This is a genomic window from Nitrospirillum viridazoti CBAmc, from assembly GCF_000730165.1.
In the GTDB taxonomy this organism is placed as follows: Bacteria; Pseudomonadota; Alphaproteobacteria; order Azospirillales; family Azospirillaceae; genus Nitrospirillum; species Nitrospirillum viridazoti.
Map to the genome: position 1 here is coordinate 170,046 of NZ_CP022112.1, position 56,664 is coordinate 226,709.

At 67.2% G+C, this 56,664-nt stretch carries 51 protein-coding genes (2 of these 51 running past the window's edge); 28 read left to right on the top strand and 23 right to left on the bottom strand.

All coding sequences use genetic code 11. From position 1 onward, the window contains the following. Positions 1-414 carry the 5' portion of a class I SAM-dependent methyltransferase gene (locus tag Y958_RS22775; protein ID WP_198924814.1) on the bottom strand. Its footprint begins 261 nt before the window's first position, so 414 of the gene's 675 nt are visible here — the first part of the coding sequence; it begins with the start codon at positions 412-414; its stop codon lies beyond the left edge, outside the window. Positions 415-691: 277 nt separating this feature from the next. On the opposite strand from Y958_RS22775, the gene Y958_RS22780 reads away from it, so the two are divergent. Both Y958_RS22780 and Y958_RS22785 read left to right on the top strand, forming a co-directional pair. Then, positions 692-1,900 carry an NADH:flavin oxidoreductase gene (locus Y958_RS22780; protein WP_088874267.1) on the top strand — a complete coding sequence of 403 codons (1,209 nt, stop codon included), beginning with the start codon at positions 692-694 and terminating at the stop codon, positions 1,898-1,900. A 61-nt stretch (positions 1,901-1,961) separates the two neighbouring features. After that, positions 1,962-2,309: an ArsR/SmtB family transcription factor gene (locus tag Y958_RS22785; protein ID WP_088874268.1), complete on the top strand. Its 348-nt coding sequence runs from the start codon at positions 1,962-1,964 to the stop codon at positions 2,307-2,309. Between the two features lie 16 nt (positions 2,310-2,325). Here Y958_RS22785 and Y958_RS22790 read toward each other — a convergent pair whose 3' ends face one another. The 8 genes from Y958_RS22790 to Y958_RS22825 all read right to left on the bottom strand — a co-directional run bounded on the left by Y958_RS22790 (position 2,326) and on the right by Y958_RS22825 (position 10,080). Further along, a complete protein-coding gene (locus Y958_RS22790; protein ID WP_088874269.1) occupies positions 2,326-2,634 on the bottom strand; it encodes a hypothetical protein in 309 nt (102 codons plus the stop codon). 78 nt (positions 2,635-2,712) lie between these two features. Further along, a complete protein-coding gene (locus Y958_RS22795) occupies positions 2,713-5,502 on the bottom strand; it encodes a DUF5695 domain-containing protein (RefSeq protein ID WP_186291567.1) in 2,790 nt (929 codons plus the stop codon). Between the two features lie 110 nt (positions 5,503-5,612). After that, positions 5,613-6,494: a LysR family transcriptional regulator gene (locus tag Y958_RS22800; protein ID WP_088874270.1), complete on the bottom strand. Its 882-nt coding sequence runs from the start codon at positions 6,492-6,494 to the stop codon at positions 5,613-5,615. Positions 6,495-6,601: 107 nt separating this feature from the next. Beyond that, positions 6,602-7,636, bottom strand: coding sequence for a hypothetical protein (locus Y958_RS22805; RefSeq protein ID WP_088874271.1), 1,035 nt, complete (start codon positions 7,634-7,636; stop codon positions 6,602-6,604). Positions 7,637-7,710: 74 nt separating this feature from the next. Further along, entirely contained in the window at positions 7,711-8,208 is a 498-nt protein-coding gene (locus Y958_RS22810) for a DoxX family protein (RefSeq protein WP_004272847.1), read from the bottom strand. Continuing rightward, a complete protein-coding gene (locus Y958_RS22815) occupies positions 8,205-8,942 on the bottom strand; it encodes an HvfC/BufC N-terminal domain-containing protein (protein WP_186291568.1) in 738 nt (245 codons plus the stop codon). Before Y958_RS22815 ends, Y958_RS22810 begins: the two co-directional genes overlap by 4 nt. Continuing rightward, a complete protein-coding gene (gene bufB / locus Y958_RS22820) occupies positions 8,926-9,774 on the bottom strand; it encodes an MNIO family bufferin maturase (protein ID WP_088874273.1) in 849 nt (282 codons plus the stop codon). The genes Y958_RS22815 and bufB overlap by 17 nt, the downstream gene beginning before the upstream one ends. 33 nt (positions 9,775-9,807) lie before the next feature. After that, the gene (locus tag Y958_RS22825) at positions 9,808-10,080 is read right to left on the bottom strand and encodes a BufA1 family periplasmic bufferin-type metallophore (RefSeq protein WP_088874274.1); all 273 of its coding nucleotides are present in this window, start codon (positions 10,078-10,080) and stop codon (positions 9,808-9,810) included. Positions 10,081-10,290: 210 nt separating this feature from the next. Here Y958_RS22825 and Y958_RS22830 point away from each other — a divergent pair, with 210 nt between their 5' ends. Beyond that, complete coding sequence (locus Y958_RS22830) at positions 10,291-11,637, top strand: amidase (protein ID WP_186291569.1); 1,347 nt, start codon at positions 10,291-10,293, stop codon at positions 11,635-11,637. Here the strand turns inward: Y958_RS22830 and Y958_RS22835 are convergent. Continuing rightward, positions 11,634-11,828 carry a hypothetical protein gene (locus tag Y958_RS22835; RefSeq protein WP_088874276.1) on the bottom strand — a complete coding sequence of 65 codons (195 nt, stop codon included), beginning with the start codon at positions 11,826-11,828 and terminating at the stop codon, positions 11,634-11,636. The genes Y958_RS22830 and Y958_RS22835 overlap by 4 nt on opposite strands. 211 nt (positions 11,829-12,039) lie before the next feature. Between Y958_RS22835 and Y958_RS22840 the strand changes: the two genes are divergently transcribed. Together Y958_RS22840 and Y958_RS22845 are read left to right on the top strand one after the other, a co-directional pair. After that, entirely contained in the window at positions 12,040-13,476 is a 1,437-nt protein-coding gene (locus Y958_RS22840) for a M20/M25/M40 family metallo-hydrolase (RefSeq protein WP_088874277.1), read from the top strand. Between the two features lie 14 nt (positions 13,477-13,490). Next, positions 13,491-14,798, top strand: a complete 1,308-nt coding sequence (locus Y958_RS22845) for an MFS transporter (protein ID WP_088874278.1) — start codon at positions 13,491-13,493, stop codon at positions 14,796-14,798. A gap of 93 nt (positions 14,799-14,891) precedes the next feature. Here Y958_RS22845 and Y958_RS22850 read toward each other — a convergent pair whose 3' ends face one another. After that, on the bottom strand, positions 14,892-15,197 hold the full coding sequence (locus Y958_RS22850) for a hypothetical protein (RefSeq protein WP_040846122.1): 306 nt from the start codon (positions 15,195-15,197) through the stop codon (positions 14,892-14,894). 426 nt (positions 15,198-15,623) lie between these two features. Here Y958_RS22850 and Y958_RS22855 point away from each other — a divergent pair, with 426 nt between their 5' ends. After that, positions 15,624-16,718 carry a YyaL domain-containing protein gene (locus Y958_RS22855; RefSeq protein WP_145727534.1) on the top strand — a complete coding sequence of 365 codons (1,095 nt, stop codon included), beginning with the start codon at positions 15,624-15,626 and terminating at the stop codon, positions 16,716-16,718. Positions 16,719-16,845: 127 nt separating this feature from the next. After that, positions 16,846-18,513 carry a methyl-accepting chemotaxis protein gene (locus Y958_RS22860; protein WP_088874280.1) on the top strand — a complete coding sequence of 556 codons (1,668 nt, stop codon included), beginning with the start codon at positions 16,846-16,848 and terminating at the stop codon, positions 18,511-18,513. Between the two features lie 12 nt (positions 18,514-18,525). Here Y958_RS22860 and Y958_RS22865 read toward each other — a convergent pair whose 3' ends face one another. Continuing rightward, complete coding sequence (locus Y958_RS22865) at positions 18,526-18,756, bottom strand: hypothetical protein (RefSeq protein WP_145612381.1); 231 nt, start codon at positions 18,754-18,756, stop codon at positions 18,526-18,528. A 410-nt stretch (positions 18,757-19,166) separates the two neighbouring features. On the opposite strand from Y958_RS22865, the gene rfbB reads away from it, so the two are divergent. The 3 genes from rfbB to rfbA are packed head-to-tail and all read left to right on the top strand — an operon-like array spanning position 19,167 to position 22,085. Further along, entirely contained in the window at positions 19,167-20,237 is a 1,071-nt protein-coding gene (gene rfbB, locus Y958_RS22870) for a dTDP-glucose 4,6-dehydratase (protein ID WP_088874282.1), read from the top strand. A gap of 11 nt (positions 20,238-20,248) precedes the next feature. After that, complete coding sequence (gene rfbD, locus Y958_RS22875) at positions 20,249-21,142, top strand: dTDP-4-dehydrorhamnose reductase (protein ID WP_088874283.1); 894 nt, start codon at positions 20,249-20,251, stop codon at positions 21,140-21,142. A gap of 58 nt (positions 21,143-21,200) precedes the next feature. Beyond that, complete coding sequence (rfbA, locus tag Y958_RS22880) at positions 21,201-22,085, top strand: glucose-1-phosphate thymidylyltransferase RfbA (RefSeq protein ID WP_088874284.1); 885 nt, start codon at positions 21,201-21,203, stop codon at positions 22,083-22,085. A 154-nt stretch (positions 22,086-22,239) separates the two neighbouring features. Here the strand turns inward: rfbA and Y958_RS22885 are convergent, their stop codons facing one another. Then, complete coding sequence (locus Y958_RS22885) at positions 22,240-23,028, bottom strand: helix-turn-helix transcriptional regulator (RefSeq protein ID WP_088874285.1); 789 nt, start codon at positions 23,026-23,028, stop codon at positions 22,240-22,242. 195 nt (positions 23,029-23,223) lie between these two features. Between Y958_RS22885 and Y958_RS22890 the strand changes: the two genes are divergently transcribed. Continuing rightward, on the top strand, positions 23,224-23,571 hold the full coding sequence (locus Y958_RS22890; RefSeq protein ID WP_050898184.1) for a ribbon-helix-helix domain-containing protein: 348 nt from the start codon (positions 23,224-23,226) through the stop codon (positions 23,569-23,571). A gap of 198 nt (positions 23,572-23,769) precedes the next feature. Further along, complete coding sequence (locus tag Y958_RS32555) at positions 23,770-25,224, top strand: methyl-accepting chemotaxis protein (RefSeq protein ID WP_244909656.1); 1,455 nt, start codon at positions 23,770-23,772, stop codon at positions 25,222-25,224. A gap of 73 nt (positions 25,225-25,297) precedes the next feature. Here Y958_RS32555 and Y958_RS22900 read toward each other — a convergent pair whose 3' ends face one another. Genes Y958_RS22900 through dctP form a run of 3 tightly spaced genes read right to left on the bottom strand, consistent with a single transcriptional unit; the run spans position 25,298 to position 28,285 of the window. After that, a complete protein-coding gene (locus tag Y958_RS22900) occupies positions 25,298-26,644 on the bottom strand; it encodes a TRAP transporter large permease (RefSeq protein ID WP_088874286.1) in 1,347 nt (448 codons plus the stop codon). Beyond that, a complete protein-coding gene (locus Y958_RS22905; protein WP_088874287.1) occupies positions 26,631-27,212 on the bottom strand; it encodes a TRAP transporter small permease in 582 nt (193 codons plus the stop codon). The genes Y958_RS22900 and Y958_RS22905 overlap by 14 nt, the downstream gene beginning before the upstream one ends. Next, entirely contained in the window at positions 27,209-28,285 is a 1,077-nt protein-coding gene (gene dctP / locus Y958_RS22910; protein ID WP_088874288.1) for a TRAP transporter substrate-binding protein DctP, read from the bottom strand. Before dctP ends, Y958_RS22905 begins: the two co-directional genes overlap by 4 nt. 388 nt (positions 28,286-28,673) lie before the next feature. On the opposite strand from dctP, the gene Y958_RS22915 reads away from it, so the two are divergent. From Y958_RS22915 to Y958_RS22925, 3 genes are all read left to right on the top strand, one after another. Beyond that, positions 28,674-29,393, top strand: a complete 720-nt coding sequence (locus Y958_RS22915) for a GntR family transcriptional regulator (RefSeq protein WP_088874289.1) — start codon at positions 28,674-28,676, stop codon at positions 29,391-29,393. Positions 29,394-29,471: 78 nt separating this feature from the next. After that, on the top strand, positions 29,472-30,965 hold the full coding sequence (locus Y958_RS22920) for a malonyl-CoA decarboxylase (protein ID WP_088874290.1): 1,494 nt from the start codon (positions 29,472-29,474) through the stop codon (positions 30,963-30,965). Between the two features lie 47 nt (positions 30,966-31,012). Beyond that, entirely contained in the window at positions 31,013-32,554 is a 1,542-nt protein-coding gene (locus Y958_RS22925) for a malonate--CoA ligase (RefSeq protein ID WP_088875180.1), read from the top strand. Between the two features lie 135 nt (positions 32,555-32,689). Here the strand turns inward: Y958_RS22925 and Y958_RS22930 are convergent, their stop codons facing one another. Further along, entirely contained in the window at positions 32,690-32,857 is a 168-nt protein-coding gene (locus Y958_RS22930; RefSeq protein ID WP_081486311.1) for a YdcH family protein, read from the bottom strand. A 410-nt stretch (positions 32,858-33,267) separates the two neighbouring features. Here Y958_RS22930 and Y958_RS22935 point away from each other — a divergent pair, with 410 nt between their 5' ends. Beyond that, positions 33,268-34,596, top strand: coding sequence for an MFS transporter (locus Y958_RS22935; protein WP_088874291.1), 1,329 nt, complete (start codon positions 33,268-33,270; stop codon positions 34,594-34,596). A gap of 125 nt (positions 34,597-34,721) precedes the next feature. On the opposite strand, the gene Y958_RS22940 is transcribed toward Y958_RS22935, so the two are convergent. Both Y958_RS22940 and Y958_RS22945 read right to left on the bottom strand, forming a co-directional pair. Next, complete coding sequence (locus Y958_RS22940; protein WP_088874292.1) at positions 34,722-36,221, bottom strand: hypothetical protein; 1,500 nt, start codon at positions 36,219-36,221, stop codon at positions 34,722-34,724. Next, positions 36,218-36,970 (bottom strand): ABC transporter ATP-binding protein, encoded by a 753-nt coding sequence (locus tag Y958_RS22945; protein ID WP_088874293.1) that lies wholly within the window; start codon positions 36,968-36,970, stop codon positions 36,218-36,220. Before Y958_RS22945 ends, Y958_RS22940 begins: the two co-directional genes overlap by 4 nt. Before the next feature lie 212 nt (positions 36,971-37,182). Here Y958_RS22945 and Y958_RS22950 point away from each other — a divergent pair, with 212 nt between their 5' ends. Then, complete coding sequence (locus Y958_RS22950; protein WP_211098756.1) at positions 37,183-38,871, top strand: alkaline phosphatase family protein; 1,689 nt, start codon at positions 37,183-37,185, stop codon at positions 38,869-38,871. 13 nt (positions 38,872-38,884) lie between these two features. Here Y958_RS22950 and Y958_RS22955 read toward each other — a convergent pair whose 3' ends face one another. Next, positions 38,885-39,826 carry an ion channel gene (locus tag Y958_RS22955; RefSeq protein ID WP_088874294.1) on the bottom strand — a complete coding sequence of 314 codons (942 nt, stop codon included), beginning with the start codon at positions 39,824-39,826 and terminating at the stop codon, positions 38,885-38,887. Between the two features lie 300 nt (positions 39,827-40,126). Between Y958_RS22955 and Y958_RS22960 the strand changes: the two genes are divergently transcribed. From Y958_RS22960 to Y958_RS22975, 4 genes are all read left to right on the top strand, one after another. Then, positions 40,127-42,022, top strand: a complete 1,896-nt coding sequence (locus tag Y958_RS22960; protein ID WP_088874295.1) for a potassium transporter Kup — start codon at positions 40,127-40,129, stop codon at positions 42,020-42,022. Between the two features lie 114 nt (positions 42,023-42,136). Further along, the gene (gene bfr / locus Y958_RS22965; RefSeq protein WP_004271553.1) at positions 42,137-42,613 is read left to right on the top strand and encodes a bacterioferritin; all 477 of its coding nucleotides are present in this window, start codon (positions 42,137-42,139) and stop codon (positions 42,611-42,613) included. Between the two features lie 158 nt (positions 42,614-42,771). Beyond that, on the top strand, positions 42,772-43,305 hold the full coding sequence (locus Y958_RS22970) for a hypothetical protein (RefSeq protein WP_088874296.1): 534 nt from the start codon (positions 42,772-42,774) through the stop codon (positions 43,303-43,305). Between the two features lie 10 nt (positions 43,306-43,315). Next, positions 43,316-44,701 (top strand): carbohydrate porin, encoded by a 1,386-nt coding sequence (locus Y958_RS22975; protein ID WP_186291570.1) that lies wholly within the window; start codon positions 43,316-43,318, stop codon positions 44,699-44,701. Positions 44,702-44,809: 108 nt separating this feature from the next. On the opposite strand, the gene Y958_RS22980 is transcribed toward Y958_RS22975, so the two are convergent. Beyond that, positions 44,810-45,355, bottom strand: coding sequence for a flavin reductase family protein (locus Y958_RS22980; RefSeq protein ID WP_338039512.1), 546 nt, complete (start codon positions 45,353-45,355; stop codon positions 44,810-44,812). Between the two features lie 109 nt (positions 45,356-45,464). Here Y958_RS22980 and Y958_RS22985 point away from each other — a divergent pair, with 109 nt between their 5' ends. The 4 genes from Y958_RS22985 (at position 45,465) to Y958_RS23000 (ending at position 49,291) form a co-directional block, all read left to right on the top strand. Beyond that, positions 45,465-46,433: a hypothetical protein gene (locus tag Y958_RS22985; RefSeq protein ID WP_211098757.1), complete on the top strand. Its 969-nt coding sequence runs from the start codon at positions 45,465-45,467 to the stop codon at positions 46,431-46,433. Positions 46,434-46,478: 45 nt separating this feature from the next. Further along, entirely contained in the window at positions 46,479-47,087 is a 609-nt protein-coding gene (locus Y958_RS22990) for a DNA-3-methyladenine glycosylase I (RefSeq protein ID WP_088874299.1), read from the top strand. Between the two features lie 170 nt (positions 47,088-47,257). Beyond that, entirely contained in the window at positions 47,258-48,970 is a 1,713-nt protein-coding gene (locus tag Y958_RS22995; protein ID WP_088874300.1) for an AIPR family protein, read from the top strand. 120 nt (positions 48,971-49,090) lie between these two features. Continuing rightward, on the top strand, positions 49,091-49,291 hold the full coding sequence (locus Y958_RS23000) for a (2Fe-2S)-binding protein (RefSeq protein ID WP_088874301.1): 201 nt from the start codon (positions 49,091-49,093) through the stop codon (positions 49,289-49,291). Positions 49,292-49,398: 107 nt separating this feature from the next. Here Y958_RS23000 and Y958_RS23005 read toward each other — a convergent pair whose 3' ends face one another. After that, the gene (locus Y958_RS23005) at positions 49,399-51,657 is read right to left on the bottom strand and encodes a S9 family peptidase (RefSeq protein WP_186291571.1); all 2,259 of its coding nucleotides are present in this window, start codon (positions 51,655-51,657) and stop codon (positions 49,399-49,401) included. Between the two features lie 366 nt (positions 51,658-52,023). Here Y958_RS23005 and Y958_RS23010 point away from each other — a divergent pair, with 366 nt between their 5' ends. The 3 genes from Y958_RS23010 (at position 52,024) to Y958_RS23020 (ending at position 56,197) form a co-directional block, all read left to right on the top strand. Beyond that, positions 52,024-52,737, top strand: a complete 714-nt coding sequence (locus Y958_RS23010) for a LuxR C-terminal-related transcriptional regulator (protein WP_244909657.1) — start codon at positions 52,024-52,026, stop codon at positions 52,735-52,737. Positions 52,738-52,977: 240 nt separating this feature from the next. Beyond that, a complete protein-coding gene (locus Y958_RS23015) occupies positions 52,978-53,370 on the top strand; it encodes a response regulator (RefSeq protein ID WP_050898054.1) in 393 nt (130 codons plus the stop codon). Beyond that, the gene (locus tag Y958_RS23020) at positions 53,354-56,197 is read left to right on the top strand and encodes an ATP-binding protein (protein WP_088874305.1); all 2,844 of its coding nucleotides are present in this window, start codon (positions 53,354-53,356) and stop codon (positions 56,195-56,197) included. Before Y958_RS23015 ends, Y958_RS23020 begins: the two co-directional genes overlap by 17 nt. Before the next feature lie 23 nt (positions 56,198-56,220). Here Y958_RS23020 and Y958_RS23025 read toward each other — a convergent pair whose 3' ends face one another. Next, positions 56,221-56,664: the 3' end of a PAS domain-containing sensor histidine kinase gene (locus Y958_RS23025; RefSeq protein WP_186291572.1), read on the bottom strand. Its footprint extends 768 nt past the window's final position; 444 of the gene's 1,212 nt are visible here — the last part of the coding sequence; the start codon falls outside the window, past its right edge; the stop codon is at positions 56,221-56,223.

The following is a 56,664-nucleotide window of genomic DNA, read 5'->3' on the forward strand; positions in this document are numbered from 1 at the left end:
GGGGGCCAGCGCCCGGTTGATGCGGCCATACAGGTCGCGCTTGGCGTTGTGGTCCAGGTGGTGGATGGCGAGGGAGGAAATGACGAGGTCCCAGGGACCGGTCAGGTCGGCCTCTTCCAGCTCCGCCAGGGCGAAGCTGACGCGGGCGTCACCGGCGAAGCGGCGGCGGCTCTGCTCCATGGCCTGGGGCGTCTCTTCCACCAGGTGCAAGTGGGCGTGGGGCAGGCGGGCGCGCACCAGCGAGGCGAATAGACCGCCGTTGGCGCCCAGGTCCAGCACCCGGGGGCGGGTGGGGGCGCCCCAGTCGTCGATCAGGGTCAGCGCCGTGCCGTAGAAGGCATCGAAACAGGGGATCAGGCTCCGCTGCAGCGCATCATTACGCCCGGTTTCCAATAGGCTTGCACGGGCTGACACGGGTGCCGCCATCCTGCTGTCCTCCTGCTGTCACGGCGCCATCTGGCGCGCATAAACCCAATCTGCGTCTGCTGTTTTGCTGGCCTCTTCAAAGCCTGTCATCAAAGCGTAGCGCATTTCCCAGCGCATACCATAGGCTATCAATCGTTAATGATTGGTTGGTTTGCGGCGCAACATTTCATCTGCGTGAAAATGTCGCCAAACCAGGGACTTGATATATCGAGAAAACGCGATATACCGAAACGTCTTCCCTGCACCAACCAGCCAAGGCCCCTCCATGGACACCGCCACCCCCGCCCCGGCCGCCAATCCCGGCGCGACTCCGGTCACTATTCCCGCCGCCCGGCCGGCTACCGGCACCCATTCCGTCAACGCGGCGGTGGCGCCCTTGTTCCAGCCCTTCGCCTTTGGCCGGCACACCCTGGCCAACCGTCTGGTGATGGCGCCCATGACCCGGAGCAAGTCGCCGGGCGGCGTGCCCACCGAAGATGTCGTGGCCTATTACCGCCGCCGGGTGCAGGGCGGCGTCGGCCTGCTGATCACCGAGGGCACGACCATCAACCACCCGGCCGCCAACGGCTATCCCCAGGTCCCGGCCTTCCATGGTGAGGCGGCGTTGGCCGGCTGGAAGCGGGTGGTGGACGCCGTCCATGCCGAGGGCGGGCGCATCATTCCCCAGCTGTGGCACGTGGGCATCGCCCGCCGCCCGGGGGTGGAACCGGACCCCAGCGTCCCAGGCTACGGCCCCTCCGCCATCGTGGCCGATGGGGTCGAGGTGGTGCGGGCCATGACCCAGGCCGACATCGACGCCGTCGTCGCCGCCTTCGCCCAGGCCGCCGCGGATGCGGAACGCCTGGGCTTCGACGGGGCGGAGCTGCACGGCGCCCACGGCTACATCATCGACGACTTCTTCTGGGAACAGACCAACCAGCGCACCGACGCCTATGGCGGCAGCCTGGAGAACCGCACGCGCTTCGCCCTGGAGATCGTGCGGGCCGTGCGCGCCGCCGTCAGCCCGGACTTCCCCATCGTCTTCCGCTTCTCGCAGTGGAAGGGCGTCGACTACAATGCCCGGATCGCCCAGACGCCGGAAGAGCTGGGCCGCATCCTGAAGCCCCTGGCCGAGGCCGGCGTGGACGTCTTCCACGTCAGCACCCGGCGATATTGGGAACCGGCTTTTGACGGTTCTCCCGACACGCTGGCCGCCTGGACCAAGCGCCTGACGGGCAAGCCCGTCATCGCCGTGGGCAGCGTGGGGCTGGACGGCGCCTTCAAGGTCGGCATGTTCCCCAGCCGCGACGCCTTCGAGGTCAAGCCTACCGACGTGGACCAGGCGGCCCAGGCCCTGGCGCGGGGTGATTTCGACCTGCTGGGCGTGGGCCGGGTCTTGCTCAGCGACCCCGATTGGGCCATCAAGGTCCGCGATGGCCGCGTGGGGGAAGTGATCCCCTTCGACCGCGCCGCGCTGGACCGGCTGGTGGTTTGATTTTCGGGCCGGGGAGGGGGACGACCCCTCCCCGGTTTCACGGGGTGTGGATGTCGACGCGATGGATGTGGAAGCGATCCTGAAGGCCCTGGCCAACCCGGTCCGGCGCGACATCCTGATGTGGCTGAAGGACCCCGTCACCCACTTCGGCCCCCAGCCCGACGGCTACCCGGTCGAAAAGGGCGTGTGCGTCACCCGCATCCTGGAAAAGACGGACCTGTCGCAGTCCACCGTCTCCACCTACCTGGCCATGCTGCAACGCGCCGGCCTGCTGACCTCCCACCGCGTGGGGCAATGGACCTTCTATCGGCGCGACGAGGCGCTGATCAATGAGTTCATGAGCACGTTCGGGAAGCAGCTGTGCCAGATGCTGGTGAAGCGGGGAGATTACCAGGGGGGCGGCGACTGAACCGTCCCGCCCCGCCTCAGCGGTGCAGCCAGAACCGGTCAAACAGGTACAGTGCCCCCGCCCAGGCCAGGACCATGGCCAGGGCGTGGTGCTTGACATAAGCCGGGAACTTTCGCGCCGACAGCAGGATCAGCACCGGCACGCCGGCGACCACCAGCGGCATCAGCAGCCACACCATGGCTGGTGCCGTCCCGCCCTGGGCGCCATCATTGGCCGCCACCACCGTCAGGAACAAGGCGGGGAAGATGGCCATGCACCCGCCCACGATCAGCAGGAAGCCCAGCACCCACAGGGCGACTTTGCAGATTCGGTCGAGATGGGTCATAGGGTGGGCCGGGGGGGATGGTTGGCGAGACCCGTCCTCTATGGCATCGAATGGCCCCGTTGGGGAAGGGGCGGCGCCTTACACCCGCTCCACCGCCACCTTCCGCGTCCCCGCCGGCAGCGCCACCGTCACCCAGGCGGTTTCAGCGACCACCTCGACCGCGCCGCCCCCCGTCACCCGGTAGCGTCCCTTGGGCAGGCCGCGTAGGCGCAGGGTGGGGGGCTGGCGCTGGGCATCGCCGTCCAGGGTCAGGCGCAGGCGGGCGTCCGCCGGGTGCCAGGCGATGCTGTCGGTGGGGGCGAAGCGGGCGCCCTGGACCTCCAGGTCCAGGCGCTGGCGGGCCAGGCGGGCGTGTTGCAGCCGGGCGTGCAGGCGGCGGCGGACGCCGTCGCGCGGGGTGATGGTCAGCCAGCCGTCGGCCTCCGCCAGCGTGCCGCCGAAGCAGAACCGGCCGAACACGGGGTCGTCGCTGACCAGGGTGGCGGCCATGCGCAGGGCGCCGCAGAAGCCCAGGTCGCTTTCGCTGGAATAGTACCAGCTGCCCCGGTGGTGGGGCTGGCCCAGCCAAGTGGTGCCGTGGGATGCGGGCTCGAACCCGCCGCCGGAGGCGCCGTCGTTGGCCTGGCCCGGATACCAATAGCCATAGCCGCTTTCCGCCGTGCCGCTGTTCACCAAAGCCCAGGCGCTCATGAATGAGGTCCAGGCCAGGCGCAGATGGGGTCGCCCGTCTTCGGCGTCGTTCAGGGCGTGGTCCGCCAGGGCCCAGCCGCCCATCTGCGCCATATAGGTCAGGGTGAAGGCGTCGCCGCCGGCGGCGCGGTAGTCGCTGCCCAGGTAGTAATAAGCGGGCTCTATGGTGCCGCGGCAGAACAGGTTGGCGGCGATCTGCGCCTCGGCGAAGCGCCGGGCGGCGGCGTGGGTGACGGGGAAGTCCGGCTGGCCGGCATGGTCCAGGGCATAGCGGGCCAGGGCCTGGGTGGACTCGAAGCCGGTGGAATCGAAGGGATATTCCGAACCGAAGAGGTCGGGCTTGCCGTTCACGAAGAAGTCGACCTTGCGCACCCAATGGCCGCGTAGCTCCGCCGCCTGGGCCGTCTTCCCCGCCGCGCCCAGGGCGTCGATCAGTTCGGGGATCACCACCTCATTGTAGAAGCCGGTCTCATAGGCGCTCCACTGCTCGATCTTCATCGGGATGGTGAACAGGGCGCGGGCGGTTCCGTAGGCCCGCTCCAGATATGTCGCGGCGTCCAGCCGGGTGGTGATGCCGGGATAGCGGGTGGCGACGCGGTAGAGGCCCAGGTACATCGCGATGATGTGCGGGTAGTCGTAGGGCCGCCAGTAATGCTGGCGCCCCTTGGGGCCGGGGTCGGCACTGTCCCGGTTCTTCTTCCAGTCGGGAATACCGTAGAGGGCGTAGCTGTCCTCCTCCTCCGTCGTGCGCTGCAGCCCGCCCCAGACGAAGTGCTCCACATAGTCATCCAGCGCCGCCACCTCCGCCTGCACCGGGTGCTCGGCGTTCTTGCTGGCGAGGTAGGCGGGTTTGCTCAGGCCCGGATCGTCGCAGCTCACCTCATAGATGCGCCAGCCTTTGATGCGGTCGTAATTGTCGGGGCCCAGCAGGGTCTGGGTCTCCTGGTTCCATTCGGCCAGCAGGCCGTTGTACCACTTGGCGGGATCGCGGTGCTGGTGGGCGGCGATGAAGGCGGCGCGCTTGGCAATCAGGGTTTCCACCGGTTCGGTGGCGAAGAACTCCAGATGCGTGGCGCGCCCGTTCCCGTGGCGGATGGTGACCAAATTCTCGCCCAGGCGGCGGAAGCGCAGTTCATAGATGCGTCGACCGTTGCGGATGCCCAGGTCCAGGAGGGTGGTCTGGTCGGGATGTTCCGCCTCGACGGCCTCGATGGTGTCCAGGCTGCGCAGCGCGATGCGGCCGGGCAGGTCGGTGGGCAGGGTCATGCCCTGCGCCACCTCCACATCGATGCCGCCGTGGGTCACCAGGGTATTGCGCACGCCGACATAGTCCGGGGCCCAGGTGAAGCGGGCGCCGAAGCGGCGGGTTTCGCCGGCCCCCAGGGTCAGGCTGGTCAGCGGCTGGCGCCAGCGGCCGCCCTCCGCCCTCATGGCTTCGCCCGTGGCGGCGGCGTGGACGAAGACCTGATAGGGACGGTAGGGCCGGACGGGGCTGTCGCTGTCCTGCCGGGCGCCTTGGCGCGGCTGCCAATATTCGAAATGCGTTTCCCGTTCCGGCGTCATGACCAGATAGGGGCCGACGCTGTTGGACCGCATCCAGAACAGGAAGGAGCCGTGACCGGAGACGAAACTGTGCTTCAGCACAGAGGATGTCGCCGGCTGCTTGGCCTTGAACTCGGTATGGAGGGGCAGGGGCAGGGCCAGGTCGCCGATCTCCAGCGGGGTCCCCGTGCGGTTGGTCAGCACCACCTGCCAGCCGAGATCGCCGTCTGCCACACCCAGCCGCAGGGTCAGGCCCAGGGCCGGCCCGGCCTCATCCGTGATGTCATAGTCGGCCACGCGGGCCTGGCCGTCCGCCTGGTCCAGGTGGCCGGGTGTCAGGCCGGCCGTGTCGACCACGCGCCAGGGGGCGCCGCCGTCACGGCGATAGGCCAGGGCCACGTGGCCCAGCGCCTGCCCAGGCTCCAGGTAATCGGTGTCGAAGGCGTCGCCGGATGCCCGCAGGCTGGTCAGGCCGGGACCGTCGAAGGTGAGGGCGAAGGTATGCATGGCCGGCTTGGCTGCACCGGCCATCGCCGGGGCGCGGCTCGCCAGCACGGCCCCAGCCGCAACGCCCCCGGCGGCCAGCATGACGTCACGGCGGCGCGGCCCCCCGGCCGGCTTGTTCTCACGCTTCATGATCGCAGGACCCCTTGCCAATCCGTTCCTTCAGCCCTCTTTGGCGGGGCCGATTTTGGATACAATATACAGATTGATCGGGGCCGGGAAGGGGCTTAAGCGGCGGCCGTCTATGCTGTGCCACCCCAATCGTAACGGCGGGCCAGGGCCATGAACTCGCGCAGGGCGGGGGAGTGGCGGCGGCCGGCGACGCTGGCCAGGCTGACGGTGCGCGACAGTTCCGGCTCGATCAGGGGGCGGGTGGCGATGCCGGGCAGCATGGGCAGGAATTCCGGCATCACGGCGCAGCCCAGGCCGGCCAGGATCATGGCCTGGATCCAGTCCTCCCGCTCGCTCTCGTAACAGACGCGGACGTCGGCGGGGTCGGGGATGCCCAGGCTGTCGAAATGCTGCGGATATTCGCAGTTTACCCGGTTCAGATAGTCTTCCTGGTCCAGTTCGGCCAGAGGCACCACGTCCATGGCTTCGAAGCGGTGGCCGGGGGCGAAGGCGACGGTATACCGCTCGCGGTACAGGGGCTTTGCCTCCACCCGGTCGGGCAGGTCGGGCAGGCCCAGCAGGGCGCAGTCCAGTTCCCCCTCCATCAGCAGGCCCAGCACCTCGCGTCCCGGCGCGTCGCGCAAGGCGACCTCCACCGAGGGCAGGGCCGCGCGGAAACGCTTCAGGAAGCCCACCAGGCGGGTGGGCCCGATGGTGCACATGACGCCCAGGCGCACCCGGCCCTTTTCCAGCTTACCGAAGCTGCGGGCCTCCAGCTTGGCGGACTCGCTGGCATGGAACACCGCCTCCAGGTGCGGGCGCATCAGGCGGCCCAGGTCGGACAGATGGGTCAGGGTGCGTTCGCGCACGAACAGCGGCCCGCCCAGTTCCTCCTCCAGCTTCTGGATGGCCTTGGTCAGCGAGGGCTGGGCCACGCCGCAGGCCTCCGCCGCCTTGGTGAAGTTCAGGGTTTCGCACAGCGCCACGAAGTAGCGCACCTGGTTCATTTCCATGGCGGGTTCATTTCCATGAGGGGCATTTCCCTAGAAACGGCGGCGTCCGGCCTTGTTGAACCATGCCGGACGCCGCCTGTCGCGGGGAAACGTCGCCGCACGGGGACTTACGAGCGCGGGCGCAGGCCCAGCCGGGTGTTGACGGCGTCGACCACATAATCATAGGCGGCCAGCAGGTGGACGCCGGTGTTGAGGAAGCTGCCGCCCTGCGGGCTGGGGCCGCCGTTCAGGATGCGGCTGGGCGACGCCGGTTGGCTGGGGTCGCAGTTGACGTTGGGGCTTGGGCCGTCGGCCGGCTGGGTATTGACGAAGCTGTAGTTCAGCGCGGTGACGCCGGCCTCATCCTCCGCCTGGATGGTGATGGCGGTGTTCAGCCAGGGGATGGGGGGCTGGGGCTCGGGCACGACCCCGATGAACATGTTGGTGATGCCGGCGTCCATCAGCATCTGCGCCTGGGTTTGGATGGGCGTTCCGCCCTGCGGCGTCACCGTCAGCTGCACCCAGGGTAGTTGCAGGCCGCTGGGGCTGCTGGAATCGGCCACCAAGGGTAGGAAGCGATAGCCCTGCAGGCTGTCGACGGTCTGTCCCAGGGTCACCAGGCCGTGCCGGCCATTGTCCTGCAAGGCCGCCGTCAGGGCATAGGCCGGCAGCACGGCGGGGTCGGGCTCCAGCATGTCGCGCAGATTCAGGAAGGGGTTGTCCAGCGCCGTGGCGGCATTACCGGATGGGGTCAGAGTGGCCTTGGCCTCTAGCCCGATGCCCACGCCCAGCATGTAGACCGTGTCGTCGTTGGTGCAGGCCATGACGCGCACCGGGCCCAGGACGGTGGTGCCCTGGGGTGTGCCGTCGCCCACCTGCAGGCCGGTGACGACCACGACGGGACCCGTGCGGGTGTTGCCGCTGGGCTCATAGGTGAAGGTCAGCGTCTCCCCCGCGGGCTGGGCCCAGGGCTGGAAGTTGCCCTCGCCATCCTGCAGCGTGGCGATGGGCACGACGATGCCGACCGAGCCCGTGTCGATGTTCACGCCGTGGCTTGCCTGGTTGGGGAAGAACAGGGTGGTGGAGAACAGGCCGGGCAGGTTGCCCGCCATGTTGATGGTGGGCTGGAAGGTGATGATGCGGGTGCCGTACTGGATGCTCATGGTGTCGCTCCTCAGGCAGGATGGGACCGGCCTGAGAATGTCCGTGCGGCGGGTTTGTTCCAACTGTTATGATCTTACAAGTTGTGACTCGCCGCCGGGTCCAGCCGCCGGCGGACCAGATGGTCCAGCGACAGGACGCCGGGGCCGCGCAGGATGATGGGCACCAGCACCGCCGACCACAGCAGATGGTCGGGCCAGCTTTCGGGATAGACGAAGATCTCGATCACCAGGGTCATGCCGAACAGGGCGCCGGCCGACAGGCGCGACGCCAGGCCGACGACCAGCAGCACGGCGCACAGGTTTTCCGTGATGCTGGCCAGCACGGCCGCCACCTCCGGCGGGATCAGAGGCACCTTGTACTCGTCCCGGAACAGGTCGAACGTGGTGTCGTTGATGTGGAAGCCCGTCACCTTGGTCTGGCCGGACCGCCAGAAGACGGTGGCGGCCGCCAGGCGCCACAGCAGGGCGTCCAGCCCCCGGGGAAACCGCTCCAGCCGGTGGACGAGGGCCAGCGCCAAGGCGATGGGCGCGGGTTTGCCGGGCGCGGTGGTGGGCGTCAGGGGCAGGGTCATGGCAATTCCACTCCGGTGAAGACCTGCGCCGCCAGCAGGCCCGTTAATTCGTGTTCCAGATTGAAGCCCGCGTCCAGGGCCAGCGCGTTGTCCCAGGCGCTGCCCAGGGGCAAACCGGCGCCCAGGGCCATCAGCAGGGCGAAGGCGCCAGGCCCGAGGCGGATCAGCAGCACCTCGGCCGCCGGCCGCACCACCAGCAGGTGGGTGTCACCCTCGGTGTCCAGGTCCACCGTCGCGTCGCCGGCGTCCGGTTGGTTGGCCCGCCAGACGCGGTCCACCGGCCAGGGGCTGGTGACGAAGCGGTGGCTGGGGTGCAGGCGCCAGACGGCGTCCTCCACCGCGTCGCCCAGGGTAGCCAGGGCGCCCGCGTCCAGGGGTGCCGCCTCCGTCGCGTGGTAGGCATGGGTCCATGCCGCTTCCAGCCGGGCGACGTCGGCCAGATAGGGCAACTGCCGCGCCACCTCCTGCCCCCTCAGCCACGCGGGGAAGCCGGTGCCGTACCGTAGCAACGGCGCCTCGTGGGGCGGTTCGTGGCGGACGTAGGCCTGGGCCAGGCCGATGAAGCAGGCCTCGCCCACCAGGCGGTGGGTGACGGGGAAGCCGGCGGCAAGGACCGCCGCCAGGCCGCCCAGGGTGTTGTCACGGTGCAGGCCGGCGTTGGGCAGGGGCGGGGTGCCGGCGGTGGCCAGCACCCAGTCGCGCATGTCGCGCTGGCGCTCAAGCAGCGTGGGCATGAGCCCCATCCTTTCCGGGCAGGACCTCGGCGATGCCGTCCGCGGTGGCGGCCTCGGCCAGCAATTCGGCCAGGGGCGGGATGTTGGCGTCCCGCTCCACCAGGGTGGGGATGGGGCCGAAGCGGGTCAGCGCCTGGCGGTACAGGTCCCACACGGCGGCTGTCACGGGGGCGCCATGGGTATCCAGCAGCACGGCGCGGCCGTCATGCTCGACGGGCTCGTGCCCCGCCACGTGGATTTCGCCCACGGCACCGGCCGGCAGGGCGGCCAGGTAGGCCCTGGCGTCCAGCCCGACATTGTGGGCGCTGACATGGATGTTGTTCACATCCAGCAGGATGCCGCAGCCGGTACGGCGGGCCAGTTCCGCCAGGAAGGCCGCCTCGTCCCAATCGCTTTCCGGGAAAGCCGTGTAGCTGGACGGGTTCTCGACCAGGATGCGGCGGCGCAGGGCCGTCTGCGTCTGGTCGATGTGATCGGCCACCAGGGACAGGCTGGCATCGGTATAGGGAATGGGCAGCAGATCGTTGAGGTAGGTGCCATCGATGCGGCACCAGGCGAGATGCTCCGACACCAGTTCCGGCTGGTAGCGATCCACCAGGGCCGCCAAATCAGCCAGGTGATCGGCATCCAGCGGCTCCGCCCCGCCCAGGGACAGGCCGACACCGTGGATGGAGACGGGATACGCCTCACGCAGCGCGGTCAGCCAGCGGTGCGCCGGGCCGCCGGCGCTCATGTAATTCTCGGCATGCACTTCCAGAAAGCGCAGGGAGGGGCGGCGGGCCAACAGCTCGGCCGTATGGCGGGCCTTCAGGCCGATACCGGTGATGCCCATGACGGCTCCCTCCCTGGCTTCTGGTGTTAAGGCTTACTTCTTAGCGGGTTCGGTGCTGCCGCCCGAGATCTTGGCGCAGGTGCCGGCCGGCACGGCGATGAAGGCGCCGGGATCGCGGTCCTTGGTGGCATGGCCGGCGCAGGAGTTGCTGTCGGTCTTGCAGTCGTTGTGGCCGGCCTTCACGACGCCGTAGCACTTCTCCATGTCCGCGGCCTTGGCCGGGGCGGCGGCCAGGGTGGCGCCGGCGACGGCGGTGGCGACGATCAGGCCCAGGCCCAGGCGGCGGGAAACGGTAGTGGTCTGCATTTTGAAATCCCCTCAGGTTTGGTGGGTGGTTGCGATGGGCTGACGCTAACCCCGTACCCCCCGGTCTGTGAAATGCAGGGGGGATATGAATTCGATAGCGGCCGGATATGGCGTCCGGTTGTCGCACCTCTTGCCGGGTTGCGGGCGGGGCGCCGCCCGTGCCAGGGTTCCACCGGCCCCGAAAAACGCCCCATCCGAAGGCGCCGTCCCATGGATCTCACCACCGCCCTCGCCGCCCTGAAGGACGGCACCCTGACCGCCCGTGACCTGGCCGAGGCCTGCATCGCCGCCCGGGCGGAGCGGCCCGAGGCCCGCGACAATCCCTATGTCGCCTTCAGCGCCGGCCTGCTGCGCACCCAGGCGGACGCCGCCGATATCCGGCGAGCAGCGGGTCAGCCGCTCGGCGATTTCGACGGCATCCCCTTGTCGCTTAAGGACAATTACGGAACCGGAACGGTTTGTGGCGGCACATGGCCGGTATTCGCCGGGTCCCCCCGTCGCCTGCCGCCCATGTGGAACCAGCCGGGCGGTGTGGTGAGCCGCCTGCTCGGCCAGGGCGCGGTCGTCACCGGCAAAACCCGCATGGTGGAATTCGCCTTCGGCGGCCTGGGCGCCAACGGGCACTGGGGTACACCGCGCAACCCCTGGGACCGTGATCACCACCGCGTGCCCGGCGGGTCCAGCACCGGCGCGCCGCTCAGCCTGCATGAAGGGTCCGCCCTGCTGGCGCTGGGCACCGACACGGCGGGGTCGGTGCGCATTCCGGCGGCCTGGAATGGCCTTTATGGCTACAAAAGTGCGCGGGGGCACCTGGCGACCGACGGCATCGTGCCGCTGTCGCCCCGCCTGGACACCGTGGGCATCCTGGCGCTGACGGCGGATGACCTGGCCCACGGCTATCGCCTGGTGACCGGCACCGCCATCGATCCGCTGATGGACCCCGGCGTCATCCGTATCGGCCGCGCGCCGGCCGCGCTGTGGCAGGACTGCAGCCCCGGCGTGGTCGCGGCGGTGGACACCGCGCTGGATCGCCTGACTGAGGTGTTCCGCCCGGTGGGCAGCGTGACCATTCCGGAATTGGATGAGGCCTTGGCCCTGTTCCGCCGGGGCGGCCTGGCGGGGGCGGAGATTTATGGCTTCCTTGGCCAGGAATTGCCGGCCTGGCTGTCCAGCCTGGATGCCTATGTCGGCCCCCGCATCCGCGCGTCGGCCGATGTGCTGGATTATGACGCGCGCGTCGCCTTCCTCGACCGCTTCGCCAACGGCGTCCAGGCCCTGTTCCATGATGTCGACGTGGTGGCGCTGCCGACGGTGGCCATCACCCCGCCGCTGCTGGCCGATCTGGCGGAGCCGTCGGCCTATGGCCGCGCCAACCTTATGGCGTTGCGCAACTGCTGCGTCGCGAACCTGGGGGACATGGCGGCGGTCACCCTGCCGGTGGGCACGGACGATGCCGGTTGTCCCGTGGGCTTGCAGCTGCTGGCCCCGCGCGGCGCCGACGCCCGCCTGCTGGCCATCGCCCAGGCGGCGGCGGGATACCTGGTGGGGGAGGATTAAGGGCGTTGCCCGCTGGTCCGTAGCCGCCGGACAAGGGGGGTGATGAAGTCGTCGATCAGCACATACAGGCCGAAGGCCAGCAAGAAGCCGCCCATGAAAAAACCGCGCCAGAAAATGGCGTGGTGGGACAGAATCTGCCGGTCGATGATGTACCCCCCACCACCGATCATCGCCACCATGACGATGAACAAGGCGGCTTTCCGTATCCATCCGCCCATCGCGGTCCTGCCCCTTTGGCGTTGCCCCGCGGTACGGTAGCACAAGTCAACCGGGCAAGGCATGGCAGGACTGCCGCTCGCGACCGCGCGACCCGTGTACCGGCCCTTGCCTGGGGCGAGACGCTAACGCATCGTGGCGCCATAAGATTCCGGCAGTTCAGTCACCAAATCATAGGGAAGCCCGATGCCCCAACGCCCTCGGTCCGTGCGTTCGCTGTCCGTCCTGCTGCTGGCCGGGGCGGCGCTCCATAGTACCGGGGCTTGGGCCAAGCCCGCCAAACCCGATGTCCCCGTGTCCGAGGCGTCCGCCGTCGGGCCCGTTGACGACCACCCGGTGCTGCGGGAGATCGCCGCCCAGGTGGATCCGGCGCAGCTGCACGCCACGGTCGAAAAGCTGGTGTCCTTCGGCACCCGCCACACCCTATCCGACACCATGTCGCCTGACCGCGGCATCGGCGCCGCCCGTGCCTGGGTCAAAGGCCGGTTCGAGTCCATCTCCAAGGACTGCGGCGGTTGCCTGACCGTGGTGACGCCGGCGCAGACCGTGTCGGGCAAGCGCGTGCCCACCCCGACGGAGGTCATGGACGTGGTGGCCGTGCTGAAGGGCACGGAGGAGCCGCAGCGGGTCATAGTCATCGCCGGCCACCTGGACAGCCGCGTGACGGACGTGATGAACGCCACGGCCGACGCGCCCGGCGCCAATGACGACGCCTCCGGCGTCGCGGCGGCCATCGAGGCGGCGCGGGTGCTGTCCCACCACAAGTTCCGTGCCACCCTGGTGTTCGCGGCCCTATCGGGAGAGGAGCAGGGCTTGCTGGGCGGCAAGGTGCTGGCCGACTATGCCAAGGAACAGGGCTGGCAGGTGGAGGCCGACCTCAACAACGATATCGTCGGCAACACCCAGGGCGAGGACGGTGTGGTGGACAACACCCATGTCCGCGTCTTCTCCGAAGGCACCAAGGCGGTGGAGACGATGAAGCAGGCCAATCAGCGCCGCTATTCCGGGGGCGAGGTCGACAGCCCCTCGCGCAACCTGGCGCGCCATATGGCCGGCATATCTTCCCGCTACCTGGATAATTTCAGCGTGCGCATGGTCTATCGCACCGACCGTTTCGGTCGCGGTGGCGACCAGGTCCCCTTCCTGGAGGCGGGCTTCCCCGCCGTGCGGGTGACCGAGGCGCATGAGAACTACACCCGCCAGCACCAGGACCTGCGCACCGAGGGCGGGGTGCGGTATGGCGACACCATCGACGGTGTCGACTTCCCCTACCTGGCCCAGGTGACCCGCCTGAACGCCCTGACCATGGCCAGCCTGGCCTGGGCCCCGGCTCCGCCCAGCGACGTGAAGGTCGAGGGTGCCTTGAAGCATGACACCACGCTGAGCTGGGCCAAGGTCCCGGGCGCCGTGGGCTACCGCGCCTGGTGGCGCGACACTCTGGCGCCCACTTGGCAGCATGACCGCTGGGCGGGCGACGCCGCCACCGTGACCCTGTCCAATGTCGTCATTGACGACTGGTTCTTTGGCGTCGCGGCCGTTTCAAAGGACGGTTATGCCAGCCCGGTGGTATATCCGGGCCCCGCCGGATCCTTTGTCGCCGTGCCCGACCCCGCTGGACCGTGAGCAGCAGAGACGTGATGAGCAGCACCCCTTCCAACGCCGCCGCTCCTGACCCTGCGCCCCATGACGGGCCGGCCCGCAAGGGCTGGGGCGGGGCGCTGCGCCACCCGGCCTTCCTGCGCTATTGGCTGGCGCGCATCCTGTCCATGGGGGCGCTGCAGATCCAGGCGGTGGCCGCCGGCTGGGCCATCTACGACCGCACCGGCAGCACCATGAATCTTGGCCTGATCGGCCTGGCGCAGTTCCTGCCCTCCGTCGGCCTGGTGCTGGTCACCGGCCACGCCGCCGATCGGCTGGACCGCCGCCTGATCATCACCATCTGCGTGGGCGTGGAGGCCGCGGCCATGGCCATGACCGGGGTGGTGCTGGCATCGCCCGACCTGCCGGTGTGGCTGGTCTATGCCGCCGTCATGCTGTTCGGCGCCGCCCGCGCGTTCGAGGCGCCGGCGTCCTCCGCCCTGTTGCCCAACCTGGTGCCCAAGGCCGACTTTCCCAACGCGGTGGCCATCAGCTCATCCGCCATGCAGGTGGCGGGCGTGCTGGGGCCGGCGCTGGGCGGCGTGCTCTACGCCGGCCTGCATGACTGGGTTTTCGGCGTGGGCGCCGGCTTCCTGGTGCTGGCCGGCCTGATCGTGATCGGTATCTCCGCGCCCTCGCGCGCCGTGACCCGCGCCCCGGTCAGCTGGGACGGCATCCTGGGCGGCGTCCGCTATATCCGCCAGCAGCCCATCGTGCTGGGCGCCATCTCGCTGGACCTGTTCGCGGTGCTGTTGGGCGGCGCCACCGCCCTGCTGCCGGCCCTGGCGCGCGACCAGTTCTCCGCCGACGCCGGCCTCTTGGGCCTGACCGGGCCCATGCTGCTGGGTGTCATGCGCGGCGCGCCGGGGGCGGGTGCCATCCTGGTGGGCCTGACCTTGGCCGCCAGGCCGTTGAAGCGCCGGGTGGGGCCCATCATGCTGGCCTGCGTGGGCGTGTTCGGCCTGGCCACCATCGTCTTCGGACTGACCCATTCCCCGGCCATCGCCTTGCTCAGCCTGCTGGTCATGGGGGCAGTCGACATGGTCAGCGTCTTCGTGCGCCAGACCCTGGTGCAGCTGGGTACACCTGATGAGATGCGTGGCCGGGTCAGTGCCGTCAGCGGCCTGTTCATCGGCGCGTCCAACCAGCTGGGCGAATTCGAGTCGGGCCTGACGGCGTCCTGGCTGGGAACGGAATTGGCGGTGGTGGTGGGCGGCATCGGCACGGTGGCCGTGGTGGCGCTGTGGTGCGTGCTGTTCCCGGCCCTGCGGCGGGCGGACAAGCTGGACTGGTCCGCCGCCACCTGACGGAGGGCCTATCAAAAAAGCCAATAAAAAAGGAAGGATGGCAGCGGGCCCATCCTTCCTTTTTTTGAAATCAAACGCTGAGCGTGCGGACAATCAGCCCTTGGCCTTGAAAGCGCGCAGCTGCTTGTTGAATTCGTTGGCGATGGTCTGCATCTGGTCGACGGCGGCGTTGTACTTGGCGGAGCCGGCGGCCTTATCGTTCTCCAGGCACTTCAGGAAGTCCTGCATGTCCGCCATGTAGCCCTTCACCGAGGCGCTGGCGCTGGTCATCTGCTCGGTGGTGGCGCCGGCGCCATCGGGGATGGACGGCGGGTTGGCGTGCGTGCTGCACTCGGCCAGCGCGGGGCCGGCGACAAAAAGGGAAACGGTGGCCAAAATGCCCAGGAACTTCGTGTTCATCGCTGATCTCTCTTCTCTGCTGCCCCGGTGTCCGCCATTCTTTGCCGCGTAGCACAAGGGGGTGTTGGACCCAAAGCCTTATGCTGCACCTGCGACGGCGGCCAATTGTTTACGGGCGGTTTATTAGCAAAACCTTACCAAGATGAAAACAAGTCCCGCATGCATCGTTGGGCTGCGTTGCACGCGGGGTTGTGGAACCGGTGAGGTGTATATTTGGGCCGGCTACTGCCCCGCCACCATCATTCCGACAAACTATGAGAATATATCTGTCGTTTGTTTTGGGAAATTATCATGCATTTTAGGAAAATTGCCCTGGCAACGATCTATTTTTGCCTGGCAAGCCCGTTGGGGCCAGCGGCCGCGCAGACCTGTGTTGCATTGCAGCATGCCGTACGGGGCGCCGCGCCCGGATCGGGCCCCCGTTTCGTGGTCAGCTACCCCGGCGACACCCATCCCGCCTTGGCGCACAGCGCGTTCACCTACGACAACGCCCTGACCACCATCGCCTTGGTGGCATGCGGCCATGTCGAGGACGCCCGCCTTGTTGGCGACGCCCTGGCACGGGCGGCCACCACCGACCGGACCTTCAAGGATGGGCGGGTGCGCAACGCCTACCGCGCGGGTGCTGCCGCCAGCCCGCCTCTGCCGCCCGGCTGGTGGGATGACAAAGCCGGCCAATGGGCGGAGGACGGCTATCAGGACGGCAGCGCCACGGGAAACGTGATCTGGGCGGCGCTGGCCCTGCTGACGCTGCACGAGGCGACGGGCGAGGCGGCCTATCGTGACCGCGCTGCCGGCCTGATGCGCTGGGTGGCGGACCTGATGGCAGACCCCGCCCAGCCGGGTGGGTTCATCGGCGGACTGGACGGTTTCGATCCCGCCCAACAGCGCCTGAATTACAAGGCGACGGAACACAACATCGATGCCGTGGCGGCCTTCACCTGGCTGGCACGCTTGACGGGCGACGCCGCCTGGACCCGCCACGCCGCCCTGGCGCGGGGTTTCGTCGCGGCGGCCTGGGACGGGACGGAGGGGCGTTTCCGCATCGGCACCAAGCCGGACGGCCGCAGTTGGGCGCCCGGGGCGGCGCTGGACATACAATTATGGGCGCATCTGGCCATCGGGGATGCGCCGGCCGATTGGCGCCGGTCGCTGGCTTGGGTGGAGGTGCACCACGCCACCGCCGGCGGCTTCGACTTCAATGACGACCGCGACGGCGTCTGGATCGAGGGTACGGCGCAGGCGGCCCTCACCTACAAGATGCTGGGGCAGTCGGACAAGGCGGCGGCGGCCCTGGCCACCGTCCAGGCGGCCAGGGAGCCGGGCGGGCTGCTCTACGCCACCGCCGCCGGCACGGTCAGCACAGGCCTAGCGGTCGGCCCGAGTTCAACCACGGACGACTTCCGCTATTACCACCAGCCCCATCTGGGCGCTACGGCCTGGGCCGCCCTGGCGGAGACGGGCTGGAACCCCTTCACTGGCCGGCGTGTGGAGGTGAGGGAAAAAGCCACGCGGCCGTAAGTCAATGACCAACTTATTCATCGTTTGTTAAGGGCGTTGACGGGAGGATTGAAGGTCCTGTCGTGCCGGCGGAACCGGGGGAAAGCAGGTCACAAGTCATCATTGCCGTGTTTCATGGGAGTAGACGATGAAGCTGGGCACGAAGATTCTGTCGCCGGTCATCATTCTTGCCATGGTTGCTTTCCTGGTCTTCTTGTCGGGTGTTGTAGGATTGTCGAGGGTCAATCAGGGCGCCAGCGCCGTGGTCCAATCCAACACCCGGATCCTGACCGCCGCAGAACTTCGGGCTACCAGTCGGGCCCTGCAACGCGACGCCTTGAACCTCATCGCCGAGGAAGCGGCCGGCCGCAGCGAAATCCTGCAGCGCTTCGGCAGCCGCTTGAAAGAAATGGCGGACCTGAACGATAGGCTGGAGCCCATGCTGGTGGCGGCCAAGGCGCCGGAGGCGGGCCGCCTGGGGCCCCTGGAACGCGACGTTATGACGGCGCTGGAACTGGTACGCGCCCAAGTCGCGGCGGGCAAGGCGGAGGAGGCGCAGGCCACATTCCGGACCCAGGTGCGAACGGCGGAGAGAGCGGCATCCGCGCTGACCGACCCCTTGATCGAGCGCGGCATCGCCCGCATCGCCGAGGAGGCAACCGACCTATCGGCCACGCAGTCGATGACCCTTGGAATCATGATCGCCACGGCGTTGCTGGGCATCGTGGCGGGTGTCGCGCTGTCGCTGTTGATCGCCCGGCGCGCCGTGACCGAGCCCATCATCCGGGTCACGCAGGCCATGGCTCGTCTGGCCAGCAAGGACTACGCCTTCGACCTCGCCGGGGCCAACCGCGCGGATGAGGTTGGGGACATGGTGCGGGCCATCACCGTCTGCCGGGATGAAATGCGGCGGGCCGACGAATTGGAAGCGCAGCAGGCGCGCGACCGCGCGGAGCGGGAGGCCAAGCAGGCCCAACGGCTGGCCCTGGTGGAGACCTTCGTCGCGCGGATGAATGGCATGTCGGGGGATTTGAACGAAGAAGCCGGCCACCTCCGCACCAGTTCCCAGTACCTGTCACAGGCGGCGCAGGAGACCAGCGTACGCACCGACCAGGCCTCCACGGCCACCAACCGGACGGCGGCCAACGTGCAGACGGTGGCGGCCGCGACCGAGGAATTGTCCGCCTCTATCCGGGAAATCAGCGCTCGCGCGGCGGAGACGGCCGGCACCTCCAGCACCGGTGCCGACGAGGCGCGCCGCGCCGCCAGCCAAGTGGCTACCTTGCAGGAGGCGACGGGCCAGATCGGTCATGTCGTGGACTTGATCAACGGCATCGCCGGGCAAACCAACCTGCTGGCCCTAAATGCCACCATTGAGGCGGCGCGGGCGGGAGAGGCCGGCAAAGGCTTCGCCGTCGTGGCGCACGAGGTCAAGGCGCTGGCGATGCAGACGGCCAAGGCCACGGACGAGATCCGCACCCAGGTGGCTGCCGTTCAGGGGGCGACCGGGGCTGCGGTGACCTCCATTGGGCACATCGTGGAGATGATTACCGCCATCAGCGCCATGGTTGGATCCATTGCGTCCGCGGTGGAGGAACAGGCCTCCGCCACAGCGGAAATCACCCGCAACGTTCAGGAGGCGGCCAACGGCACCGATGCCATCACCGCCGACGTCGTCGGCCTTGCGCGCACCGCCCGCGACACTGGGCGGGCAGCGGATACCGTGCGCGACGTGGCCGGCGGAATCGCCGTCCGCTCCAGCGATCTGAAAAGCCACGTGGGTCAGTTCGCCGACGCGTTGCGCCAGTCCGCCTGACAGCGCATTGGCCTAGCGGCGCACCAGGGCCGCACCCATCAGCACCACGCCCAGGATCAGGGCGGCGGGACCGACGAAGGGGGGGACGACGTGGGTGTTCTCTTCCTTCGCGGTGACCTTCAGGTCGCCGATCTTGGCCAGTTCCTTGGTGTCCTTGGTGGTGAACATGGGTACGGCCAGGGCCAGCACACCCAGAACCACGATAACGGCGCCGGTGATCAATAGTCCGCTCTTGCCAGCCATTTCTCTCTCCGTTCTCAGGTCCGCTTGATCATATGGTGCCCTGTATTGACGGGCGTTTTTTCGTCTTCAACAGTATCGTATTCGGCGCATTCGTCACGGTTGCTTTGGTCGTACGTCAATATCCCGGCCGCGGTCCTCCGTGATTTATGACGCAGACCTATAGCGTAGGCTCGCGAGCAGTTGTTTATTCGCGTTGCCCTAGGTTGATGGCGACAGGGTGTACCACCAGCGGCCGGGCAACCCTACTTTTGGCGGGACATTGCGGATGCTCTGTCGGCTCGCCGTGTCGGAACGATAAGGACGTACATCACCGGGTTTGCTTTTGGCCGGCGCGGAGTTGTATTTTCGGGCGCATTGTTCAGACCTGCCGCCCGGGATGGCAGGACGAGGGTCTTCAAGGAGTTTGGCGCGTGAAGATAATGGTGACGGGTGCGGCCGGTTTTATTGGGTCCGCGGTGTGCCGCCTGTTGGCGTCCGAAGGGCAGGACGAGCTGGTGTGCGTGGACAAGCTGACCTACGCGGCCAGCCTGGAAGCCATCGGTGAGGTTCTGGCCGGGGGCCGTGCCGTCCTGGAAAAGGCCGATGTCGCCGATGTCGAGGCCATGCGCGACATCTTCAGGCGCCATCAGCCGGACGCCGTGATGCACCTGGCGGCGGAAAGCCATGTCGACCGCTCGATCGAGGGGTCGGGCATCTTCATCCGCACCAACATCAACGGCACCCATGTGATGCTGGAAACGGCGCGTGAGTACTGGCAGGCCCTGCCGGAGGAGCGCAAGGCCGCCTTCCGCTTCCACCACATCTCCACCGACGAGGTCTATGGCTCGCTGGGTGAGGATGGGCTGTTCCGTGAGGACACGGCCTATTCGCCCAACTCGCCCTATTCCGCCAGCAAGGCGGCGTCGGACCATCTGGTCAACGCCTGGTACCACACCTATGGCCTGCCGACGCTGCTCAGCAATTGCTCCAACAACTACGGCCCCTTCCACTTCCCGGAAAAGCTCATCCCGCTGATGATCCTGAACGGGATGGAGGGCAAGAAGCTGCCGGTCTACGGCAAGGGCGACAACGTCCGCGACTGGCTGTTCGTGGAGGACCATGCCCGCGCCCTGGTGCTGATCGTGCGCAAGGGCGTGCCGGGGGAGCGCTACAACGTTGGCGGCAACGCCGAGCAGCGCAACCTGTACGTGGTGGAAACCATCTGTGACCTGCTGGACGAGCGCCTGCCCAGTGCCACCAAGCGCCGGGACCTGATCACCTTTGTGACCGATCGTCCGGGACACGACCAACGCTACGCCATCGATGCCTCAAAGATCAGGCGCGAGCTGGGATGGGAGCCGTCGGTGACATTCGAGGAAGGCATCCGCCGCACGGTCGATTGGTACCTGGCGAATCGCTGGTGGTGGGAACCCATCCGTGAGGCCAAGTATTCCGGCCAGCGCCTGGGCGTGACCGCCCCCGCCGCGGCCGCCGTCGGCTGAGGGTGCGTCTCATGACGGGGAAGAGCGTGGGGACCATTCGGGTATTGCTGCTGGGCGGGGCCGGCCAGGTGGGCTTGGCCTTCCAGCGGGCGGCACCGGCCAACTGGCAAGTCTCGGCCCCGGGCCGCGAGGCGTTGGACATCGCCAACGCCGATGCCGTCCTGGGGGCGGTGTCGGCCGCCGATCTGGTGGTGAACTGCGCCGCCTACACGGCCGTGGACAAGGCCGAAAGCGAGGTCGACGCGGCCTATGCCGCCAACCGTGACGGTCCGGCGGCGCTGGCCCGCGCCTGCGCCGCGCGCGGTACCCCCCTGTTGCACCTGTCGACTGATTACGTCTTCGACGGCACCAAGGTTGGCCCGTATGTGGAAACCGACCCCGTCGGCCCCGTCAGCGTCTACGGCGCCTCGAAAGAGGCGGGCGAGGAGGCGGTGCGGGCGACTTTGCCGGCCCATGTCATCCTGCGCACGGCCTGGGTCTATGGCCCTGACCGCGCCAATTTCCTGAGGACCATGTTGCGCCTGGGCGCGGAGCGGGAAGAGCTGCGCGTGGTGGCGGATCAGCACGGCTGTCCCACGGCGGCGGCGGACATCGCCGACGCCCTGGTGGCGGTGGGCAACCGCATCCTGGACGGCCAGCGCGACGGTTTCGGCACCTATCACCTGTGCGGCACCGGCGCCACAACGTGGCACGGCTTCGCGGCGGAGATATTCGCCCAGGCCCAGGTGCGGGGCGCCAGGGTGCCGCGCTTGGTGGCGATCGGTACGGCGGACTATCCCACCCCGGCCAAGCGGCCGGCCAATTCGGTGTTGGACTGCGCATTGCTGGAGCAGGTTTTCGGCTGGCGGGCGCCGGCCTGGCAGGACAGCCTGGCCCGCAGCCTGGATGTCCTCCTGCCGGCCTGATCCTGACGCCACAACTTAAGACTTTCCGTTAACCTTATAAAATACAAGGCTTATTGAAATGAAGGGCATCATCCTCGCGGGCGGCTCCGGCACCCGGTTGCACCCCCTGACCAAGAGTGTCAGCAAGCAGTTGCTGCCCATCTATGACAAGCCGATGGTCTATTACCCGCTGTCGGTCCTGATGCTGGCCGGCATCCGCGACATCCTGCTGATCAGCACGCCGCACCATCTGCCCCTGTTCCAGGATTTGCTGGGCGACGGCGCGCCCTGGGGCATCAGCCTGTCCTACGCCGAGCAGGCGGCGCCAAACGGCCTGGCGGAGGCCTTCATCATCGGCCGGGACTTCATTGGCAACGACCCCTGCGCCCTGGTGCTGGGCGATAACATCTTCTACGGCCAGGGTTTGAGCGCCCAGGCCCAGAAGGCCGCCTCGGTGAAGGATGGCGCCACCGTCTTTGCCTATTGGGTTGAGGATCCGCACCGCTATGGCGTGGTGGAATTCGACGAGCGGGGCCGCGCCATCAGCATCGTGGAAAAGCCGAAGGAGCCCAGGTCCAACTGGGCGGTGACCGGCCTGTACTTCTACGACAATCGGGTGGTGGACGTCGCCCGTGAGATCAAGCCCTCGCCCCGTGGCGAGTTGGAGATCACCGACGTCAACAACGTCTATCTGCAGCAAGGCAACCTGCTGGTGGAACGCCTGGGCCGCGGCACCGCCTGGCTGGACACGGGCACCCACGATTCGCTGCTGGAGGCGGCGGAATTCGTGCGCACCATCGAGCATCGCCAGGGACTGAAGATCGGCTGCCCCGAGGAAATCGCCCTCGAACTCGGCTTCGTGGATGAAGAGGCCGTGCTGTCCCAGGCCCGGGCCTACAAGAACAGCCCCTACGGCCAGTACCTGCAGCGCCTGGTCAGCCGTCGCCGCGCGTCGCAGTATTAAGGCTCCCTCGATGAGCAGGGTGCCGGCTGACCCCCGGCGCCCCTTTTCTGCGTCCCTCTTCCAGGCTCGCGACCGCGAGCCCCGCAGCGAGCACCGTAGGGCTGAGCGAGGATAGCCGAGGCCGCGGATGCGGCCGCTGGCGCCTGAAGCACACTTAAGGATAAATCAGGCCCATCTGAATGGCCTTGGCCACAGCGTGGATCTTGGAGTAGCAGCCCAGCTTTTCCAGCGCATTCTGCAGGTGGAAGGTCACGGTACGGCCGGAGACGCCGATGATCTCGCCCGTTTCCTCCACCGTCTTGCCCCGGCTGGCCCACACCAGGGCTTCCTGTTCACGCTGGGTCAGTGTCGGCGGCGGGGTGACGGGTGTCAGGCGCATGCTGACCACCCGTTCATGGAAATAAAGGGCGCTGAGGCGCAGCCACGCCGGCGCGGAATCCGGGCTGATCAGCCCCTCCGGCTTTTGCGTCCAGAACAGGCTGACCACCGCCGAGGCCAAGCGGCCCTGCGGGTCGACCGTGTGGGTCGGAATGACATAGCCCTGGGTGTAGCCGTGATCGGCGGCCGAGGTCATGACGGCGATGGCACGCTGAGCGTCCTGCTTGGCCCGGCCGCGCGCCGGCATATCCAGCTTGGAGGGCGCTTGCAGGCTGGCATGGAACTCCGGCACGTCGGCCCAGGTCAGGGGGGCGGCCTGCCGTTTCGCCATCACCATCAGCGGGTCATGGCTCATATACCCTTCGGACAGGTAGGTGTGGAGAAAATCCTCCCGCACCGTCGTGCGCACGAAAAGGTCCGGTTCGCCCGGCGCCGGGCCTGGGCGGCTGTCGATGTAGCTGACGGCGGCGTAGCCGAGGTCCTGCGCTAACTGACTGAATGTATTAAATAAATCCTCAGGATTGTCAGGCTGGCCCAACCGGTTCAGGGCTTCGTCCAGGATCATGGGAGAGCGTCCAAGGGCCCCGGGAGGGGCGCGCGATTGATGGGTTGGGGCACCTCTTTCGCGTCAAAAGCGCCTAACCCTGTATGAGTCTACAGTTATGTAACTACATTTCCCCCGCTTTGATAAGGACCGCCATCACACCCCCGGATAATGCGCTCCGGTAGCGCTTCCGGATCCTTATCTCGGAGCACGGACATGACCGTACTGACCAGCCATCGCCTTCCGTTTCCGGTTCTGGCCGCCGTGCATCAGGCGACGGCGCCGCGGTCCCTGGTGCCGCGCAGCGTCCGCGTGGGCAGCCGCCGCACCTCCATGCGGCTGGAGCCGCAGTTCTGGACCGGCCTGGACCTGCTGGCCCGCCAGGAAGGCTGCCAGATCGCCGAGTTGCTGGACGTGATCGACCGCTCGCGTGATGACGAGACCAGCCTGTCCAGCGCCGTGCGCGTGGTCGTGGTCAGCTACTTCCAGTGGCTGGCGTCGGTGGAGACCTTGGCGACCCCCGTGCAGGCGCCGCAGCAGAACCTGAGCCAGGCGTTCTTCTGATCGACGCTTCCCGCGCCGTTCGTTGATGTCAGGTCATCGGGGCCCAATGGGCGCCCCCAATGGGGCCCCCGCTTCATGGCATATTAGTGATCCAAGTCAAGGCAAGGCGCACCGGGAACGGTTATCTGGGAAAACCTTTTCCGGGAGATTGGCCCCATGCCTGCCGCATCGCTTGCCTCTGCTGCAAATCTAACGCCCTTGGACCGTGTTCGCCGCACCACCACGCTGTTGGTGCTGACGTTGCTGGTGGCGCAGATCTTCGTTCTTCTGGCTGCCCAACTGGTGGTTCTGGGCGGGTTCGACTGGCGCCAACCGGCGGCGACGCTGCTGGTCGTGCTGGTGGCGGCGGGCGCCTGGGCAACCCTACCGCCGCCGGCCAGCCGCCTGGTGCTGGCCGCCTGCCTGCCTCTGGCCGGCGCCCTGTCCATTTGGGCCTTCGCCGGCAACCCGTGGCAGACGGGCATGCAGGTCTATGTCTACATCCTGGTCGCCGTGTCCGCCGGCTTTTGCGACGGGCGCACGCTGGCGGCATCCGCGGCGGCCGTGGCGATGTTCTTCATCGTCGGCGGGCTGGCGGTTCCGGAGTCGGCGGGCGTCCGCGGTGGGGAATATCTGCGCATCCTGATGTACGTCTGGCTGGTGGTGTTCGAGGGTGCCCTGCTGGCCTGGTTGGCCCAGACCATGGCCCGGTCCTTCCAGCGGTCGGACGAGGCCCTGGCCGATGCCCGCCAGGCGCATGAGGAGCTGGCCCAGGCGACATCCGCGCGCGAGGCCATGGCCGCTCAGGCGCGGGACGAACGCAACCGCCTGATGCTGGCCCTGGCGCGGCGCCTGGAAAGCGACGTCGGCGGCCTGGCGGGCGAGGTGGCGGGGGCGGCCACCGACGCCCGCGGCTGTGCCGATGATCTGCGCGCCCTGGTGCGCCGCGGGTCGGACAACGCCGGCGCCATCGCCGCTTCGGGCGGGGACGCGCTGGACAGCGCTTCGCAGGTGGCGGACGCGGCCTCGCAACTGTCTGAGGCCATCGCCGAGATCAGCAGCCAGGTCGCCCGCTCCTCCGGCGTGACGCGCGAGGCGGCGGAGCGGGCGCGCTCCGCCCAGGCCATCATCAATGGCTTGTCGGAAGCGGCCTCCAGCATCGGCAGCGTGCTGGCCACCATCAGCGAGATTGCGGAACGCACCAACCTGCTGGCGCTGAACGCCACCATCGAGGCGGCGCGCGCCGGCGTGGCGGGCAAGGGCTTTGCCGTCGTGGCGTCGGAAGTGAAGAACCTGGCCGGCCAGACCGGCCTGGCGACGTCGGAAGTGGCGCAGAAGGTGGCCGCCATCCGCGACAGCACACAAGAAGCGGCTGACGCCATCGAATCCATCGCCACCGTCATCTTCGACGTGGACGCCGCCACGTCCGCCATTGCGGCGGCGGTGGAGGAACAGGACGCCGCCACCAAGGAGATCGCCCGCAGCGCCGCCGAGGCGGTGCAGAGCGCCGGCGCCGCCGCGCGGGGGTGTGAGGAGACGTTGTCGGCCTGGACCGACACCAACGGCTCCGCCGACGGCATTGCCGATCTGTCCAAGCTGCTGTCCGGCCGGGTGGAAAAGCTGCAGACCGTGGTCGATGGCGTGGTCGCCGAGATTCGTACCGACGCGGCCTGACACGGGGGCCAAAGCCAGGAAAAGACGAAGGAGGCGGCCCCGGCGGGACCGCCCCTTCCTGTTGGCGGCTAATTCAGCCGGCGTAGACGGCGGTCGGCAGCCAGGTGGCGAGGCCCGGCACCAGGCACAGCGCCAGGATGGACACCAGCATCAGGCCCACGAAGGGCAGCACCCCCATCACCACGTCGCGCAGGGGGATGTCTGGCGCGATGTTTTTGATGACGAAGATATTCAGGCCCACCGGCGGGTGGATCAGGCCCATCTCCATAACAATGGACATGATGATGCCGAACCAGATCAGGTCGAACCCGGCGGCCTTCAGCGGCGGCAGGATGACGGGCGCCGTCATCAGGATGATACTGACCGGCGGCAGGAAAAAGCCCAGCACCACCACCAGCACCAGGATGGCGGTCAGCAGCACCCATTTCGACAGCTGCATGCCCACGATCCACTCCGCCGCGCCCTGGCTGATGTGCAGGTAGCTCATCACGTAGGAATACAGCAGCGACATGCCGATGATCATCATCAGCATGGTGGACTCCCGCAGGGTGGACATCAGGATGGGGCCCACCTGCGCCGGTCGCCAGATACGGTAGATGCCGGCCACCATCACCAAGGCCAGGACGGCGCCCAGGCCCGCCGTCTCCGACGGGGTGGCGATGCCGCCGTACAGCGCGAACATCACGCCGATCAGCAGGATGACGAAGGGCAGCACGCGCGGAATGGCGGCGAAGCGTTCGCGCGCTGTGAAGGTGTCGGTGCGCAGAAGTTCTGACCACGTCCCGCCTTGGGCGTAGGCCGCCGTAGCCGCCGCCTTTTCCTGGCGATAGCGCGCCACGGCGTAGATCGCGAACAGCACCACCATCAGCACCCCCGGCCCGATTCCGGCCAGGAACAGGCGGCCCAGCGACTGCTCCGCCGCGACGGCATAGAGGATCAGGGTGATGGAGGGCGGCAGCAGGATGCCCAGGGTGCCGCCGGCGGCGATGATGCCGGCGGCGAAGCCGGGGGAATAGCCGCGGCGGCGCATCTCTGGGATACCGGCACTACCGATGGCGGAACAGGTGGCGGGGCTGCTGCCGGCCATGGCGGCAAACAGGGCGCAGGCGAAGACGTTGGCCACGCCCAGGCCGCCCGGCACCCGGCCCATCCATACATGCAGGGCGGAATAAAGGTCGGAACCGGCGCGTGACCGGCCGATGGCCGCGCCCTTCAGGATGAACAGGGGGATGGTCAGCATGGTGATGCTGGCCATTTCCTCATAAACATTCTGGGTGACGGTATCCAGCGAGGCCGCCGGCATGAAGAAGTACATGAACACCACGGCGACGGCGCCCAGCGCGAAGGCGATGGGCAGGCCGGCGAACAGGGCCACCAGGGTGGCGCCACCGTAGAGCAGGCCGATCTCAACCGTGCCCATGGGCGCGTCCTTCCATAGGGTCATCCCCCGCCTGGGGTGCTAGCAGTTGCAGGGCGATCTGCAGGGTCAGCAGGGTCATACCCGCCGACATGGCGAGGTAGGGGATCCACAGGGGCGGCGCCCAGGAGGAGAAGGTGGCGTATCCTTCCACCCAGGCCTCATGGCACAACACCCAGGACTTCCAGGAGAAGAAGCCGCAGAACAGCAAGGAGATCAGATCCGCCACCCGGCGGCGCACGCGCTCCACGCCTGTGGGCAGCAGCCCGCCCACCGCCTCGATGGCGACATGACCACGGCGGGATTGGACGTAGGCCGCGGACAGGAAGGTGGCGCCGACCAGCAGGAAAATGGCGGTCTCATCCTGCCAGTCGGACGACTGATGCAGGAAGTACCGGGCCAAGGCCTCTTCGGTCATGACGATGCCGGCGGCCACCACCGCCACCGCCGCGACGGTGGCGATGATGCGGTTGGTCCAGGCCAAGGCCATGCCCGCCCAGCGGATGGGCGCCGACGCTCCCCGGGGCAGGCGCGCAGCCCCTGGCCCCTTGTCAAGCCCGGCAGCCCTCATGCCACGTCCTCGGCCAGCTTCAGCAGGGCCGCGGCCTCGGCGGAACGGTCGGCGAAATCCTTCCAGGCGGTGTCGCGGGCGATGGCGCGCCACTCGTCCATCACCTTGTCGTCCATGTCGACGACCTTCACGCCCGCCTTGGCATAGATCTCAGCCACGCGCTGGTCGTCCTTCCTGGCTTCTTCCAGGCCGAAGGGCTCCAGCGACTCACCCACCGTCAGCAGGGCCTTCTGCTGGGCGGCGGGCAGGCCGTCGAACACGATCTTGGACATCATCAAGGGTTCCAGCATGTACCAGAAGCTCTTCTGCCGGGCGGCGGTCAGGCTCTTGCTCTGCTCTTCCAGCTTGAAGGAGATCAGGCTGGTGGAACTGGTCACGGCGGCGTCCAGGTTGCCGGTCTGCATGCCGGCATAGATCTCGTTGGACGGAATGGAGGAGACGGCGGCGCCGGCCGCCTTGAACATCATGTCCATCTCGCGCGACCCGCCCCGGATCTTGATGCCCTTCACGTCGGCGGGATGCAGCACCGGGGTGCCGCGCGCGGCCACGCCGCCCGCCTGCCACACCCAGGTCAGGATTTTCACGCCCTTGGCCTCCAGCGCCTTGGTCAGCGCCTCACCGATGGGCTTCTTCTTCCAGGCCAGGCCCTGTTCATAGCTGGTCACCAGGCAGGGCATCAGGCCCAGGTTCATCTCCGGAATCTCACCACCGCCATAAGGCATGGGGTAGAGGGTGAAGTCCAAGGCCCCCTTCCGCAGCGCCTGCAGCTGCGCCACTGTCTTCATGAGGGAGGAGGCGGGGTAGACCTCGAACTTCAAGGCGCCCTTGGTCTCCGCCTCCACCTGCGCCGCGAACTTGCGGCACAGCCGGTCGCGGAAGTCGCCCTCCGTCAGTGTGCCGCCGGGGAACTGGTGGGAGATCTTCAGGGTGGTCTGGGCCTGGGCCAGGCTGGGGAGCAAGCCGCCGGCGCTCAGCACCGTGCCGCCTAGGGTCAGGGCAACGGGGCTGGCCGCCATGCCCCCCAGCAGGGCGCGGCGCGACAAGGCGGTGTTGGGCGTCTGATCGGTCGACATAGGGGCGTGTTCCTCACCGTGGGCAAGCGCCGGTCTTCTTCTGGTCCGGCGTTGGGGTTGGGCCTGAAGCGTCGGTTCTGACAAGGAAACGGGTAAAGGCGGGGCCGGGTGTGGCGGCCCGCTCAAGCACTTGGGCGCCAACTCCAGCGCGCTGATCATCCTGGCTTCCGCAATTGCTCAGTAAATGCTGCAATGGCGAAATATGTCTTTATTTGCAGATGCTTGGGTGATGGAAGCATGTCAGAGCGGCTCGGGGGCGTCAATCTCTGAAACGCAAGATTGTGCGTCTTGCATGCATGAAGAGGACTGGTGTATGCGTAAAATCAGGCAAGGGGATGTGGGCCGCCGGCCGCCGATAACGCCTGCCCCGCCCCGGATGAGGTGACCCATGGCCCTTCCCGAAACCCGTTCCGAGCAATTGGCCCGTGCGTTGGAGGACGATATCTGCGCCGGCCGCGCCCTGCCGGGCATGCGGCTGGACGAACAGGTTCTGGCCCAACGTTTCGGCACGTCGCGCACCCCGGTGCGGGAGGCGTTGAAGATGCTGGCGGCCCAGGGCTTCGTGGAAATCCGCCCGCGCCAGGGCGCCGTGGTGGTCGGCCTGGATGTGCGCCAGGTGCTGGAGCTGTTCGAGATCATGGCCGTGCTGGAAGGCCTGTGCGCCCGCCTGGCCGCCCGCCGCATGACGCCGGCGGAACGGGCGGATCTGATGGCCGTCCACGCCGAATGCCAGCGCCTGGCGGCGGCCGGCGACCCCGACGTTTACTACGCCATGAACACCCGCTTTCATGAGGTGATCTACGCCGGCAGCCACAACCGCCAGCTGGAGGAAGAGACGCGGCGGGTGCGCAACCGACTGTCCCCCTATCGCCGCAACCAGTTGCACCAGCTGGGGCGTGTCGCGAAGTCGGTGCAGGAGCATGACGACGTGGTGCGCGCCCTGCTGGAGGGCGATCCCGATCGGGCGGAAAGCCTGATGCGCCGCCACATCGGCATCCAGGGCGACGGCCTGTCCGACTTCGTGTCCAACATGTCGACACCGCAGGCCGTGTCCAACCCACCGCCGGCCTTGGCGGGCACGCTCGGCCGGCCTACCATTGTGCAGTGACCGTTCGCCGCCATCTCAATCTGCGTCCGTCCACTCTGGTTTGCCCATTCCGGTTTGCAAGGCCACGAGGTCCAGCCCATGAGCAGCAGCACCTTCTTCCGGTCCATGTTGACGACCATCGCCGATCGCGGCCGCGCCCTGGTGCGCCGTCACGGTCCCATGGTGGAGGATTTGCTGGAGGACGCGGCCAAGCTGATGCCGCTGTCCGCCAAGGGGCAGCCCAAGCGCGACCTGCCCACCCTATGCGACACCCTGCTGTCCGGCCGGGGCGAGGCCTCGGGCGTGGCGCTGGCCGGGCAGATCCTGGACCAGTGGGCGCGGCTTGACACCACAGGCCAGCGGGCCTTCCTGCTGGATCTGGCGTATCGTTTCGGTCCCGACCCAATCAAGCTGGACAAAGCCATTGACGCCTATCGCGCGGCGCCGGGCGCCGGGACGGCGCTGGCCCTGCACAACGCGGCCGAGGCGCGGCGGCAGGAACTGTTCCGCCGCCTGAACCTGGCCCCCGGCGGGACCGAGGCGGTGGTGCGCATGCGCGAAGCCCTGTTCCGGGTGATGGCCGACGCGCAGGGGGTGGAAAAGCAGGCGCTGGAGGCGGTGGACGCGGACTTCAGCCATCTGCTGGCCAGCTGGTTCAACCGCGGTTTCCTGGTGCTGCGCCACATCGATTGGACGACCCCGGCCAATATTCTGGAAAAGATCATCCGGTATGAGGCGGTGCACACCATCCGAGATTGGGACGATCTGCGCCGCCGCCTGGCGCCGGCCGACCGCCGCTGCTTCGCCTTCTTTCATCCCCAGCTGCCCGACGACCCGCTGATCTTCGTGGAGGTCGCGCTGGCGCCGGACATCCCGGCCAGCATCGATGCCCTGCTGGCGGAGGGCCGTGCGCCCATGGCGGAGGAAGACGCGACCACCGCCGTATTCTATTCCATCTCCAACTGCCAGGAGGGGCTGCGCGGCGTTTCCTTCGGCAACTTCCTGATCAAGCAGGTGGTGGAGGATTTGCGGGGAGAACTGCCCAACCTGCGCACCTTCGTCACGCTGTCGCCCGTGCCGGCCTTCGCCAAGTGGCTGGCGCGGGAACGTGGGGACGAGGCGTCCGCCGTGCTGGCGGCGGCGGACAAGGCCATCCTGGCGGCGCTGGACCAGCCGGACTGGCAGCGCGATCCGGGCACCGCGGCCACCGTGTCGCCCGTGCTGCTGCAGGCGGCGGCGCACTATTTCCTGAAGGCCAAGTCCCGTGGCAACAAGCCGGTGGACCCGGTCGCCCGCTTCCACCTGGGCAATGGTGCCCGGCTGGAACGCCTGAACTTCCTGGGCGATTTGTCGCCCAAGGGCCTGAGCCAATCGCATGGCCTGATGGTCAATTACCTCTATAAGCTGGACGACATCGAAACCAACCATGAGCGCTACGCCGACAAGGGCGAGGTGGTGGCCGCGGCGGCCGTCCGCCGTCACCTGAAGGCCGAGAGCGGCACGGACGAACCCAAGCCGCCCAAGCCTGGCAAGGCTGGGGCGCCCAAGCGCGCCCGCCCCGCCAGCGATGCCGCCCAGCCGCCTGTTGTTTAGGTCTCAATAATAACAACGCCCCAAGAAGACGCCGGAGTGTGACCGCCATGGCCAACCATCTCTTTTCCCTGATCCTGAGCCGCATGCCGGCCCTGGAGACGCCGTTCATCATCATTCCGGAAACCAAGGGCCAGCCCGAGCGGACACTGACCTACGGCGAGATGACGGCGCTGTCGGCGCGCATGGCCAACCTGCTGGTGGCCCGGGGGGTGAAGCCGGGCGACCGTGTGGCGGTGCAGGTGGAGAAGAGCGCCGAGGCCATCATGCTCTATCTCGCCTGCGTGCGGGCGGGCGCCATCTACCTGCCGCTGAACACCGGTTACACCCTGGCGGAACTGGACTATTTCATCGGCGACGCCACGCCCCACCTGGTGGTGTGCGATCCCGCCAAGGCGGGCCCCATGACGGAACTGGCCCGCGCCAAGGGCGTGGCCGCCGTGGAAACGCTGGGGGGCCAGGGGGCGGCCGATGCCGGCACCCTGCTGGCGGCGGCGCTGGCGCAGTCCAGCACCTTCGCGGACATCGACCGTGGCGCCGACGACCTGGCCGCCATCCTCTACACCTCAGGCACCACCGGCCGGTCCAAGGGCGCCATGCTCAGCCATGACAACCTGGCTTCCAACGCCTTGACCCTGGTGGACTATTGGCGGTTCACGGGTCGCGACGTGCTGCTGCACGCCCTGCCCATCTTCCACACCCATGGCCTGTTCGTGGCCACCAACACCCTGCTGCTGGCCGGCGGCACGATGATCTTCCTCGCCAGGTTCGATGCCGACGAGGTCATGCGCCAGCTGCCGCGCGCCACCACCATGATGGGTGTGCCCACCTTCTACGTCCGCCTGCTGCAGCATCCGGGCCTGACCAAGGAGGCGACGGCCCACATGCGGCTGTTCATCTCCGGCTCGGCGCCACTGCTGGCCGAAACCCATGACAGCTGGCGGGCCCGCACCGGTCTGGCGATCCTGGAACGGTACGGCATGACCGAAACCAACATGAACACCTCCAACCCCTATGACGGCGACCGGGTGGCTGGCACCGTGGGCTTCCCCCTGCCGGGCGTGGCCCTGCGCGTGGTGGATCCGGAGACGGGCGCCGCCATCCCGCAGGGGGAGATCGGCATGATCGAGGTGCGCGGCCCCAACGTCTTCAAAGGCTATTGGCAGATGCCGGAGAAGACGGCGGCCGAATTCCGCCCCGACGGCTTCTTCATCACCGGCGACCTGGGCAAGATCGACGCCCGGGGCTATGTCCACATCGTCGGCCGGGGCAAGGACCTGGTCATCTCCGGCGGCTACAACGTCTATCCCAAGGAGATCGAGACGGAGATCGACGGCCTGCCCGGCGTGGTGGAAAGCGCCGTCATCGGCGTGCCGCATCCGGACTTCGGTGAAGGGGTGACGGCCGTGGTGGTGCGTCAGAAAGGGGCGGCTGTGGATGAGGCCGCCGTGCTGGCCGCTCTGGACGGCCGCCTGGCCAAGTTCAAGCAGCCCAAGCGCGTGCTGTTCGTGGACGACCTGCCGCGCAACACCATGGGCAAGGTGCAGAAGAACCTGCTGCGCCAGGAATACCAGGGGCTTTACAGGAAATAGCCCCTCGTCCGTCGCGCGTTGAAATCGGCATAAAAAAAGACCGGATGGGACAGCCCACCCGGTCTTTCACTTTCAGGACCCCGGCACCCGGTTCGGGTGGACGGCGGCCCCACATGGCCAGTGGCCCGCGACGGATCAGTGCCGCGTGTGTTCGTCGATCTTCTCTTTCAGCCTGAGCTTTTCGAATTTCATGCGCTGCACGAGGGCGCTGTCATGATAGGGGCGTGCCAGTTCGCTGTGGATACGGTCTTCCAGACTGGCATGCTTCTGGCGCAGGCTTTCGACGAAATTGTCAGTGGCCATAGTTCCCTCCAGCTATCTGTTCAAGGGATAAAGGCGAGATCGCCTTGAGTGCCTTAGACGATGGTCCGGTTCTGGCAGTAGTTCCATCCCGTTTGCCGCCAGCGCAACAAGATCGGCGCCAGCGTATATTTTCTTTTATTGACGCATCCGTCATCAGGCGACAATCGGCGCCTTGAGGCGGTCATGCCGCGTTTCAAAAGCTTACGCCCCTCATAGGCCGAAGTCTTCAACAAAATAGGATAGTGCTAGACGAAGGGCAGGGGCGCGTTAAGCCTTTATCCAGCCGCCTATGACAACGTCGTGACAGCCATATGACACCCGGAAGTCGCCTGTTTTCAAGGCTTCTTGAAATATGGGTAATTGCCCGTATTATAGGAGCCACCCTGTACCCCGATCGGATAAGCGCCGCCATGACCGACGTGACCGCCCCCAAAAATTCCTTTGGCTCCGCGCCATCGTTGGCCCGGCACCTGGCCCGGCAGGTGAACGGGCGCATGCATTACGGGTGGGTGGCGGCGGCCCTCGCCTTCGCCACCCTGTTGGTGGGCGCGGGGGTGCGGGCGGCCCCGGGCGTGCTGTTCGTGCCCCTGGAACAGGCGCTGGGCTGGGACCGCGCCACCATTGCGGCGGCGGTGTCGCTGAACATCTTCCTCTATGGCTTCATGGGCCCGTTCGCAGCTGCCCTGATGCAGGCTGTCGGCGTCCGGCGCACGATCCTGACAGGCCTGGGCCTGCTGGCGGTGACGACCATCACCAGTACCCTGATGACCCGGCCCTGGCAGATGATGCTGTCCTGGGGCCTGCTGGTGGGCCTGGGCACGGGCCTCACCTCCATGACCCTGGCGGCCACGGTGGTGAACCGCTGGTTCATCAAGCAGCGCGGCCTGGTCATGGGCCTGCTGACCGCCAGTTCGGCCACGGGGCAGCTGGTGTTCCTGCCCGGCATGGCCGCCTTGGCCACCCATTTCGGCTGGCAGGCGGTGGGTCTGACGGTGGGGGCGGCTGCCCTCGCGCTGGTGCCGCTGGTGGGCCTGCTGCTGCCCGACAGCCCCCGCGCCGTGGGCCTGGCGCCCCTGGGCGGGACGCTGGAGGATGAACTGCCGCAGTCGAGCGGCAACCCCATCGTCATCGCCTTCACCACGCTGGGCCGGGCGTCGAAGTCGGTGGATTTCTGGCTGTTGTTCGGCAGCTTCTTCGTTTGCGGCCTATCGACCAACGGCCTGATCGGCACGCACCTCATCTCCGCCTGTTTCGACCAGGGCATCCCCGAAGTGGCGGCCGCCAGCCTGCTGGCCCTGATGGGCCTGTTCGATCTGGTGGGCACCACCGGGTCCGGTTGGCTGTCCGACCGGGTCGATAGCCGCAAGCTGCTGTTCTGGTATTACGGCCTGCGCGGCCTGTCCTTGTTCTACCTGCCCCTGTCGGGCTTCAGCCTCTACGGCCTCTCTATCTTCGCCGCGTTCTACGGCTTGGACTGGATCGCCACCGTGCCGCCCACCGTACGCCTGGTCACCGACCGCTTCGGCCGTCGCGACGCGCCCGTGGTCTTCGGCTGGGTGGGGGCGGGCCATCAGATGGGCGCGGCCCTGGCGGCCTATGGCACCGGCATCATCCGCACCGAATGGGGCAGCTACTTCCCGGCGTTCCAGGTCGCGGGCCTGGCCTGCGTGTTGACCGCGATCATGGTGCTGTTCATCAACCGCCGCCGTAACACCGCGACGCTGGCCCCGGCCGAGTGAATAAGTTCAGCGGCGGAAAGTGACCTTAGGACGCGACCGCGTCCGCCGGAAGTTTCCGGGGAGCGCAGCGGACTGGAAACTGAGGATAGCCAAGGGGCGGATGCCCCGCTGGCGCCTGAAGCAACTTATAACGGCGCCCGCAGGATGGCCACCAGGCCCAGCAGGCCGCCCGCCACCAGCAGGGCGAAGGGGTTGTGGTGCAGCATCAGGACGGTGGTGCCCATCCAGCCGTAGCTCATCATCATTTCCAGCAGGGTGCGGCCCACCAGCTTGCCGCCGGCGCCCTTGCGCGGCTTCAGCACCTGGTCCACCTCGCTTCCGCTGACCGGTTGCACCCACAGGCTGGCCACCACGGCGCAGAAGGTGGCGGCGATGCCGCAGCTGAGGATGGTCAGCGTGCCCCACAGGCTGACGCCGCCGGCCAGTGCTGCCACCAGGGCCACCGCCGCCAAGGGCGGCAGGCCGGCCGCCTCCACCTTGGCCTGGCGCAGGCGCTTGGGCGTGACCGGGGCGGCGTTGATCAGGTCGGCGGCCCCGTCGGCCAGGGCCAGCTTGGCCAGGGTGCCGGCCGTCAGCGCGGCCAAGGGCACCACCAGGGCGGCCAGGGTCAACGGGTCGGTCCGCCACTGGTCCTGCATGGAAATGACCAGGATGATGGCGCCGCTCATCTGCTGGAACAGCAGCAGGGGCAGTTGCGGGTGGCGGCGCATCAGCCGCCATTCCTTGCGGCGCAGCAGGGGGCCCAGGCGGTCCTGGAACTGGTGGGCCTTGGTCGGCGCCTTGGTTGCGGCTGTCGTGGCGCCGGCCGCGGCGGAGGCGGTGGCGATGAAAGTGGGACCCCAGCGCGCGGTCACACCGGCGAAGATGCTGACGCAAGCGATGACCAGGACGGCCAGGGATAGCGGGTCGCCCAGCAGCGCGTGGCCGGGCAGCAGCACGAAGGCCGCCAGCGGCCCGTGCCTCAGCCCGTCGGCGCGCGCCATCCAGTCGATATGTGGGCCCAGCAGCCGGGGGATCTGCCCCGCCAGGCCCATGAGCATGCCGGTGAAGGCGGCGATGCCCTGGCCCACGACGCGGGCGCGCCGCACCCCTACCCAGCGCACCAGCAGCAGCGCCACCAACAGGGCGACGCCCGTCACGGCCAGGGCCAGGGCGGGCAGGGCCACGTAGGCGGCCAGCCAGTTGGGATGGCCGAAGATGGCGCCCATGTTGGCGATGGGCAGGATCAGGGCAGCGGGAAACAGCAGGGTCCCGGCCATCACCGCCAGGGCACGGGCCGGCAGGATGACGGCGGGCGACAAGGGGGATGACAGCAGCAGGTCGTAGTCCCCCCGGGCATAGATCGTGTCCATGGCGCGGTAGATGGCCGTGCCCATCATGAAGCAGCAGGCCAGCGCCGCCACCATGGCGCCGATTGCCGGCTGCATGTCGGTCGCCCCCCGGCTGGCCCCCCCTTGTGCGGCGCCTATGGCCATGAAGGCGCCCAGGACGTGGAACAGGATCACCATGGCCAGCAGGGTGATCCAGACGCCGGGGGATGACAGTTTGATGGCCCGCGCGGCCAGGCGCAGCTCATGCCGCAGCAGCCAGGCCAAGGTCCCCGGGCGCAGGGTAGCGGCGATCATGCCGGTTCCCGCTCGGTGTTGGCCGGGGCTGCCACCAGGTCCAGGAACACGTCCTCCAGGGTGCTGTCGTCACGGCCCACCCGGCCGCGCAGTTCCGCCAGCGTGCCCTCGGCCAGCAATCGCCCGTCCTGAATGATGCCGATGCGGCTGACCAGCCGCTCCGCCACGTCCAGGATATGGGTGGTCAGGATGATCGTCGCACCCGCCCGCACCCGCTCCACCAGGATGTCCTTCACCTCGCGGGCGATGGCGGCGTCCAGGCCGGTCAGCGGCTCGTCCAGGATCAGCAGGCGCGGGTCGTGGATCAGGGCGCCGGCCAGGGCCGCCTTTTGCTTCATGCCTCGTGAGAAGCCCTCGCACCGCTCCGCCCGGTGATCCCACAGATCCAGGCGGTGCAGCAGTTCCTCCGCCCGCGCGCTGGCATCGGCCGCGGGCACCCCCCACAGGCCGGCCACGAATTCCAGGAACTCCAGCGGTGTCAGCTTGTCGTAGATCAGCGGCTCATCCGGCAGCCAGGCCACCTGGCGCTTCGCCGCGATGGGATCGGCCAGGGCGTCGATGCCGAAAACGCGGACGCTGCCGGCGTCCGGCCGCAGCAGGCCCACGATCATGCGCAGCGTTGTGGTCTTGCCCGCGCCGTTGGGACCCAGCAGGCCGTAGAACTCGCCGGGCGCGATGGTCAGATCCAGGCCCCGCACCGCCGGCCGGCTGAACGCCTTGGCCAGTCCCCGCACTTCCAACGCCGTCATGCATCCCCCAAGATGACGCCATCCCAGCATTTCCACCTTAAGTCACGCGCCCCGCGGCGACAAGCCGGGCGAAACACATGACATTTCAACGACAACGCCAGACATCTGTTGCGATCCGGCCGCCGATGGAAAACAAGGATGCGGGCCTGCGTCGCCCGGTCGCATGGGGACCGGGTGCCAGGACCGCCGGTCGCAAGGGGTGAGTGGGGGATATGATGACGCGTTGGTATTCCAGGATGGTGGCGCCCCTGATGGGGCCCCTGATGGCGCAGGTGTGCGCCGTGGCCACCCTGATGGCCGTGCCCGCCGTCGCGGCGGATGCCGGGGCGCCGGCCCCCAAGCTGATCGTGCTGGTCTCGGTCGACCAGTTCTCCACCGACCTGTTCCAGCAATACCGCAGCCATTTCACCGGCGGCCTGCGCCGGCTGACCGAGGGGGCGGTCTTCCCCAACGGCTATCAGAGCCATGCGGCGACGGAAACCTGCCCCGGCCATTCCACGCTGATGACCGGCGACCATCCGGCCCGCACCGGCATCATCGCCAACGACTGGTACAGCTTCAAGGGCCCCCGGCCAGGCAAGATCTATTGCGCCGAGGATGAGAGCAAGGGCAGCTACAAGGCCTATGTTCCCTCCGACGTGCACCTGAAGGTGCCGACGCTGGGCGAGCGGATGAAGGCGGCCGACCCGGAGGTGCGCACCGTTTCCGTCGCCGGCAAGGACCGCGCCGCCATCATGATGGGCGGCCACGCCGTGGACGAGCTGTGGTTCTGGAAGGACGGCCAGGGCTTCATCTCCTACGAAGGGCGCACCGCGCCGGCGGCCGTGACCGCCGTGAACGAGGCCGCCATGGCCGAGATCGCCAAGCCCGCCAAGGAATATGCCGAGCCGGAATGGTGCAAGGCCATCGACATGCCGGTAGCGGTGGAGAGGAAGGATGACGTCCTGACGGTCGGGAACGGCCGCTTCGCCCGACAGCCGGGCCCCAAGGCGGAGGCGCAGTGGCGGGCATCCCCCGCGTTCGACGCCGCCATCGTCGACCTGGCCGTCCGCCTGATCAAGGACATGAAGCTGGGCCACGGCAAGTCCGTCGACGTGCTGACCGTCGGCGCCTCGGCGACCGACTACATCGGCCACAGCTATGGCACCGAGGGGTCCGAGATGTGCATCCAGGTGGCCAATCTGGACCGCACGCTGGGCAAGTTGGTGGCCGCCCTGGACGCCACCGGGGTGGACTATGTCCTGGCCCTGTCGGCCGACCACGGCGGCAATGATATCCCCGAGCGTGAGCGCCTGCGCGGCATGCCGATGGCGGCGCGCGTGGACGACGGCCTGGTGTCCGAGAACCTGGGCAAGAAGGTGGCGCCCCTGGGCGTGGACGGCGCGGAACTGCTGTTCGGCGGCGGCAACGGCGACGTCTGGGTGGGTCCGACGGTCGCGGGATCCTGGCGGACCAAGGTGGTGAACGAAGCGCTGGCCCTGTACCGCGCCGATCCGCAGGTGGCCGCCGTCTACACCGCGGCGGAGGTGGCGGCCGCGCCGGCGCCGACCGGCGCCCCCGACGCGTGGTCCCTGCTGGACCGCGCACGGGCCTCGTTCGACCCTAGCCGGTCGGGTGACCTGGTGGTCTTCCTGAAGCCGCGCATTACCGCCATCCCGTCCAAGCCGGCCAGCTACATTGCCACCCACGGCAGCCCCTGGGACTATGACCGGCGCGTGCCCATCCTGTTCTGGCGCAAGGGCATCACCGGCTTCGAGCAGCCGCTGTCCGTCGAGACGGTCGACATCATGCCGACGCTGGCGGCCCTGGTGGGCTTCAAGCTGGCCCTCGGCGATGTCGATGGCCGCTGCCTCGACCTGGATGGCGGTTCCGGCGACACCTGTCCGGTTACTGCCCAGTAAGACGCTGGCCGGTTTACGCGCCCACAGGCGGTTGACTTGGCCCCCCATCCGGCTGCGGCTTGGGTAGCCGCTGCGGCTCGGTGTCATGGAAGCGGCCAAAATCCAGCAGGCGGTGGCCGTCATCGTGCACCTTGATGATGTCGACGAAGCGCTGGCCCCACAGGACGTCGCCGGCCTCATAGGTTTTGCGGCTGTAGACCTTCTGTGAATAGTTTTCGTCGGTGCCGCTCAGCAGGACGATGAAGGTCGCATGGCTTTGCCGCAGGGTCCATTCCGTCTGGCCGTACAGCGGGCTGCTCTCATCGATGCGGTGAACGATGGTCCAGGACAGGGCGAACAGGGGCGACTTGGCCCGCACCAGCTTCAGCTCCTCGAACCCCCGCATCATGGTGCCTTCCTCCGTGATGCGCATGGTGCTGAACGACACACTGGCCTCGGCCTCCAGGATCTGGTTGCCGCGCGTGTTGCCCGCCCGCAGCATCAGCACCGGGTGCCCGTCATGCTGGGTGAACAGGATGTTGCGGCTGAACAGGATCAGCGCCTTGGGACGGGAGAAGCGGGCGAAGATCAGGCCGGTGATCTGGGCCACGCCCAGCATGCCGGTGAAGGACTCGGCCGCCGCCACGCTGTTGGCGTAGACGGTGTTGGGCGCCATGACGCCATAGCCCATGGTGCCCAGCGTCTGCACGCTGAAGAAGAAGGCGTCGGTGAAGGACCCGATGCGGGCGTTGGTGACGCCGCCCGGCTCCATCAGGTACAGGCCGGCGAAAATCAGGTTGGCGATCAGGTAGATGGCCAGCGCCAGGCCGAAGAATCCGCCCCATGAGATGCTGAGCAGGAAGTGGTAGGGGTCCTGCCAGCGCAAGGCCGGCACCCCCTTCAGGGTGGCGAAGGGGCGGCCGTCGACGGTGATGCGGCGTTGGTGTAGGCGGGCCAGTCGGCGATGAGGCGGCACGGGCGAAAAACCGTTTGTTCAGCGGGGGTTGCGGGGCTTCCGCCACCATAGCCCAAGCGACGTGAAATGTCGTTTTTTCAAGCGCTGGACGGACCCGCCCGATGCTGCACCTGCGATGTCATGGTTGACTGCGGTCGTAATCCGTCCCAGGGTGGTGGCGTGGTCGATCCGGCCGCTTTGCCACCGATGTCGTGTTTCAACTGTCGTTTCGTTGCTATCGGATACCTATCTCTTTTAGCCATGTGCCCCGACCGGTCCCAGAACACGTCATCCTAACGCAGTCCACGCCGATCCCCACCGATGCAATCCAGCCACTCTAGCGACCAGCACGACGCCGGTCGCCGCCACTGGGCCCTGACCCTCGGGGCTTTGGGTGTCGTCTACGGCGACATCGGCACCAGCCCCCTCTACACCATGCACACGGCGTTCGACCCGGCCATCACGGGCATGCCGCTGAACGAGGCCAACATCTTCGGCTTCCTGTCGATGGTGGTGTGGTCGCTGGTGCTGGTGGTGACGCTGAAGTACGTCGTCCTCATCCTGCGCGCCGACAACAAGGGCGAGGGCGGCATCCTCTCCCTCTCCACCCTGGCGCTCAGCGGCAAGGACAGGTCGCGCTCGCAACGGCGGCTGATGACCGTGCTGGCCATGCTGGGCCTGGCGCTGTTCTACGGCGACGGCATGATCACCCCGGCCGTATCCGTGCTGTCGGCGGTGGAGGGGCTGGAGATTTCCGCCCCCGACGTGCAGCATTGGGTGGTGCCCATCACCGTGGTCATCCTGGTGGGGCTGTTCCTGATCCAGAGTGGCGGCACCAATACGGTCGGCCGGCTGTTCGGGCCGGTGATGTGCTTCTGGTTCGCCTGCCTGGGCGCCATGGGCGTCGTCCACATCCTGCAGGTTCCCCATGTGCTGAAGGCGCTGGATCCGCGCTATGCCCTGGATCTGGCCTTCAACCACGGCTGGTCGGTGTTCTACATCCTGGGCGCCGCCGTCCTGTCCTTCACCGGTGGCGAGGCGCTCTACGCTGACATGGGCCACTTCGGCCGCCGGCCCATCCGCCATGCCTGGGTGGCCGTGGTCTTCCCGGCGCTGGTGCTGAACTATTTCGGCCAGGGCGCCCTGCTGCTCAGCAAGCCCGAGGCCATCGACAATCCCTTCTTCCTGCTGGTCCCGGAATTCCTGCTGCTGCCCCTGGTGGTGCTGTCCACGGCGGCGACCATCATCGCCAGCCAGGCCGTCATTTCCGGCGTGTTCTCCCTGACCCGCCAGGCGGTGCAGCTGGGCTACATGCCCCGCATGGAAATCCGCCACACCTCGGAAAGCGAGATCGGCCAGGTCTATGTGCCGCGCATCAACTGGGCCCTGCTGGTGGCCGTGGTGGCGCTGGTCATCATGTTCGGCAGTTCCGCCAAGCTGACCGACGCCTACGGCCTGGCGGTGACCGGCAGCATGGCCATCACCACCATCATGGCGCTGTTCACCGCCCGCGACGTGTGGGGGTGGAGCCGACCGCGCGCCGCCATCGTCTTCGGCTTCTTCCTGTTCATCGACTTCAGCTTCCTGACCGCCAACTGCCTGAAGATCCCCCAGGGCGGCTGGCTGCCCCTGACGGTGGGCTTGGGCGTGTTCGTGCTGGTTTCCACCTGGCGGCTGGGGCGCAAGGTGCTGTACGACCGCATCTATCGCGACGCCCTGCCCATGTCGCTGTTCCTGGAGCGGGCGGACCGCACGCCGGTGCGCGTGGCCGGCACCGCCGTGTTCATGACCGGCAGCGTCGACAAGGTGCCCCACGCCCTGCTGCACAACCTGAAGCACAACAAGGTGCTGCATGAGCGCGTGGTGCTGATGCGGGTGCTGACGGAAGAGGTGCCGTGGGTGACGCGGGAACGCCGCGTGTCGATGGAAAAGCTGGGCAAGGGCTTCTTCTCCGTCACTGCCCATTTCGGCTTCATGGAACAGCCCAACGTGCCGCGCGCCCTGGCCGAGTGCCGCCCGCTGGGCCTGGCCATCGATTTGGCAGAGACCTCGTTCTTCCTGGGGCGCGAGACCCTGGTGCCGTCTTCCCGCTCCGACCTCACCCGCTGGCAGGAGCAGGTCTTCATCGCCCTGTCGGCCACGGCCTTGTCCGCAACGACATTTTTCGACATTCCGCCCAATCGCGTGGTGGAATTGGGGACCCAAGTCGAAGTTTAATCGGTCCCTGGTACCGTCTGCCGCGCGCCACTGGAACACTTTTGCAAGCGCCGCGCGGCAGACGGTGTCGTGGTCCGGTTTGGGGATGGGCCCCGCCTATAAGGAGAATTAGTGATGAAGGGCGATCCGCAGGTCATCGTTCACCTGAACAAGATCCTCACCAACGAGCTGACCGCCATCAACCAGTACTTCCTGCATGCCCGCATGCTGAAGAACTGGGGCCTGATGCGCCTGGCCAAGAAGGTCTATGAGGAATCCATCGGCGAGATGAAGCACGCCGACAAGTTGATCGAGCGCATCCTGTTCCTGGAGGGCCTGCCCAACCTGCAGGACCTGCTGAAGCTGAAGATCGGCGAGGACGTGCCGGAGATGTTCGAGGGCGACCTGTCCATCGAGCGGCACAACCGCACCTGCCTGCAGGACGCCATGACCTACGCCGAATCGGTGCGCGACTTCCAGAGCAAGGAGATCCTGCGGGAAATCCTGGAAGACACCGAAGAGCACATTGACTGGCTGGAAACCCAGCAGGACCTGATCCAGCGCGTGGGCCTGCAGAACTACCAGCAGGAGCAGATGGGGTCGGAGTCGTAAGACGCCGCTCCGTCGCGCACGGAATTTGGGGAAAGGCCGGACGCGTCATGCGCCCGGCCTTTTCGTTGTTGTTTTGTGACAACGATGGGTTGCGGCGGCGGCGGGCGCTGGCTTCTGCTATCTCAGTCGCCATCCAGGATGTTTGCTGAGATGCCGTGATGCCGCGCCGCCTGCCGTCCGTCCCCCTGCCGCCGCTGTCCCGCCGGGGCGTGGTGCTGGGCATGGCGGCCGTGGCGCTGGCCGGCCGGGCATGTCCCGCCCTGGCCGAGGGCGGTGTCCTGACGGTGACGGCCGTGGGCGACCTGCCGGGCTTCCTGCCGCGGGAGGTGCCACCCTTCCTGGCCATCGTGATGAACACCGCCGGCAAGAACACGCCCGGCGGCGGGCAATCGTTCGCCGCCGCCGGTGCCGCCCCGCCGGACGGCGCGGCGTCCGATCGTGTGGAATGGACCTTCCGCGCCAACCCTTATGCGGCCGGCGCCTCGCGCAGCGTGGGGCCGCCCCGTTCCGTTGCCGGCCGGCTGTTCGGCACGCACCGCCTGATCTCGGTGGAACTGCGGCTCTATCGCGGCGACCGCTACCAGGCCCAGGTCTTCGGCCAGGTGGAGGTGCAGGGCGGGCGGCGGGACGCCGACCTGCAGACCTTCATCAGCGACATGACACGGCGCATCCTCGATGCCGCGGCACAGTAGGGGGACGGGGATGCGGATGGTTGGCCACGTCCTTTTCCGGACCACGCTGGCCTTGGCCACTGCGCTGGCCTGCGTGCCCGCCCGGGCGCAGCAGGCGGCGGACCAGCCCGGCTTCTGGGACCGTGATGGCCTGACGGGTAACTGGGGCGGCCTGCGCGGCCGGCTGGCGGATAACGGCGTGGCCCTGAACCTGGTCTATGTGGGCGAGGTGTTCGGCCTGACCCAGGGTGGGGTGAAGCGCGACACGGTCGGCGATGGCCGGTTCGAGGCGACGGTGGAGCTGGACGCCCAGACGGCCTTCGACTGGCACGGCCTGCTGTTCCACGCCACCGCCTACGGCATCCACGGCCACGGGCTAAGCCGCTGCTGCCTGCAGAACATCGCCACCGTCAGCAATATCGAGGCGCTGCCCGGCGACCGCCTGTTCACCCTGTGGGCGCAGCAGGCCCTGTGGGACGGCCAGGTTTCCCTGCGCGTGGGCCAGCTGGCGGCGGATGATGAATTCGTCACCAGCCGGGGGGCCGCCCTGTTCGTGAACGGCACCTTCGGCTGGCAGGCCATCACCGGCGCCGACCTGCCGGGCGGCGGCCCGGCCTATCCCCTGGCGACGCCGGGCGCCCGCGTCCAGGTCTCCGCGACGCCGGAGCTGACCGTCCTGGGCGCCGTCTTCTCCGGCAACCCGGCGGGCAGCGCGATCGGCGAGGCCCAGGCCCTGGACCCCAGCGGCACCACCTTCAGCTTCTCCGGCGATGTCTTCACCATCGTGGAGGCGCAGTACCAGCCGGCGGTGGATGAGGGCGGCCCGTGGGGCAATGGCGGCCAGGCGCCGGTCTTCAAGCTGGGCGCCTGGTTCCACGGCGGCCCCTTCAGCGATGAGCACCACGCCGCCGGCGGCCAGACCCTGGCCGACCCAAGCTCCGGCGGCGTGCCGGCGACCCGGCGGAACGACTGGGGCGTCTATGGCGTGGCCGACGTGCCGCTGTGGCACACGGGCGACAAGCCGGACGGGGGCCTGGCCGCCTTCCTGCGCCTGGCGGGCGCGCCCGCCGACCGCAACCTTATCGCCTTCTATGCCGATGGCGGGCTGACCTGGAAAGGCCTGCTGCCCGCCCGGGCCGACGACACCGCCGGCCTGGCCGTGGCCTATGCCCAGATCGGCTCCGCCGCCGCCGGCCTGGACCAGGACTACCGCCACTACGGCCGGCCCTACTATCCGGTGCGGGACCATGAGCTGCTGGTGGAGTTCAGCTACCAGGCCGTGGTGGCCGGCTGGACCACGCTGCAACCCAATGTGCAGTATGTCGCGCACCCCGGCGGCAACGTCCTGGTGCCCGGCCGCACCACCCCGGTGGGCGACGGCCTGGTGCTGGGCCTGCGCACCAGCGTGCGCCTGTAGGCTGATGGCGAGAGCCGGCTGCGTAAAATCAGACGCAGCCGGCTCTCGCTGAGCCTGTCCGCGAGCAGCTTCACGCCCAAAGGTGATTCCACCTTTGGGCGATCTGCTCTACAGCCCGCCGGGCAGCTTGGACCGCATCATCTTCTTCCGGTCCAGCACGGATCCATCAATGATGAAGGTGCCGTCGCCCACGGCATGCAGCATGCGGCGCTCCTCCCGGGCGGTATCGATATGGGCGGCGACGCCCTCCAGCACGATGATGCCGTGCCGGTCGACGATGTCGATGACGCGGCACTCGATGTTGGCCAGGCATTCCCGGATCAAGGGGGGCCGGACATGCCGGGCCGGTGCCCGGCTCAGGCCGAATTTCGCGAACTTGTCCGTATCCCGGCCGGTGCAGGTGCCGATGCCGACGGCGGTGTCGATCAGGTCGGCCGTGGGGATGGACAGCACGCATTCCTTGGTGCCGACCAGGGCGGCATAGGAATAATTCCAGGGCCCTGTGGTGATGGCGAACGTCGCCGAGAAATCCAGCACCATGGTCCAGGTGATGGTCATCACGTTGTCCTTGTGGCCGTCATGGGTGGTGACCAGCACCACGGGCCCCGGCTCGATCAGGGTGAATGCCCGGCTGAGCGGTAGAACCTCCATCATCCCCTCCATTCCGCCTGGCCGGCGGTAGGCCCGCGCGGCCTGATACGGCTATACTCCCACCCAGCGGGCCGAACGCCAAGGTGGCGGCCGAAGCGAATGGGAAGAGAGGGTGGGAAGCGTGGGCCTGGCGCGGATGGGAACGGTGTTGCTGCTCGGCGCCCTGATCCTGGGGCTGGCGCCGGCCCGGGCGGACGATGCCCCGGAGGTTCCCGCCTGGCTGGCCGCCCATGTCGGGGAGGGGGAGGGCCAGATCGCGCCCCTGGTCCTGGCCCGGGCGCAGGCGCTCTATCGGCGTAAGGTGGCGGAGGGCGCGGTGCGCAACCCCTGCTACTTCGCCATGGACGCGACGCGGCCCAACACCGCGGAGGATGGCGGACCCGGCCGCCGGTTCTATGTGATCTGTGAGGCGGCACGGACCTTCCAGGCCATTCCCGCCGGCCACGGCGCCGGGCGGCGCCTGGAAGGCTTGGCAGACTTCACCAATGGCCGCGACTGCGCCCGGAACTTCGGCAACGCCCAGGATTCGGAACTGACGGCCGGCGGCGCCTATGTCACGGCCGAGATCAAGGACAGCTTCAAGGGCTTCTACCGCGCGGCCGGCGGCGGCGACCTGCCCCTGGTGCGGTCCTTCGTGCAGTTCGAGGGGGAGGGCGACGCCGCCAACGCCCGTCCGCGCGCCATCGGCGGCCATGCCGCCCTGACCCTGAAGGGCCTCTGCCGGCGCCGGGACCCGCACGACCCCCACGCCGATGACGGCGGCTATGTCCTGCAGGGCACGCTGGTGGACTACACCGGTGGCCGCAGCAACGGCTGCACCAGCTGGTCGCCCACCGACGCCGCCGCCCTCGTGGCTTCGGTGAAGGACGCGCCCACCACCCTGTACCTCTATCCCGAGGCCGCCGACATCGATGCCGTGGCCCATGGCGAGGCGGGCGCCTACTGGAACGCCGCCTGCCTGCGGGCCATCGGCTCCCCCGCCTACTGGCCCCAGGGGGCGCTGGCGCCGCTGATCGCCCAGTACCGGCGCGACCACCCCCCGCCGCCACCCCGGCCCATCCCCCTCTGCGCCGCGCCCTGAGGCCGGGCCGCCATCCTTATCTTTGCGGAAAGGAAACCCACGTCGATGAGCCTCACAACATCCGCGCCCGACGGCCGCCCCCGCTGTGGCTGGTGCGCGGCGGCGCCGGAGTTCCTGCCCTACCACGACCACGAATGGGGCTTCCCCGTGGGCGACGATCGCCGGCTGTTTGAGAAGCTGTGCCTGGAAGGCTTTCAGTCGGGCCTCAGCTGGCGCACCATCCTGGCCAAGCGCGAGAACTTCCGCGCCGCCTTCCACGGCTTCGACTTCGACCGCGTCGCCACCTTCACCGAGGCCGACGTCGCCCGCCTGCTGCGGGACGAGGGCATCATCCGCCACCGCGGCAAGATCGAGGCCGTCATCAACAACGCCGCCCGCGCCCAGGACTTGGTGCGCCAGGAGGGCTCGCTCGCCGCCTATCTCTGGCGCTTCGAGCCTAGGCCGGAGGACTGCGCCCCACCCCAGACCGTCTCCACCTCCCCCGCCTCCATCGCCCTGTCCAAGGACCTGAAGAAACGCGGCTGGAAATTCGTCGGCCCCACCACCGTCTTCGCCTTCATGCAGGCCATGGGGCTGATCAACGACCACGCCGAGGGTTGTGTGGTGCGGGAGGAGGCGGAGCGGGTTAGGGCGGGGTTCAGGCGGCCGGGGTGAGGGGTAATCTTTCTTCTATGGGTGGTGGATAGAATTTCAATTAGCATTTTAATTGTTTTATAGAGGGGCCTAACCATTAGATATCTTGAATGTGATTGCCTTTCTGATGCAGGTTTCCAACCTGGGGTGGTTGCGCTCGACCTGCATATCAAATTCTCTGAGGTGATTAGATGAGTTATATTGATTTATTTAAAAAAGAATCATCATTAATCTCCAAGCTCGGAATTGAACAAGCTCATACGGCCTGGGTTATGGCTCGTTATCTAGAAGAGGCAGATATTGGCGCCTTGGCAGCAAACGCTCTTACAGACGGACCAAACGACAAGAAGATAGATTTTATATACTTAGACCATGATGGGAAAAGAATAATATTTGCGCAGGGATTTTTTGCAAATAAAGCTAGAGATGAGGCTCCAGCAAATAAGGCATCTGACCTGAACACTGCGGCTGCTTGGCTTTTATCTGGTGATTTGTCCGTCGTTCCGGACCAAATGCGCTTAATAATGGAGGAATGTCGGGTTGCATTAGAGGTTGATGGAGTGGATTCAATTGAATTATTTTATATACATAATCTTCCGGAATCCGTAAATGTTGCTAGGGAATTGCAGACTGTTGAGGACAACATAAAAAAGATATTGGGAGGCAGGGCGATTACGGTGAGGGCTGTGGAGTTGGGGATTGCTAAGATCCAGCATTTATCTGATTCTCAAGACTCTCATATTGAGGTGAAAGATGATATAGAATTTCCGGCAAAGATTGCTTTCCAAGAGAATGGACCCAATTGGAGAGCTTATGTTGCGTCTGTTCCTGGCATTTGGCTGCATTCTGTCTTTAATAAATACTCGGATAGCTTGTTCTCGGCAAATTACCGCGGTTATCTCGGTGGTGGCCGCCGGCGTAGAGTTAATACGGGAATACGTGAATCGGCAGAGACACGGCCTGCCGATTTTTGGGCATTTAATAACGGAATCACCATATTAACGAAGGGATTTAAAATCGACAAATCTGGTACTCCTGTTATATCTGGAATGTCGGTTATAAATGGGGCACAGACGACAGGCTCTATTGGTTCTGTTGATATAGGTAAGAAAAATATTTCAGATCTTAGAGTGCTCTGCCGAGTTATAGAAAGTTCCGACTCTGCAACAATCGACGAAATTGTCAAATTCAATAATACACAAAATGCTATTACGAGCTGGGATCAATACAGTAACGATCCTGACCAAAAAAGACTTGTTCAGGAATTTCGTGACCTTGGATTTGTTTACAATATTAAAAGGGGATTTGTTGGCGAAGGGGATCAGCTCGGTATTGACGAAGTAATACAGCCTCTACTGGCATATCATGGGCGCCCTCTAGACGCCAATCGCGGCAAGAATCAAATTTTTGATCGTAAACAGTTATACCAAAACGCCTTTGATGGGAAGAAGGCGAGGCATGTATTATTCGTTTATTCTTTAGGTAAGGCGATTGATGAGCGACGGCTTGCGTTGAAGAACAAATCGAACGAAGGTTCTTTGTTGCAGGTAGAGAGTGATCAATTATCTTTAATGAGGAATTTAAAATTTAAGGCTTTTTTTACTGCTATGGTGGCGTCTACTATAGAAACTGCCTTGGGGAAAAAATGTGATGCACAAACGATTGGATTCTCCCATGAGGCGTCTATGTCCAATACTCTTGTAGAACTTATTGCACGTTGGTCGCCTGTAGTTGACACTTTACTTGCATTAATTACGGCGACAGATTCTGTTAAGGACTTCGGGGTGATGTTGTCGGACGACACATTCATTCCAAATTTGGCAAAGCAAGTGAACGCTTTACTGCATGCTATGGGGGCAGCCTCAAAACATTCCGCTTTTGCTGAGCTTGTCACAGGAACCTAAAGGTTCATACCACTACGGCACCCCACCCATACGCGAATGCCTCGCAGAATCATCCTTGCCTCTGCGAACGCCTCTCACTATCTTAGGCGTCAGATCAGCCTCTGGGTGGATGCCTGCGCCATGTACGTCTGCGTCTGTAACGCCATCAACTGCCGTACCGTCCGCACCCATATCGGGGCGGGGGCGCAGAGCGTGGGGGCGGTGTTCAAGGCCCAGGGGTGCTCGCCCCGCTGCGGCAAATGCTTCGACACCATGCGTGAGATGATCCAGGAAGGTCAGCCGGCCAACATGTCCGAACCTGTGCTGCGCGCGGCGGAATAAGCGGGCTTCACGCTCCGCCTTTCCTGCAAAGGCGCTTCAAAGGAAAAGCCACCGACCCGGCGGGATCGGTGGCTTTGTCGTTTCCGGGGCTGGCCGCCCGGGCGGCCTTACGGCGTTCCGGCCTGCGGGGCGCCGCCCGCCGTTACGGCACCAGGGCTGCCGGCCGGCCGCAGGGTGCGGTCGAAGAAGTCCAGCATGGTGTTGTAGCGGTGGATGTTGGCGTAGGTGTCGTAGAAGCCGTGGCGCTGGCCCGGATAGGTCATCAGATCGAATTGCGTCTCCTGCTGCTGCAGGGCGCGCAGCAGCTTGGTGGTGTTGTCGAAGAAGACATTGTCGTCGGCCATGCCGTGGATGACCATCAGGCGGCCCTTGATGTTCTTCAAATCCTTGAAGACGCTGGAGTCCTCATAGGCCGTGCCGTCCTTGGGCTCGCCCAGGTAGCGCTCGGTGTAGGCGGTGTCGTAGAGGCGCCAGTCGGTCACCGGCGCGCCGGCGGCACCGGCGGCGAAGACGCCCGGGGCGCGGGTCAGCATGATGATGGTCATGAAGCCGCCGTGGCTGTGGCCGAAAAAGCCTAGGTGCTGACCGTCCACGAAAGGCAGGGACTTCAGGTAATTGGCGCCCTTCACCTGGTCCGCCACCTCCACCGAGCCGAAATGGTGGTATGTCGCCGACAGGAAGGCCTGGCCCCGGTGCGGCGTGCCCCGGTTGTCCAGCACCATGACGACGTAGCCGTTGCGCGCCAGCACTTGGGTGAAGCCCGTCTGGGCATCGCCCCAGGCGTGGGTCACCAGGGCCGCCGCCGGGCCGCCATAGGCGTTGACGATGGCGGGATACTTCCTGCCGCTGGCTTTGGCCGCCTCTCGGGCCCCCCGCGGCACCAGCATCATGTAGTGCAGGTCGCTGCCGTCATCGGCCTTCAGCACGCCGTATTCCGGCTGGATTTCCCCGGCCAGGTAGGGCGCGAAGGGATGGCTGTCGTCCAGCTTGTTCTCGATCAGCCAGGTCACGCGGTTGCCCTTGGCGTCCTCCACCGACAGCTGCGGCGGCTGGTGCGGGCCGGAATAGCTGTGCAGCCAGCTGCCCCCCTTGGCCGCCATGACGGCGCCGTGCCAGCCGTCCGCGGTGGTCAGGGCCTTCACGTCGCCCTTGGCCAGGCCCACGGAATAGACGTGGTGGTCCAGCGGCCCCTCGCGGAAGCCGGTGAAGAAGACGCGGGCCCCCGTCTCATCCACCCCGGCCACGGCGTCCACCATCCAGTCGCCCTTGGTCAGGGCGCGGCAGTTGGCGGCCTCATGGTCGCAGAGGTAGAGGTGTTTGAAGCCCGTGCGCTCCGACGCCCACAGGATCTTGCCGTTGGCCAGCGTCCGCAGATCCTCGTGCAGATTCAGGAAGGTCTTGCTCTCTTCCGTCAGCAGGGTGCGCACGGCGCCGGTGGCGGGGTTCACGGCCAAGAGGTCCAGGCGCTTCTGGTCCCGGCTCAGGCGCTGCACCAGCGCTTCCGACCCGTCGCGGCGCCAGTCCACGCGTGCCAGGTAATAGCCGGCGGGATCACCCAGGTTGACGCTGGCCACCCTGCCGCTGGCGGCGTCCATGATCTGCAGCGTCACCTTGGCGTTGGGGCCGCCGGCGAAGGGATAGCGCTGCGGCACCACCGTCACGCCCTCGGCGCCGTAATCATAACGGCTGACCAGCGGCACGTCGGACTCGTCCACGCGGGTATAGGCGATGTAGCGGGCGCCGGGCGACCACCAATAGCCGGTGTTGCGCTTCAGCTCCTCCTGCGCCACGAACTCCGCCGTGCCGTAGGACAGGGTGCCGGCGCCGTCGTGGGTCAGGGCGCGTTCCTGGCCCTGGGCCAGGTCGTAGACATACAGGTTGTTGCCGCGCACATAGGTCACCAGCTTGCCGCCGGGGGCGAAGCGGGCGTCGATGGCCGCGTCCTTGGTGGCGGCGCTGTCGGTGATGCGCTTCGGGCTGCCGCCCAGGGGCATGACGAAGACGTCGCCCGCCATGGGGAACAGCAGGGTGCGCCCCTCATCATCCCAGCCATAATCGACGATGCCGGTGTCGCGGATGCGCTGGCGTTCGCGGCGGCCGCGCTCCTCCTCGCTTTCCTTGGCGCTGAACTGGTTGCTGTCGACCAGCAGGCGGTCGGTGCTGGCCTTGATGTCATAGGCCCACAGGTCGGTCTTGTTGGCGTCGTCGGCCTTGGCCTTCAGATAGGTGACCAGGGTTCCGTCGGGGGAGAATTTCACACCGCGCGCCCGGGGGCCGTTCAGCGCCGGGCTGCCCAGCATGCGCTCCACCGTCAGGGCGGGCCCGGACCCCGCCGGCGTGTCGGCCGCCAGGACGGGCATCGTCATCAACGCGCCCGCCAGAACCGTTCCCGCCAGAACCTTTCCTGCCAGAATGTGACGCCAAGCCCCCATCGCCGCGCCGCCGCGGCCGGCGCGCCCCACCATTCCCATATCGACCTCCCGAGGCGGCGCGCCATTGCAGGCCGGCGCCGCTGGTTTAGACCCAAGCTGCCCGGCACCGTATCTGATGCGGCGGACAAATGTAAACGGGAGGCCTGTAGGCGGCGCCGCCGGCGGCGGCCGGCACCCTGTGCCAAAGCGTTGTTTTGAAATTGTTGTTTTGGGCGGGGCGCGGGCGGATGATGACGGCCAAGAACGGCGCCGGGCAACGGACGCCAGCATTGGGGGACGGTGGGGGCGGAGGGGGATGCCGTGGAACGTGCCGCGAATAGGCCGATGCGGGTGCTGGTCGCCGACGACCACCCCATGTATCGCGACGCGCTGGAACTGTATCTGATGCGGGACTGGCCGCAGGCTAGCCTGACCGCCGTCGGCTCGCTGGAGGAACTGGACGCCCTGGCCCATCGGCCGGAGGGGCAGGACTTCGACCTGGTGGTCATGGATTGGCAACTGCCGGGGGGCGAGGGCGGCGCCGGGATGGACCGCCTGGACGCCGCCGGCATCGACGCGCCGGTGGCGGTGGTCACGGGACATGATGACGCCGCTATCGCGCGCGAGGCGCTGACCCGCGGCGCCTGCGCCTTCCTGCCCAAGACGCTGTCCAGCGTGGCCCTGGTGCAGATGCTGAAGGTGGTGGCGGTGGGCGGCAGCGTGGTGCCGGCGGACGTGGCCCTGCGCATGGCGGGGGCCCTGCCGGCCCCTGTGGGCGTGGCCCCCGCGGGTGCGGCCCCTCTGGGCGGTTCCGGCACCGTGCCCGACAGCGGCGGCCTGCTGACGGAGCGGGAGTGCCAGGTGCTGGAGCATCTGGCCGGCGGCGCCACCAACAAGGAGATCGGCCGGGTGCTGGACCTGCAAGAGGTGACGATCAAGCTGCACACCCGGCGCATCCTGCGCAAGCTGGGCGCCAAGAACCGGGTGGAGGCGGTGACGCGCGCGCGCGACCTTGGCCTGCTGGGCGGCCCCTGAGGGGCCTGGGGAGAAATGACCTTAAGGCCTTGGGAATGAAGGAAACGCAGGGGCGGTTGGCGCCGGGCGCGGGGCATGGCGACCATGCAAGATTGTGGGATAGCGGCGCGCTATCCTTCGCTATCCCTATTCCCCGGGCCGATAGCCTTCGTGGCAGGTGCGGGTGGGGAATGGTTGCGCTCATATGCGATCCACAACCTGAACCACCAATTCCTGTTCATCGCCCGAAAGCCTATCCCAATGAGCGCCATCCTGATCGTCGACGACAACCCGTATTTCCGCGACTATCTGTGCGAGGCGGTTCGGCGCCTGGGATACGCCCCCATCATGGCCGCCTCGGCCCGCGAGGGCCTGTCCGTGCTGGCCTCCCAACCGGTGCGTGCCGTCATTTCGGATCTGCTGATGCCGCAGATGGATGGATTGGAATTGGCCCGGGCGATCCGGTCGCAACACCCCCGCATGCCCCTGCTGATCCTCAGCGACGGGCCGGAGGGCATCACGGCGCCCTGCCTGCGCGCGGCGCAGCTGATCTATGGGGCCGCCGTTTCCGAAAAGGCCAGTGGCGGCCTCGGCACGATGTTGGCCGATTTCCTGGCCCAGCCGGGGAAGGAGGCGTGTGAGCCTGCCGCCTGACGCCCATTCCGCGCGGGCCCCGCTCGCGCAGGGCAGCATCACCACCCGCCTGTTGTCGATCCTGGTGCCGCTGGTGCTGCTGGCGGCGGCCGGCACCGCCTTCGTGGCGGTCCGCACCAGCCGCGCGGTGGTGGAACGGTTCGCGGTGGATTACGGCCAGGACCTGGCCAACAGGCAGGCGGGCGAGATCGCTGCTATCACCCGGGAAAAGATCGCCTTCGTCGAAGGCCTGGCCCGCCAGGTGGAAAGCATGGTCGCCACCGGCACCAGCGACCGGCGGCTGGTGGCCAAGTATATCGAGCGCACGGCGCTGGCCCATCCCAACATGGTGGGCTTCTGGTTTCTGGCGGAGCCGGACTTCATGGGCCCGGACCAGAGGTTCAAGGACGGCGACCCTACCTTGGGTCTGCCGGAAAGCGGGCGTTTCGCCACCTATTACGTGGCCGATGGCCAGGGTGGCGTGAAGGCCAGCGAGGTCCGGCCCGACTTCTATCACGACGAGTATTATACCCGCCCGGCCCAGTCCCGGGTGCGCCAGGCCATCCCGCCCTACCTCTACACGGTGCTGGGCCGGCCCGTCTGGATGATCTCCTACACCGTTCCCGTGATCGTCGACGGGCGCCTGATCGGCGTGGCCGGCACCGACCTGTCGCTGGAGGCGCGGGCGCAGGAATTGGACAGCCGCCGGCCCCTGGGCGGCAGCATCTACATGATCAACCGCGAGGGCAACTGGACCTACCATCCCGACCACGCCCTGCTGGCCACCAAGGCCACGGTGGGCGAGGGGGCGCAGTTCCAGCTGAGCGCGGATGAACTGGCCCAGGTGCTGAAGGTCCAGTCCTATGAGGTGGAGCGGCTGGACAAGAACGGCTTGCGTATCCGCCGCTATGCCGTGCCCATGGTGTTCTTCGAGGGCGACAGCCGCCGCCTGCTGCTGCTGGACGTGCCGGTGCAGGGCCTGAGCGCGCCTTTCGCGGGCATCGGCACTGCCATCATGCTGGCGGCCCTGGCGGCCGGCCTGCTGATCAGCCTGGTGCTGGTGGCGGCGGTGCGCGCCATCATCGGCGTGCCGCTGACGCGCATGGCGCGGACTATAGACCTGCTGGACGAGGGCCAGGCCGTGGCCGTGCCCGACACCGGGCGCGACGACCAGATCGGCGGCATCGCCCGGGCGCTGGACCGCTTCCGCGGCACGCTGGCGGAGCGTGACCGCCTGCGCGCCCAGGTGGAGGAGAGGACGACGGCGCTGGAGCGCATGCTGGCCGGCGTGGGTGCCGCCAAGGACGCCATCGTGCTGTTCGACCGGGACTACACCGTGCTGTACGCCAACCCCGCGGCCATATCCCTGCTGGGCGCGCCGGACGAGGCGGCGGTGGTGGGCCGGTACTGGCGCGACCTGCTGACCCCGGAAGCCGCCGCCCTGTCGGAAGAAGGGCGGCAGCGCCGCCGCGCCGACCTCATGTCCACCGGCTACGCCCACATGGTGAGCGAGACGTGGGAGAGCATCTGGGGCCGCACCATGGAGGCATACGAGACGACGCTGAGCCTGCGGCCCAACGGCGACATCGTGATGGTGCTGCGCGACGTCTCCGCCGCCCGCCGGGTGGCGCGCGAGCGCGAGGAATTGCAGCGCCAGGTCCTGCAGCAGGACAAGATGGAGGCCATCGGCCGGCTGGCCGGTGGGGTGGCGCACGACTTCAACAATCTGCTGGGCGCCATGCTGGGCTATGTCGAGTTCCTGCTGGACGACCTGGATCCGCAGGACAAGGCCCACAGCTATGTCGCCCGCATCAACGCCGTGGGCAAGCGCGCCAAGGATCTGGTGGGGCAGATCCTGACCTTCGCCCGCTCGGACAAGGGGGAGCTGCAGGCCGTGTCCCCCGTGGCGGTGCTGGAGGACGCGCGGGGCATCCTGCGCTCGGCCGTGCCGGCCACGACGGAGATGAGCTTCCAGATCGCGGGCTCGGTGCCCAACGTGCGCGCCAATCCCACCCAGCTGGTCCAGGTACTGATGAACCTGGTGATCAACGCCCACGACGCCCGCCGGGGCGAGGGCGGGCGCATCCGTATCCGCCTGTTCCCGGGCCCCGCGCCGGAGGATGCGCGGGTGAAGGAGGGGCACTGGGTGGAGCATGAGGCCCTGCCCTTCGACAAGAGCCGGCCGCACGTGGTGCTGGAGGTGGAGGATGAGGGGCACGGCATGACCATGGAGGTCATGACCCGCCTGTTCGAACCTTTCTTCACCACCAAGGGCAAGGGCCGGGGCACCGGGCTGGGCATGCCCGTGGTCTACGGCATCGTCCGCGCCCATGGCGGCGGCATGACGGTGATGTCGGCGGAGGGCGAGGGGGCGCTGCTGCGCGTCCTGCTGCCGGTGGGTGGGCCGGGCGCTGTGACCGCCCCCATGCTGGCGCCCGCGGCCGTGAAGGCGGTGCCGCACCGCCGCCTGCGTATCCTGGTGGTGGACGATGCGGCGGAGATGGGCGACATGCTGTTGGAAGGCCTGTCGCGCCGAGGGCATGAGGTCGCCATCTGCGAAACCCCGGCCGAGGCGCTGGAGGTGTTCGAGGAGAACCCGCTGGCCTTCGACGCCGTTGTCAGCGACCAGACCATGCCCGGCATGACCGGCATGGCTCTCATCGCCCTGCTGAAGACCCGCCGGCCCGACCTGCCCTGCGTGCTCTACACCGGTTACAGCGAGCGGTCGGACGAAAAGGCGGTGCTGGCCGGCGGCGCCGACGCCTTTTTCCTGAAGCCGGTGGTGGTGGAGCGCCTGGCCGCGAAGGTGGAGGCACTGTGCGCCGCCCGGCCGGGGGTATCTGTCTAGACCCCCCACGGGCCGTATGAAGTCTAACGCGGTGCCGGCGCCGGCAGATGCAGGGTGGCGACGGTGCCGTTCAGCAGGGAACTGGCCAGATCCAGGTGGCCGCCCAGCATGCTGGCGATGCCCTGCGCGATGGGCAGGCCCAGCCCCAGGCCCTGCTGACGCGCGCGCGCCTGCAGGATGACGCTGCCGAAAGGCACGGCGGCGGCCTGCAGTTCCTCCGGTGACATGCCGCGGCCCTGGTCGATGACACGCAGGGTGACACCCTCCTGCCGCTGGCCGATCTCCACCACCACCGCCTGGTCGGGCGGGGAGTAGGTCAGCGCATTGGTCAGCAGCTCGGTCAGGGCGCGGTTCAGCAGATTGCCATCGATCTCCAGCACGCAGGGCGCCGTCGTTTCCGCGTCGTGCCGGACGCGCACGCGCTTGTCCCGCCCGCCGCCGAACTGACGGACCAGACGGGTGACGAA

Excerpts from the sequence above, each read along its gene's own strand:
- Y958_RS22890 (WP_050898184.1), top strand. The coding sequence starts at position 23,224 with ATGACCGTACTGACCAGCCATCGCCTTCCGTTTCCGGTTCTGGCCGCC.
- Y958_RS22800 (WP_088874270.1), bottom strand. The coding sequence starts at position 6,494 with ATGGAAATGAACCAGGTGCGCTACTTCGTGGCGCTGTGCGAAACCCTG.
- Y958_RS22990 (WP_088874299.1), top strand. The coding sequence starts at position 46,479 with ATGAGCCTCACAACATCCGCGCCCGACGGCCGCCCCCGCTGTGGCTGG.
- Y958_RS23000 (WP_088874301.1), top strand. The coding sequence starts at position 49,091 with ATGTACGTCTGCGTCTGTAACGCCATCAACTGCCGTACCGTCCGCACC.
- Y958_RS22975 (WP_186291570.1), top strand. The coding sequence starts at position 43,316 with ATGCGGATGGTTGGCCACGTCCTTTTCCGGACCACGCTGGCCTTGGCC.
- Y958_RS22925 (WP_088875180.1), top strand. The coding sequence starts at position 31,013 with ATGGCCAACCATCTCTTTTCCCTGATCCTGAGCCGCATGCCGGCCCTG.
- Y958_RS22950 (WP_211098756.1), top strand. The coding sequence starts at position 37,183 with ATGATGACGCGTTGGTATTCCAGGATGGTGGCGCCCCTGATGGGGCCC.
- dctP (WP_088874288.1), bottom strand. The coding sequence starts at position 28,285 with ATGTCGACCGATCAGACGCCCAACACCGCCTTGTCGCGCCGCGCCCTG.
- rfbA (WP_088874284.1), top strand. The coding sequence starts at position 21,201 with ATGAAGGGCATCATCCTCGCGGGCGGCTCCGGCACCCGGTTGCACCCC.
- Y958_RS22865 (WP_145612381.1), bottom strand. The coding sequence starts at position 18,756 with ATGGCTGGCAAGAGCGGACTATTGATCACCGGCGCCGTTATCGTGGTT.
- Y958_RS22825 (WP_088874274.1), bottom strand. The coding sequence starts at position 10,080 with ATGCAGACCACTACCGTTTCCCGCCGCCTGGGCCTGGGCCTGATCGTC.
- Y958_RS22920 (WP_088874290.1), top strand. The coding sequence starts at position 29,472 with ATGAGCAGCAGCACCTTCTTCCGGTCCATGTTGACGACCATCGCCGAT.
- Y958_RS22940 (WP_088874292.1), bottom strand. The coding sequence starts at position 36,221 with ATGATCGCCGCTACCCTGCGCCCGGGGACCTTGGCCTGGCTGCTGCGG.
- Y958_RS22945 (WP_088874293.1), bottom strand. The coding sequence starts at position 36,970 with ATGACGGCGTTGGAAGTGCGGGGACTGGCCAAGGCGTTCAGCCGGCCG.
- Y958_RS22900 (WP_088874286.1), bottom strand. The coding sequence starts at position 26,644 with ATGGGCACGGTTGAGATCGGCCTGCTCTACGGTGGCGCCACCCTGGTG.
- Y958_RS22980 (WP_338039512.1), bottom strand. The coding sequence starts at position 45,355 with ATGATGGAGGTTCTACCGCTCAGCCGGGCATTCACCCTGATCGAGCCG.
- Y958_RS22935 (WP_088874291.1), top strand. The coding sequence starts at position 33,268 with ATGACCGACGTGACCGCCCCCAAAAATTCCTTTGGCTCCGCGCCATCG.
- Y958_RS23005 (WP_186291571.1), bottom strand. The coding sequence starts at position 51,657 with ATGACGATGCCCGTCCTGGCGGCCGACACGCCGGCGGGGTCCGGGCCC.
- Y958_RS22830 (WP_186291569.1), top strand. The coding sequence starts at position 10,291 with ATGGATCTCACCACCGCCCTCGCCGCCCTGAAGGACGGCACCCTGACC.
- Y958_RS22785 (WP_088874268.1), top strand. The coding sequence starts at position 1,962 with ATGGATGTGGAAGCGATCCTGAAGGCCCTGGCCAACCCGGTCCGGCGC.
- Y958_RS22970 (WP_088874296.1), top strand. The coding sequence starts at position 42,772 with ATGCCGCGCCGCCTGCCGTCCGTCCCCCTGCCGCCGCTGTCCCGCCGG.
- Y958_RS22780 (WP_088874267.1), top strand. The coding sequence starts at position 692 with ATGGACACCGCCACCCCCGCCCCGGCCGCCAATCCCGGCGCGACTCCG.
- Y958_RS22810 (WP_004272847.1), bottom strand. The coding sequence starts at position 8,208 with ATGACCCTGCCCCTGACGCCCACCACCGCGCCCGGCAAACCCGCGCCC.
- Y958_RS22805 (WP_088874271.1), bottom strand. The coding sequence starts at position 7,636 with ATGAGCATCCAGTACGGCACCCGCATCATCACCTTCCAGCCCACCATC.
- Y958_RS22845 (WP_088874278.1), top strand. The coding sequence starts at position 13,491 with ATGAGCAGCACCCCTTCCAACGCCGCCGCTCCTGACCCTGCGCCCCAT.
- bfr (WP_004271553.1), top strand. The coding sequence starts at position 42,137 with ATGAAGGGCGATCCGCAGGTCATCGTTCACCTGAACAAGATCCTCACC.
- Y958_RS22915 (WP_088874289.1), top strand. The coding sequence starts at position 28,674 with ATGGCCCTTCCCGAAACCCGTTCCGAGCAATTGGCCCGTGCGTTGGAG.
- bufB (WP_088874273.1), bottom strand. The coding sequence starts at position 9,774 with ATGGGCATCACCGGTATCGGCCTGAAGGCCCGCCATACGGCCGAGCTG.
- Y958_RS22795 (WP_186291567.1), bottom strand. The coding sequence starts at position 5,502 with ATGAAGCGTGAGAACAAGCCGGCCGGGGGGCCGCGCCGCCGTGACGTC.
- Y958_RS22930 (WP_081486311.1), bottom strand. The coding sequence starts at position 32,857 with ATGGCCACTGACAATTTCGTCGAAAGCCTGCGCCAGAAGCATGCCAGT.
- Y958_RS22960 (WP_088874295.1), top strand. The coding sequence starts at position 40,127 with ATGCAATCCAGCCACTCTAGCGACCAGCACGACGCCGGTCGCCGCCAC.
- Y958_RS22815 (WP_186291568.1), bottom strand. The coding sequence starts at position 8,942 with ATGCCCACGCTGCTTGAGCGCCAGCGCGACATGCGCGACTGGGTGCTG.
- Y958_RS22840 (WP_088874277.1), top strand. The coding sequence starts at position 12,040 with ATGCCCCAACGCCCTCGGTCCGTGCGTTCGCTGTCCGTCCTGCTGCTG.
- Y958_RS22790 (WP_088874269.1), bottom strand. The coding sequence starts at position 2,634 with ATGACCCATCTCGACCGAATCTGCAAAGTCGCCCTGTGGGTGCTGGGC.
- Y958_RS22850 (WP_040846122.1), bottom strand. The coding sequence starts at position 15,197 with ATGAACACGAAGTTCCTGGGCATTTTGGCCACCGTTTCCCTTTTTGTC.
- Y958_RS22905 (WP_088874287.1), bottom strand. The coding sequence starts at position 27,212 with ATGAGGGCTGCCGGGCTTGACAAGGGGCCAGGGGCTGCGCGCCTGCCC.
- Y958_RS23015 (WP_050898054.1), top strand. The coding sequence starts at position 52,978 with ATGAGCGCCATCCTGATCGTCGACGACAACCCGTATTTCCGCGACTAT.
- rfbD (WP_088874283.1), top strand. The coding sequence starts at position 20,249 with ATGACGGGGAAGAGCGTGGGGACCATTCGGGTATTGCTGCTGGGCGGG.
- Y958_RS22860 (WP_088874280.1), top strand. The coding sequence starts at position 16,846 with ATGAAGCTGGGCACGAAGATTCTGTCGCCGGTCATCATTCTTGCCATG.
- Y958_RS22885 (WP_088874285.1), bottom strand. The coding sequence starts at position 23,028 with ATGATCCTGGACGAAGCCCTGAACCGGTTGGGCCAGCCTGACAATCCT.
- Y958_RS22995 (WP_088874300.1), top strand. The coding sequence starts at position 47,258 with ATGAGTTATATTGATTTATTTAAAAAAGAATCATCATTAATCTCCAAG.